This is a genomic window from Acidobacteriota bacterium (assembly GCA_016195325.1).
GTDB lineage: Bacteria > Acidobacteriota > Polarisedimenticolia > JACPZX01 > JACPZX01 > JACPZX01.
Window position 1 is genome coordinate 1 of sequence record JACPZX010000076.1, and the last position, 57,245, is coordinate 57,245.

The window sequence follows — 57,245 nt, forward strand, 5'->3', positions numbered from 1 at the left end:
ACGCCATGCCGGTGCGCCTTGTCGAGCGCGTCGGCGATCTGGATCGCGACGCGCAGGAGCTCCTCGGTGGGGAGCGGGCCGCGCTCGAGCCGCGCGGCGAGCGTCTCCCCCTCGAGGCATTCCATGACGATGTAGTCCACGCCCTCCTGGCGGCCGACGTCGTGGAGCGTGCATATGTGCGGATGGTTGAGGCTCGAGACCGCCTTCGCCTCGCGCTCGAAGCGCGCGCGGATCTCGGGGTGCGCCGAGAGGTGCGCGGGGAGAACTTTCACCGCGACGTCGCGATCGAGCCGCGTGTCGCGCGCGCGGTAGACCTCGCCCATGCCGCCCGCGCCGAGCGGGGCGAGGATCTCGTACGGACCGAGGCGCTGTCCGGGGGTGAGGGGCATGGCGGACGAAACGTACATCAAAAGGTGCGGCAGATCAGCAGTGCCTCAGCGTCTCCAGGAACTCTTCGACCGACACGTCGAGAATCTTGCAAATGCTTCGGATGACTCCCGCGGTGATTTCGCGATGACGCGGAAGCACGATCGGTTCGGGAATTCCCGCGTTGACGTAAATACTGTGGCGACCGCCTTCTCTCGCCAGCCTGCAACCGTAGGCTCGCGTGAGCGCGCGCACGACCTTGTCGCGCGATTGCGGCGCTACATTCGGCATTCGTCAAGGTGTCGCTTGACGATCAGCGGGAGCGGAACTGGAAACGCAAACTCGCCACGGGGGACCTCGCGGGGAGGGTTCAACCTGGGCTTCCAGTGGTATTTCAGGAGCACGCGCTCGAGCGTACCGCGGGCAAGACAATCCTCGACGAAGAGCTGGGCGGCTTCCAGCAGGTTCGCCATCGCTTCGCCGTCCGTCTTGCCCTGTGTCACGACAGGAAGACCGATGCACTCGGCGACGTACCAGTTCCCCTCCGGTCGGATCGTGCCCTTCAGATAGAAGGTCACTTTGCGGACCATCGGTCGCCTCCGTTCTCTTGGTTGATGCCCGGGAATATACCGCTTGGTCACAGAGGCGGCAATGAACGCGGGGCGCGGGTACTCCCCGAACCGTTGTCCGGGGGTGAGGGGCATGGCGGACGAAAAGCTACACCAAACGGGGATAGAATCCCGCGTTGTTCGGCCCGCGCCGTGGGCGGTTAGCTCAGCGGGAGAGCATCTGCCTTACACGCAGAGGGTCGCTGGTTCAAATCCAGCACCGCCCACCAAGGCGCCGCCGGGTCACTCCGCCGTGAAGATCAGGAAGTACTGGTACGGCAGGAAGTCCGGCTGCTTCGCGAGGCGCCACCCGATCTTCGTCAGCTCCGCGATCACGAACTCCGGCGCGAGCTTGTGCTCGGCCGGCGGGCCGACGGGGAGATCGCCGGGCTTGAAGTCGACGATAGCGAGGCGGCCGCCCGGGCGCACCGACTTCTTCAGGCGCTGGAAATAGTCGAGCCGGTTGTCGATGTGGTGGTACGTGTCGCAGACGAGAATGGCGTCGACGCCGCCGGCCGAGATCTCCGGATTCGATGGCTCCGCGAGAATCGCGACGACGTTCGGCGTCTTTTCCGTCACGGCGCGCTCCTTCATGTGCGAGACCATCGAAGGCTCGACGTCGATCGCGTAAACGCGACCCGAGGCGCCGACAGCCGCGGAAAGAAACCGATTGAAGTACCCGGTCCCCGCCCCGATGTCCGCGACGGCGCCGCCGGATGCGAGGCCCAGCGCCCTCACGACGTCGTCGGGCTTCTGCCACGCCGCTCGGGCCGGGTCATCGAAGCGCGCGACCCACTCCGCCGCGTTCTCGAAGCGGTGGTGCATCGTGGCGTCGTCGTTGTCGTCCGAGTGGTGGTTGGGATCGTGCGGAGCGCTCACGTCGGTCGTCTCCGGCAGGGCGAAGGCGGCCGCCCAGAGGAGGGCGGCGGCGCTGCATAGTAATAAGGTAGGGATCCGGCGCGTCACGGCAGAAGCGTCCTCGTCGGAAATTGGCACCCGAAAGGGGCTGTGCTAGGATACCGCCTTCCTTGGCACGTCTCGGGCGCGGGGTTGTAGTGAAGGGGTTATCACGCCGGCCTGTCAAGCCGGAGATCGCGGGTTCAAATCCCGTCGACCCCGCCACCTGAGAGCCTTCAAGCCTTCACCTCGGGAGCCGTCAACGGCTCGAGCGTCAGCCCTGACGCCGACTTCGCCCGGTCTCGCGCCTTCTGCGCCTCCCGGTAGATGTGGATCTGCGCCCTGAAGGGCTCGTCCCCCTTCCCGGCGCGGCGCCGCTTGTAGACGCCGTCGGCCTGGAGCCAGCGCGCCTTCACGTTGTCCTGGAACATCGCGTCGAGCGCCGCGAGGACCTTTTCCCGCCCTTCCGCCGAATCGACCGGGAAGAGCAGCTCGATGCGCCGGTCCATGTTCCGCGGCATCCAGTCGGCGCTCGAGAGGTAGATCTCCTCGTCGCCGCCGTTCCTGAAGTAGAAGACGCGCGCGTGCTCGAGGAAGCGATCGACGACCGACACGACGTCGATCAAGTCGCTCGTCCCCTTCATGCCGGGGCGGAGACAGCAGATCCCGCGCACGTTCAGCCGCACGCGCACGCCGGCCTTCGACGCGTCGTAGAGGGCGCGGATGATGTCCTCGTCCACGAGCGCGTTCATCTTCGCGCGGATCTCCGCCGCCTGCCCCGACTCGGCGCGCCGCTGCTCGCGGCGGATGAGATCGAGGAACCGATCGCGGAGGTTCGTCGGCGCCATCGCGAGCTTCTTCATGCGCGGCGGGTCGGAGTAGCCGGTGAGCGCGTTGAAGAAGGCCGAGGCGTCCTCGCCGATGTCGCGGTCGGCGGTCATGAGGCCGAAGTCGGTGTAGAGGCGCGCCGTCCGGTCGTTGTAGTTCCCGGTGCCGAGGTGGACGTAGCGCCGGATCCCCTGCCGGCCGCGCCGCACCACGAGGCAGATTTTGCTGTGCGTCTTGTAGCCGCGGATGCCGAAGATGACGTGCGCGCCCGCCTCCTCGAGGCTCCGCGCCCAGCGGATGTTCGACTGCTCGTCGAAGCGGGCCATCAGCTCGACCAGGACCGTCACCTGCTTCCCGCGCTCCGCCGCGCGCGCGAGCGCGCGCACGACCGGCGAGTCGCCGCTGGTGCGGTAGAGGGTCTGCTTGATCGCGAGGACGTCGGGGTCGTCGGCTGCGCGCGAGACGAAGGCGACGACCGGATCGAACGACTCGTACGGGTGGTGGAGGACGATGTCCCGCTCGTCGAGGACGGCGAAGAGGTCATCGCGGTCCTGGACCTCGGTGATGGGGAGGGGCTTGAGCGGCGCGTCGCGCAGATCCTCGAGGGCGGGCAGATCGACGAGGGGGAGGAGGCCTCTCACGTCGAGCGGGCCCGCCACGCGGTAGACGTCGGCGGGCTCGACGCCGAAGCTCGCCGAGAGCCTCGCCAGCAACACCTCGCCGGCCTTCGACTCGACCTCGAGGCGCACGACGCGGCTCTGCCGCCTCTTGCGGAGCTCCTCTTCGATCGCCTTCACGTAGTCGCGCCCGCCCTCGTCGTCGAGATCCAGCTCGGAGTCGCGCGCGACGCGGAAGGCGGTCCACTCGAGGATCGCCTGCCCGGGGAAGAGGCTCGGGAGCTCGGAGCAGATGATCTCCTCGATCCACGCGTACGAGTTCCCGTCACCGCCCGCGAGGCGGATCATCCTCGGGAGACGCGAGGGAACCTGAACCACGGCGAGCCTCGGGAGCTCCTCCCCCTCGGCCGGCGCGAGGAGCAGCGCGAGGTTCAGCGACAGGTTCGCGAGCATCGGGAAGGGGCGCGAGGCGTCGATGGCGAGGGGGGTGAGGACCGGCAGGACCTCGTCCCTGAACCAGCGCGACACGAATTCCTTCTGGGGCGGTTCGAGCTGCCCGAAGGCGAGGAGGCGGATCCCGCGCTGGGCGAGCGCCGGGAGGATCTCCTCCATCAGGTTCTTGTAGAGCGCGTCGACGATCGCGTGCGACTGCTCCGCGATCAGGAGGAGCTGCTGTCCCGGCGTGAGTCCCGCGACGTCGGGGCCGGTGTCTTCGTCGGCCACCGCCTGCTTCAGCCGGGCGACGCGCACCATGAAGAACTCGTCGAGATTGCTCGCGACGATCGCGGCGAACTTCAGGCGCTCGAGGAGGGGGGTCGCGGCGTCGCGCGCCTCGTCGAGGACGCGGGAGTTGAACTCGAGCCACGACAGCTCGCGGTTCAGGAAGAGCTCGGGGTGCCTCTTTCTCGATTTCGCCGTCGGCGTCATGCCTGCACCCACGCCTCCCGGAACGCGAGCTTCCGCCCGAACACCTCGACGAAGAGATCGGCGCGCGACTGGCACGCCAGTCGCTCCATCGTCAGGTCGCCCGCTCCTTCGACTTCGATGACACAGGAATCGTGCTCCATGATCGCACGGACGTCCCGGACTTTCTGCAGATGGTCGGCATCGAGGGCATTGGCGAGCCTCAGGATGGCGGCGAGCTTGTTCACGGTGACCCGGGTGCCGCGGTCGAGCGCCATGTAGGGGAGGTGGCTTCTTTGCGGCAGAGCTCTCCGGTGATATCGGGCGACGTTGCTGACCACCTCGAGGTCGTCGCGCGACAGGCCGAAGATCTCCGAGGCCATGAGGATGTACTGGCCGTGCTTGTGGTGGCCGCGGAGCCCGACGAAGATCCCGATGTCGTGGAGCAGCCCGGCGACCTCGATCAGGAGGCGGTCGCGCGAGGACAGGCCGTGCTCGCCGGCGAGATCGTCGAAGAGCCGCGTCGCCAGGTGCGCGACGTTGCGCGCGTGCGGCGCGTCGTAGTGGTACTTCTCGCCGAGCGCCGCCGCCGACGCCAGGACCTGCCGGCGAAGCTCCTCGAAGGCGTGCCCCTCCTCGGCGCGGACGACGTCGAGGAGAAGCCCGTACCGCAGCGACGCCTCGGGGACGGTCACGCTCTGCGCCGCCGTCTCGGCGAGGATCTCCCGGTAGGCCAGCAGGGCCGGCACGAACGTCTCCGCGTCGGCCAGGGAGAGGTGGTAGCTCTCGACGAGCTTCTCGACGTCCTCCTCGATGGCGCGGTCCGCGAAGGCGAGGAAGGCCTCGCGTCCCACGGATCGGATCTTGAGATCCGTGCCGGGGTCGTCGAGGATGCGCGCGGCCGCGAAGCGGACGTCGGAGCCGAGGGCGATGAAATGCGTCGCCTCGCCGAGCGGCATCTCCTGGCGGATGTCGTCGACGACGTTGTGGATGTGGCGGCGCAGCAGGCGCGTCCGCCGGTCGTGGCTTCCGTGCCACGCGGCGACGCTCTGGCGCATGCGGATCGATCCGAGCGCGTACGTTCCGGAGCGGATCGGCTCCCCCTTCCGGAGGAAGGAGATGTCGGCGCTTCCGCCGCCGACGGCGACGAGGAGCGCGTTCCCCGAGGTCAGCGACTCGTGCCCCTTGAGCCCCTCGCGCACTCCCATGTACGTGAGGCGGATCTCCTCCGACCCGTTGATCACCTCGACGTCGATCCCGGTGCGGAGCCGCACGCGATCGAGGAACGAGTCGCAGTTGCTCGCCTCGCGGACGGCGCTCGTGCCGACGGCGCGGCTCGACGTGACGCCGTAGCCGTCCATGATCCGCTTGAAGCCGTCGAGAGCCTTGAGCGTCGCCTCGATCGTGGCGGCGCCGATCCGTCCGTGGGTGAAGGTGTCCTTCCCGAGCAGGACGCCGCGCGAGGCGTCCTCGAGGATTCGAATCGCCCCGCCGGGGTCCAGCTCCGCGACGAGGAGGCGGATCGAGCTCGCCCCCATGTCGATCACCGCGACGACCCGGGGGGTCCCGTCACCCATGACGGGTCTCCCGGCGCGCGAACCGCCGGACGTTGCCCGCCTCGGCGGGGGCTCTCGCGTCCTCGAGCCTGACCGGGACGCCCAGCGTCTCGGCGATCAGATCGAGGCGCCGCCGCGCCCCCCACATCTCGAGCTCGACGTCCCCCGTGGCCAGGCAGACGACCAGGACCGCGCCCCTTCGCGGCTTCACGGTGACGGAGCGCACGGTCTGGCGGTGGCTCCGGTCGAGGGCGTCGGCGAGCTTCAGGAAGCCCGCGAGGATCCGGACGATGCGCCGCGACGGCGCGGGAAGCGATCCGAAGCCCACGTGCTTTCGCCGGGGGGTCCCGCGGCGGTGGTAGCGGGCGACGTTCGCGAGGATCTCGATCTCCTCGGGGGTGAAGCCGCGGAGATCGCCGTTCTTGATCAGGTAGTACGAGTGGCGGTGATGGCGGATGTGCGAGATGTGATGCCCGACGTCGTGCAGGAGCGCGGCGTACTCGAGGATCGACCGCTCGCGCTCGGCGAGGCGATGCCGCTTCTTCGTCCCGTCGAAGATCGAAAGGGCCAGCCCCGCGACGTGGCGCGAGTGGGCCTCGTCGTAGAGGCAGCGCTCCGCGAGCTCGACGACGCTGCGGCGGCGGACGTCCGGGTACTCTTCGGCGCGCGCGAGCGTCTTCGGATGCCGGGTCACGTAGTTGAGCACCACCCCCTCGCGAAGACCCCACTCGCAGAGCGTGATCTCGCGGGCGCCCACCGCCCTCAGGATGGTGTCGAGCAGGATGACGCCCGGCACGATGATGTCCGCCCTTTCGGGATCGAGGCCCCGGAGCCTGAGCCGCTCCTTGAGGCCGAGCGCGACGAGACGCCGCCGCACGGCGTGCACGCTGTCCGCCCTCACGCTCAGGTGGTGCAGCGTCTCGGTGCGCGCCCCTCCCTCGTGCTCGTGGGCGAGCTGTCCGAGGGAGAGGATGGTCCCCGAGGTGCCGACGACGCATTCGAAACCCGCCTGGCGGATCTTCGCGACGTGGGGTGCGATCGCGTCCTCGACGTGCTTCTCGATGCGCCGCTCGTCGCGGGGCGAGAGAGGATCGGTCGTGACGTACGTCTCGCCGAGGCGCAGCACGCCGAGCTTCTCCGAGAAGACCATGTCGGGGCGCGTCAGAGAGCCGAGCGCCAGCTCCACGCTGCCGCCGCCGATGTCGAGGAGGAGGGTCTTCTTCCCCTCGAGGTGGATGCTGTGGAGCGCGGAGAGGTAGATCAGCCGCGCCTCCTGCTCGCCGGAGATCGCGCGGGGCCAGAGTCCCGTCTCCCGGCCGATCCTGTCGAGGTAATCCTCGCCGTTTCCCGCCTCGCGGATCGCCGACGTCGCGACCGCGATCACCTTGTCGACCCCGTGCGTCACGGTGAGCCGCTTGTACGCGCGGAGGACGTCGAGCCCCCGCCGCATCGCCGCCGCGGGAAGCTGGCCGCGCGAGAGGGTGCGCGCGCCGAGCCGGACCATGTCTTTCTCGCCGGCGACGACGTGGAACGCACCGGTCGCCCGCGTCTCGGCGACGATGAGATGGAAGGAGTTGCTCCCGAGATCGATGGCGGCGATTTTCATTCCTGCGCGGCGCTCCGGGGCGGCCGTGCCCTCACGCGGACGGATCCCCATCGGGAGAGTACAGGCGGCCGCGGGGCGCGGCAAGCCGGGGCGCGCCTCCGGCTTGAGCCCCCCGCTCCGTTCGTGGTAGCGTTCCCGCAACTCGACCCTTCACATCGACGGAGTCCCCCGTGTCCCGACCCGCCATCCCCTTCGGCGACCGGATCAGGCCTCTCCTCGAGGCGCGCGTGCAGGTTCTCTACCGGAACCTCCCGCGGGCGCTCGCCGGGGACGAGGAGCCCATCCACGAGATCCGCGTCTCGGGACGCCGGCTGCGCGCGGCGCTGCCCTTGATGGCGCCGAAGCCTGAAGGGCGAAGAGTGCGGCGGGCCATCCGGACGCTGAAGGAGATCGTGCGCGCCGCCGGGCGCAGCCGCGACCTCGACGTCTCGGTGGCGCTCTTCGAGCGCCGGCTGTCGAAAGCTCCCCGCCGTCCCGACGAGGCGTTGCTGCTGAAGCGGCTGAAAGCCGCGCGGGCCCGAAGCCGGGTCCGGATCGGCGGGAGCCTCCTCGATCTCGACATCGCGGCGCTCCGCCGCGACCTGCGCGAGGTCCTCATTCGCGGGGGGGCGCCGCTCGTCGTCGTCCGCGAGCGCCTCGGGATCGATCGGGAGCGGGAGGGGCCGGAGGTCATTCAGGAGATTCAGTCCCTGGGCGCCCGGTTCGAGCCGGTCGATCTCCATCGGCTCCGTCGGCGGATCCGCCTCATGAGGTATCTCACGGAGGTCGGCGCGTCGATCGGCGATGATCCCGCCGAGTCGCCGAAGGAGCTCAAGGCCCTCCAGGATCAGCTCGGCCTCGTTCACGACGCGCACGTCCTGGGGGTCTGGCTCGAATCGCAGGAGGCGTCGGCGACGAAGGCCGGCCGCCCGCAGCTTGCCGCCGCCGCGGCGCGCGCCCGGCGCGCGTTCCTCCTGATGGCGCGGGCGCGTCACCGGGACTTCCTGAGCGCTGTGCCTGCCGACGTGATCAGGCGGGCTCTGCGTCTCGAGGAGGCCCGGGGTACCGCCGTTTCGTGACGACCTCGCCTGGAAGGGGCGACCCCGCGATCGCGGCGGGGTGAGGCGCACCGTGATCGCGGGTGGAGTCCGAGCTATCGGGTCTTTCCGGATCGCGTCAGTGCGTGATGCAGCAGCAGCACGACCCGCTGAACCTGCCGTGCGCGTCCTTGCACGCCTTGAGGACGCCCGGCGTCGGGTCGCAAGGGTTGTCCACGGCAGCGGCGGGTGTGACCATCGCGGCCATGGCGGCGATCGCGACGAAACCAGCCGCGACGAGAGCCAGAATCCAGGCGTTTCGCTTCTTCATGTGTCTCCCTCCAGAGGTTTCGCCCACGCCCTCCAGGCGTCGGGCGGTTGACAGTGTGGCGTAAGCCTACCGGGGTTGCGGCTCAAGTCAACGAAAATCGTCCATCGGCTCAAGTTCCCGCCTGAGGGATCCGATTCACCCGCTGAACGGCCACCGGGCTGCACGGCGGGGGTGGCGTGCGCCCCCGCGACGCGGTCCGCATGCATCGGCCCCTCGCCACCAGTGAGGTTCATGTCCAACGTAAGCCCGTCGTCCCCGGGAGGCGCCGAATCCCCCGACCGGTGTGCCGACTTCTACCGCACGCTCGTCGAGAGCGCGCCGGACATCATGTTCCGGGTCGACGGGCAGGGGGCCTGGACGTTTCTCAACCCCGCGTGGAAGGAGATGACGGGGTTCGAGATCGAGGAGAGCCTCGGACGGAATTTCCGCGAGTTCATCCACCCCGACGAGCGCGGCGCCCCCGGCCTCGGGCGCTCTCTCGCCGACTGGCAGGCCGCGGGGTGGCGGCGCGCGTATCGATTCTTCTCGGGCACCGGGGGATTCCGGTGGCTCGAGCTGGCCGCCCGTCCGATCCTCGACGACGCCGGCGCCGTCTGCGGCGCCTCAGGCACCCTCAAGGACGTGACGGAGGCGCGCGAGGCCGAGGACGCGCTGCGCCGGTACGTCGACGAGATCGCCGACCATCGTGACCGGTTCGAGGCGCAGGCGGCCCAGCTCACGCGCCAGGCGGCGGAGCTGGCCGAGGCGCGCGACGTCGCCCTGGAGGCGACGCGGGCCAAGAGCTCGTTTCTCGCGACGATGAGCCATGAGATCCGCACGCCGATGAACGGCGTCATCGGCATGACCGGGCTCCTCCTCGGCACCGAGCTGACCGGCGAGCAGCGCGAGTACGCCGAGGTGATCCGCCAGTCGGGGGACGCGCTCCTCACCCTCATCAACGACATCCTCGACTTCTCGAAGATCGAGGCGGGGCGCATGACGCTCGAGCGCATCGACGTGGACCTGCGCGAGGCGGTCGAGGAGGTGGCCGACCTCTTCGCCCAGGCGGCGGAGGCGAAGGGGCTCCACCTCGGATGCTTCGTCGATCCCATGATCCCCTCGACGGTGCTCGGCGATCCCGGCCGGCTGCGGCAGATCCTCAGGAACTACGTCGGCAACGCCGTGAAATTCACGCACTCGGGCGGCATCTCGATGAGGATGGTCCTCCAGTCGCGGACGGAACGGCACGTCGTCATCCGGTGCGAGGTCGAGGACACCGGCCTCGGGATCCCGCGCGAGCGGCTCCCGCTCCTCTTCCGATCGTTCACCCAGGTCGACGCGTCGACGACGCGGCGGTTCGGCGGGACCGGGCTCGGCCTCGCGATCGCGAAGCAGCTCACCGGCCTCATGAGCGGCGACGTCGGCGTCGAGAGCGAGGAGGGGGAGGGCTCCACCTTCTGGTTCACCGCGGGGCTCGACATCGCGGAGGGTGCGGCCGCCGGGCGGCCCGAGTCCCCGTCGCTCCAGGGGCGGAAGGTGCTCGTCGCCTGCGCCGCCGAGGGAGCGCGCGGGACGATCGTCGCCCAGCTCACGGCGTGGGGATGCGCGGCGGAGGGGGCCGGCGACGGCGCCTCGCTCGCCGCGGCCCTCACGGCCGCTCGCGCGTCGGGCGCTCCGTTCCAGGACGTTCTCGTCGAGGACGATCCCCCCGCGATGGACGCCTCCGCCATGATGGGGGCGCTTCGCTCCGATCCGGTTCACGCGACGGCGCGCGTCGTCGCGATATTCCCCTGGTCGCGCGCCGGGGCGGCCGACGCGCTCGTGAAGTCCGGTCTCGACGGCTGGATCACGCGCCCGGTGAAGCCGTCGCAACTCTGGAGGCAGCTCGTGAAAGATCGCAGCGTCGGGTCCTCGCAATCCCCTTCGGCCGCCCGCGTCACCCCGGCCATGGTCGCCGAGGGGCGCACCCGCGCGGCCGGCCGCCGCATCCTCCTCGCCGAGGACAACCTCGTGAACCAGAAGGTCATGGTCCGGCTGCTCGAGAAGGCGGGGTGTCTCTGCGACGTCGCCGCGAACGGCGCGCTGGCCGTCGAAGCGATTCAGAAGTCCACGTACGACGTCGTCCTCATGGACTGCCAGATGCCGCAGATGGACGGCTTCGAGGCGACCGGTGCGATCCGCGAGCGGGAGAGGCAGATCCTGCTGGGGGAGATCGAGCCTGCCGTGGAGACAGCGGAGGACGGAGTGCCGCGCGTGGAGCGGATCCCAATCATCGCGCTGACCGCCAACGCGCTTCCCGGGGACAGGGAGCGCTGCCTCGCAGCCGGGATGGACGACTACCTGACCAAGCCCGTGGTCCCCGACGATCTGTTCGCCTCGCTGAACCGATGGCTTCCGGAGCGCGAGGCCCCCGCGGCCGCACCGCTCGTGCCGGCCTTTTGCCCCGAGGACGCGCTCCGTCAGCTCGAAGGGGAACGGGATCTCCTCGTCGAGCTGATCGGCATCTTTCTCCAGGAGTGCCCCGCGCGGCTCGCCGAGATCCGCGAGTCGGCCACGTCGCTCGATCGCGACGGGCTCCGGAAGTCGGCGCACGGGCTCAAGGGATCCGCGAGCCAGATCGCCGCGCACGCCATCCGCCAGGCGGCGGCGGATCTCGAGCTGATCGCGCGCGAGGACCGGATGGCCGAGGCGTCGCGGGCTCTCGCCGCTCTCGAGGAAGCGGTCGCCCGGACGACGCCCGTCCTCGACGGGTGCCGCGAGAGCGTCCCGGCCCGCTGAAGCGCCACACCCGGCAGGCACGCTTCTTCCGCGCCTGCTAGGATCGGTCCCCATGAGAACTCACGCCTCCGCGCTCGTCCTCTCCCTCGTCCTCGCCTCCGGATCCGCCGTCGCCGACGTCGAGAACTACAGGATCGACCCCGGGCACTCGAGCGTCGGCTTCAAGGTCCAGCACATGCTCTCGAAGGTGCCGGGCCGCTTCATGAAGTACTCCGGGACGATCGCCGTCGATCCGAAGGATCTCGCCACCGCGAAGATCGCCGTGGAGATCGACCCGGCGTCGATCAACACCGACAACTCCGGCCGCGACGAGTCGGTCCGGTCCGCCGAGTTCTTCGACGTCGAGAAGTTTCCGAAGATGGCGTTCGAGAGCACCTCCGTCGTGCCGACCGGAGCGACGCACGCCGCCGTGAAGGGGAACCTCACGCTCCACGGCGTGACGAGGCCGGTCGAGCTCGACGTCGAGATCCTCGGCTTCGCCGCGGATCCCTGGGGGGGCTACCGGGCGGCCTTCGAGGCGAAGGGGGTCATCAACCGGAAGGACTTCGGGATGACGTGGAACAAGGTCCTCGACAGCGGCGGCCTCCTCGTCGGCGAGAGCGTCGAGATCGATCTGAACGTCGAGGCGGTGCGCCAGGGCGCCGCGGCTCCGGCGAAGGCCGGCGCGAAGTCGGGACGCTGATCGAAGGCAGCCAGGGCGCGCGGGCTTCGGATCTCCGATGCTGAGGGCGAGCGGCCTGACGAAGGCCTACGGCGCGTTCGACGTCTTCGAAGGCGTGGACCTGGGGCTCCCCCCGCGATCGCGATGGGGGCTGGTCGGCGCCAACGGAGCCGGCAAGACGACGCTCGTGCGCATCCTCGCGGGGCTCGAGGAGCCCGACGCGGGGCGCGTCGATCGCCCGGGCGGCTCCACCATCGCCTACCTCCCGCAGGAAGGGACGCGCGGCCTCGCCGCGCCACCGCGCGAGGAGGGGACGCTGCTCGAGGCCATCCTCTCCCCGTTCACCGAGATCGCGGCGATGGAGGCGGAGATGGTGCGCCTCCACGAGCGGATGGCGGAGGACGGGGGCGATCTCGACGCGCTCACCGCGCGGCTCGGCGACGTCCAGCATCGGTTCGAGGCCCTCGGCGGCTTCAACCTCGAGGCCGAGGCGAAGATCATCCTCACCGGCCTCGGCTTCGATCCGGCCGACGCCGCGCGCCCGCTCGCCGAGTTCTCGGGGGGGTACCGGATGCGAGCGCTCCTCGGCTCGCTCCTCCTGAGGCGCCCCGATTACCTCCTCCTCGACGAGCCGACGAACCACCTGGACCTCGACGGCGTCGCGTGGCTCGAGTCGTACCTCTCGCGTCTCACGTCGGCCGTGGTCGTCGTCTCGCACGACCGCCTCTTCCTCAACCGCGTCGTCGAGTCGATCGCCGAGCTGGAGCGCGGGAAGATCCGCACGTACCGCGGCGGGTACGACGCCTACCGCGCCGAGAAGGAGGCGCAGCGCGATCGCGCCGAGGCGGCGGCCGGGAGGGAGAAGAAGCGCGAGGCCGAGGTGCGGCGGTTCATCGATCGCTTCCGGTACAAGGCGACGAAGGCGCGCCAGGCCCAGTCGCGGATCAAGATGCTGGAGAAGGCCGAGCGCACGGAGGTCCCGGCCGACGAAATCACGTGGGGGTTCCGCTTCCCCCGTCTCACGCCGGCGCCGAGGTTCGTCCTCCGCGCCGAGAACGTCGTCAAGTCGTACGGGCCGCGCCGCGTTCTCGACGGCGTCGGCCTCGTGCTCGAGCGCGGGGATCGCGTCGCGGTCGTCGGGCCGAACGGATGCGGGAAGTCGACGCTCTTGAAGATCATCGCGGGGATGGGTCTGGCCGACGACGGCGAGATCCGCCTCGGCGACGGCGTCGTCACCCGGTTCTTCGCGCAGCACGTCGTCGAGACGCTGACCCCCGGCCGCACGGTGCTCGAGGAGCTCCAGGAGACGGCCCCCTCGCGCAAGACGGGGGATCTGCGCTCGCTCCTCGGCATCTTCCAGTTCTCGGGCGACGACGTCTTCAAGAAGGTGGAATCGCTGTCGGGGGGGGAGAAGAGCCGCCTCGCGCTCGCGCGCCTCACGCTCGACCCCGGCCATCTCCTGGTCCTCGACGAGCCGACGAACCACCTCGACTTCGCCTCCCGCGAGGCGCTCGAGGAGGCGATCAACGACTACGAGGGGACGGTTCTCTTCGTGTCGCACGATCGCTACTTCATCAACCGCGTGGCCAGCCGCGTGGCCGCCTTCGACGCCGGCAGGGTGTGGACCGTCGAAGGGGACTACGACGTCTACGCCGCCGAGGCGTCGGCGCGCGCGGATCGGGCCCGCGAGGCGTCGGGGGCGGGGGGCGCGGGCGCGGCGCCGGGCCGGCGCCGCGACGAGCGCCGCGTCACCGCCGAGTCGCGCAACGAGCGCAACCGTGCGCTCCGCACCCTCCGCCGGGACGTGGCGTCGATCGAGGAGTCGATCGCCTCGCACGAGAAGCGGCTGAAGGAGATCGCGTCGATTCTCTCGGACCCGGCGACCTATCGGAGCGAGGGGGTGGCCGAGGGGCTCGGGCGGGAGCAGAAGGCGCTCGAGGCGGCGCTCCCCGATCTCATGCGCCGCTGGGAGACGGCCTCCGCGGCGCTGCACGACGCGGAGATCTGAGCGCGCGCAGGCTCAGCCTTTCAGCCACCTGTCGAGCCAGCCGATCACCGTCTCGTGCCAGAGGATGCTGTTCTTCGCCTTCAGCACCCAGTGGTTCTCGTCGGGGAAGTAGAGGAACATCGAGGGGATCCCGCGCCGCTGCAGCGCGGTGAAGGCGGAGAAACCCTCGGTCTCGGGGAGCCTGTAGTCCTTCGCGCTGTGGACGACCAGCATCGGCGTCTTCCAGTTCGAGACGTACCGGTCCGGCGACCATTTCTCGTAGAGCTCCGGGTGCTCGTACGGCGTGCCCATGTACTCCCACTCGGGGAACCACAGCTCCTCGGTCGCATAGTACGAGGCGTACTCGTCCATCGCGCCGTCATGGCTCACGAGGCACTTGAACCTGTCCGTGTGGCCGGCGATCCAGTTGACCATGTAGCCGCCGTAGGAGGCCCCCGCCGCTCCCATGCGCGTCCCGTCCACCCACGCGTAGCTCGCCAGGACGTGGTCGAGCCCCTTCATCAGGTCGTCGTAGGGCTTGCCCCCCCAGTCGCCGTTGATCCCGTCGGTGAAGGCCTGGCCGTACCCCGTCGAGCCGCGCGGATCGATCGCCACGGTCGCGTAGCCGGCGCCCGCGTACGCCTCGGGGTTCCACCGGTAGTGAAAGTGGTCCTCCCACGATCCCTGCGGCCCGCCGTGAATGAGGAACGCGAGCGGGTACTTCGAGCCTTCCTTGAAGTCGACGGGCCGGAAGATCCAGCCGTGCACCTTCGTGCCGCCCGCTCCGGCGAACCAGAACTCCTCGCCGGCGGAGAGGCGGGCCGAAGCGAGCCGGTCGTCGTTGGCGTGCGTGAGACGCCTGAGATCCGTCCCGTCGAGCCGGGCGGTGAAGATCTCGGCCGGGGACGTCAGCGAATCCTGGGCGAAGACGATGCGGCCGGCGCCGGGCCCGCCCGAGGCCATCACCGGGGCGACCCCCGAGTTGTAGTGATCCGCCACGATCGTGGTGATCTTCGACGTGGCCGGGTCGATCGAGAAGACGCGCTGCCGCGCGGTGTCGGTGGCGGTGACGAGGAGAGCCTTCCCCCCCGGAGCCCAGGCGAGCGATCCCGCGGAGCGGTCCCACCCCTCGGTGAGCACGCGCCGCTTTCCGTCACGACGGTCGTAGAGGACGACGCGCTGGCGGTCGGCCTCGTAACCGGGGCGCTGCATGGCGAGGTACGCGATCGACGATCCGTCCGGGGCGTAGGCCGGGGCAGTGTCGGTGGCGGCGTTCTCCTTCGTCACGCACGTGAGGGGGCCGCCCGTCGCCGCCACGGTGTAGATGTTGGAGTCGGTGCTCCACCCCGGATTCGACGACATGTTCGAGGTGAACGCGATCTCCTTCCCGTCGGGGGACCACGCGAACTCCTCCGCTCCGCCGAACGGCTTCGTGGGTGCGTCGAAGTCGAGGCCCTGGAGGAGATCGACCGGCGCGCCGGCCGCCGCCGGAGGCATCAGGGGTCTCAGCGGCAGCGTGAAGATGTGCCCGCGCTTGCCGTCGAACCATGTGTCCCAGTGCCGGATCATCAAATGGGTGAAGGTCCGGGCCTTCACGGGGCTCGCCGCCTTCTCGTCGTCGCGCTTCGCGGTGCAGGCGAGATCGGGGCAGTCGGGGTAGACGTCGGCCGTGAAGGCGATGCGGCTCCCGTCGGGTGACCAGGCCAGATTGTCGACATCGACCGGCAGCGCCGCGATCGGCGTCGCCTCGCCGCCATCGATGGCGATCGACCAGATCTGCGAAGAGCCGCCGCGCGTCGAGGTGAAGGCGATGGAGCGCGAGTCCGGGGACCATGTCGGCGAGGAGTCCGTCACGTGCGGCGCGCTCGTCAGGTGCCGCACCGATGAGCCGTCGAGAGCGGCGAGCCACAAACTGGTCGAGTTCTTGTTGGCGGCCTCGTCCCAGACTCTCTTCGTGTAGACGGCCCACCTTCCGTCCGGCGAAGGCTTCGGGTCGCCCAGGCGCTCCATCGCCACCATGTCGCGCACGGAGAAGGGGTGGGTCTCGGCCGCTGCGGGGGGGGCGAGGGCGAGCGAAAGTGAAGCGGCCAGACCCGCGGCCGCTGCGCGAGTCGACAGGGACAGGACGGGGCGCGTCGGCATGGAATCCTCCGGATGGGCTGATGGCGGAGCGAGCGGGGCGAGTCTACCACCCCGCCCGTGGGGCTTCCCCGCCCCGGCGCGCACCGAACGCGACACATTCTTACCGCGGCCGGCTTGCGGCGGCGCCACGAAAGGCCGATATTTCAACCGGAATCTCGTGGCCCGCGAAGGGTTCCTGGGTGAACCGGAGCACGTCATGCAAGGAATCAGCGAACGCTCAACGGTTCGGACCGCCGCGTGGCTCGCCGCCCTCGGCGCCTCCTTGTTCGTCACGGTGACGACGTCGACGTGGGCCGGCTCCGGGAAATGCTCCGGCCGCGAGTCGGACCCCGACTGCGTCCTCTACCTCATCACCCGCAAGTGCCTCGACACGTCGGCCGCGGAGTACTGCGATGCCTGCCCCTACCCGCGCTCGGGGTACTGCCCGGCGACTTCGACCTGCGAGTCGACGACCGAGCTCTGGACCGGAACGGCGCACTACGTCGCGATCCGCGACAACACCGCGTGCGCCTGTCCCCAGGTGATCCACGGGCTCGTGATCCCCACGGGGGCGATCACGGGGGTCGAGGATCCCGACCGCCCGGCGTCGATCTGGAAGTTCGCGTGGGCCGTCGCGGAGGCGGCCGGCCTCGGGGATCAGGACGCGGTGTTGATCGTCAATCCCCCGGAGCACCGGACGCAGAACCAGCTCCACATCCACGTCCTCCCGCTCGACCTCTCGAAGCGGACGGCGCTCGAAGCGACGCCGAAGATCGACATCCCGGATCTGGCGGCCGTCTGGACGAAGGCCGACGGTCTCGCGGCTGAAAGCGGTCTCGCGTCGTACGGCATCGTGGTCCACAGGAGCGGTGCGGCGTGGCACCTGCACGTCGCCAACGCCGGGCTCACCGACGCGTACTCGCGCCTCCCCGAGTGCTCGCGGCCCGTCAGGAAGCGCTGATCGAGCCCGTTGACGCCAGCTCCGCGATCCACCGATCCCACGTCGAGACGACGCCCGGCAGATCGTGCGCGCGGATCCTCTCCCGCATGGGCGCGAGCCGCGTCTCCGCCTCCTCGCGCGGGCCGACGGCGATCGACAGGAGAGCCGCCGCCCGATCGGGGATCTCCGCCGGGTCGTCGTAGAGGACGCGGTCGTCTCCCCCCGCCAGCGCGGGGTAGGCGAGACGGCGCGGGAGGATCGGCAGGCATCCGAGGTGGATCGCCTCCATCACGCTCACGCCGAAGAACTCGTGCCGCGACGTCGAAACCACCACCGCGCAGCGCGAGACGAGCTCCAGGTACTCCCGCCGCGATTCGACGAACCCCCACCGCTCGATCCGCTGCGCCAGCCTCCCGCGCGCGGCGTCGAAGATCGCCGGCTTGGTCCGGTATGTCTGCCCGACGACCACCAGGCGGAAATCGGGGGCCTCGCCCCGGCGCGCGCGCGCGGCGAGCGTCTCCATCGCCGTGAAGAACTCTCCGGGCGCGCGGTCCTCCTCCCAGCGGTGGTTCCAGAGAATCCACGGCTGCCTCTCCGGCCGTCGCGCGGCGTCCATCGCGGCGAGATCGAGCGGCAGTCCGAGGACCGACGCGCGATCGAGAAGACGGGGAGCGATGCGCTCGGGACGGAAGTCGGGCATGAGGCGCACCAGCTCCTCGGCCCCGGCGACGAAGCTGTCGCGGTGGAACTCGCTGTTGAACACGACCCGGTCGGCGGCGAGCGCCGTGTAGAGGTTCGCGAGGCCGAAATGGATGTCGCGCAGGTCGGAGGAAGGCGTCGGGTACGTCAGCTGGTTCTCGTGGAAGAAGACGATGGCGCCGAGGGGACTCGGGAAATGATCGCGCGTGAGAGCCAGGAACTCGGGAAGGTTCAGGAAATCGGTCGTGACGAGCACGCCGGCCGGGGGGCCCGCGAGGGCGCGGACCTGGGGCTCGAAGGCGAGAGCGGCGCCGCGCATCCGCCATTTCCACTTGCGCGGCGGAAGGGACAGGAGCGTGACGTCGTGGCGCGACCGATCGCGCAGGGCCTCGGCGAGCGCCCGGTGGGAGGCGGTGTGGTAGGGATCGAGATAGAGGACGCGCGCCCGCTCGCTCACGCGACGAGAGTAGCGCGAAGGCCGGGTCGCCGCGCGGACCGGGACCGGACACGCCCTGCCCGGAATCGGACACCACAAATCGCCGTCCGGCGCGGGATCCCGCCTCGGGAGGCCTCGATCGCCGGGCACGTGCCTTGCTCCTCTCGACCGTCGACAACTGGGTCGATCCGGCATGACGGCATGGGGAATCGGCGCGATGGCGAACGTTGGGCGATTTCGGGGGTGGATGGCTCTGGCCCTCGCGACGGCGGCCGGGATGATCGCGTTCGCTCTTCCGGTGGGCGGCAGGGCCGGGCCCCCTTCCGCCGGCGCGACGTTCACCTCCGCGAACGCCCTCGTCTTCCCCGCGAACTACCGCGAGTGGATCTACCTCAGCTCGGGGCTCGGCATGACGTACCGGAAGCCGGGGGAGGCGCCGTCCCATGAGCCCTCGTTCGACAACGTCTTCGTGAACCCCGAGGCCTACCGAGAGTTCTCGAGATTGGGGCGCTGGCCCGACGGGACGATCTTCGCCCTGGAGGTCCGCGCCTCGCAGACGCACGGGTCGATCAACGAAGGGGGAAGATTTCAGCGGAAGCTGATGGACGTCGAAACCCACGTGAAGGACGCGCGCTTCCCGGGCGGGTGGGCCTTCTTCGCGTTCGAAGCCGCCGGGGGATCCCCTCCCCCCGCACCGGCGCTGCCACGCTCGGCGGCCTGCTACGGCTGCCACGGCGAGCACGGCGCGGTCGAGGAGACCTTCGTGCAGTTCTACCCGACTCTCCTTCCGATCGCGTCGGCGCGCCGCACGCTCAGACCGGGGTTCGATACCGTCACGTTCGATCAGGGAGCGCCGAATCCATGAGCACCGCCTCGCGTCCGGACCTGCTGCAGGGAACGCTCGATCTCCTCATCCTGCGGACGGTGGCCCTCCAGCCGATGCACGGCTGGGGGATCTCCCAGCGAATCCAGCAGGTCTCCCGGGACGTCCTCCGCGTGAACCAGGGCTCGCTCTACCCGGCGCTCCATCGTCTCGAGGGGGCCGGCTGGATCGACGCCGAGTGGGGGAGCACCGACGCCAACCGGCAGGCGAAGTTCTACAGGATCACAGCGTCCGGCCGGAGGCGCCTCGTCGAGGAGACGGAGAACTGGCGCCGGATGGCCGAGGCGATCGGGCGCGTCCTGAGCGTTGTGTAGGGGATTCGCCATGTGGAACCGGATTCTGGGAGCGCTTCGATCGATCGCGCATCGCCGTGAGCGCGAGGGGGAGTTGGATCGCGAGATCCGCTTCCACCTCGAGATGGAGATGAGCGAGAACGAGAAGAGAGGCATGGGGCCGAAGGAGGCCCGGGAGGCGGCGTTGAGGCGATTCGGCGGCGTGGATCAGGTGAAGGAGGAGGTCCGGGACTCCTGGGGCGTGCGCTTCCTCGACACGCTCTTCCAGGACGTCCGCTTCGCACTCCGCAACCTCCGCAAGACTCCGGGGTTCGCCGCCGTCGTGCTGCTCACGCTCGCCCTCGGCATCGGAGCGAACACGGCGATGTTCAGCGTCATCAACGGCGTCCTCCTCCGCTCGCTCCCCTACGCGAACGGAGATCACATCGTCGTGCTCAGCCAGCCGGCGAAGGGAATCCAGTCCGAGGACGTCGGCTTCTCCCCCAAGGAGATCGCCGATTACCGGGCGCAGAGCCGCACGCTCGATCAGGTCGTCGAGTACCACTCGATGAGCTTCAACCTGTTCGGACGCGGGGAGGCGCAGCGCGTGCAGACCGGCGTCGTCTCGGCCAACTTCTTCGAGGTGCTGGGGGTGCGCCCCCTTCACGGCCGCACCTTCATCGACTCGGACGACACGGCCGGCGCGGAGCCGGTGCTCGTGCTCAGCCACGAATACTTCCAGAAGGCGTTCGGCGGCGACCCGGCGATCGTCGGCCAGACCTTCGAAATGAACGACAGGCCCCACACGGTGATCGGCGTCCTCCCTGCATTTCCGCAGTATCCGAACGAGAACGATGTCTACATGCCCAGCTCCGCGTGCCCGTTCCGATCGAATCAACACACAATCGACAACCGCCAGGCCCGGATGCTGAATGTCTTCGGGCGCCTCAAGCCGGGAGCGACGGTCGAGGAGGCCCAATCCGATGTCTCGCTGATCGCCTCGCAGCTTGCGGCGGCCTACCCCAAGGATTATCCCGCGTCGGACGGCATGTCGGCGAAGGCAGGGAACCTGAAAGAGGAGCTGGTCGAGAGGGCCCGGCCCACGATCCTCATCCTCTTCGGGACGACCGCCTTCGTGCTCCTCCTGGTGTGCGCCAACGTGGCGAACCTCATGCTCGCCCGGGCGTCGGGGCGCGAGCGGGAGCTGTCGCTGCGGATGGCGCTCGGCGCCGGGCGCGCGCGCCTGATCCGCCAGCTCCTGACGGAGAGCGCCATCCTCGGTGACGGGCCTCCTCTTCGGGCTGGTCCCCGCGCTCGCGAGCCGTCCCGCGCTCGCGACGGCGATCAACAGCGGCGGTCGCGCCGGCGGCGGCGCGAGGCTTTCGTTCGGCACGCGCAACGCCCTCATCGTCTCGCAGGTCGCCATCTCGTTCATCCTCCTGACCGGCGCGGGCCTGATGGTCCGGAGCTTCATGCGCCTCGAGCGCGTCGATCCGGGCTTCGACCCCCGGAACGTGCTCGCCGTCAACGTCCCCCTCAACTGGAGCAAGTACAAGGACACGAAATCGCGGCTTGGTTTCTTCCGGCCGCTCGTCGAGGAGGTGGCCGCCCGGCCCGGCGTGATGTCGGTCGCGATCACGCAGTCGGTGCCGCTCGACGAGTCGCAGCCGTACAACGTGGCCCTCGTCGTCGAGGGTCAGGCCGTCGCTCCGGACGCGCCGAAGCCCCAGGTCGACTTCGAGGTCGTGAGCCGGGACTTCTTCAAGACCATCGGCACTCCGCTTCTCCGGGGCCGGACGTTCATCGACACGGACGATGAATCGGCCCCGAAAGTGGTCCTCGTCAACGACGTCATGGCGCGGCACCACATCCAGGGGGGGGAACCGATCGGCCGCCGGATCTCCCTGAACGGCGGCGACGACTGGCGGACCATCGTCGGCGTCGTCGGGAACGTGAAGCAGTTCACGCTCGACAAGGAGTCGACCGAGCAGGTCTACATCCCCTTCCTGCAGGCGGCGCGCGGGGGGACGCTCCTCGTGCGGACCGCCGGCGACCCCTGGGCTCTCGCGGGCCCGATCCGGGGGATGATCCACCGCCTCGACGAGAAGCAGCCGGTCGGCCGCGTCAGCACCCTCGAGCAGCTGAAGTCCGACACCCTCGCCTCGCCCCGCCTCACGGCGACGCTGATCGGCCTCTTCGCCCTCCTCGCCCTCGTCATCACCACCGCGGGCATCGTCGGCGTCGTCTCGTACTCCGTCAGCCAGCGCACCCAGGAGATCGGCGTCCGCATGGCCCTCGGCGCCGATCGCGCCACGGTGATCCGGATGGTCCTTCGCCAGGGGCTCATGCCCGTTCTCGTCGGTCTCGCCACGGGCGTCACGGGGGCGCTCGCGCTGACCAAGCTGATCGCGAGGTTCCTGTTCGACGTCGCCCCGACCGATCCGATCACGTTCGCGGGCGTCGTCCTCGCCCTCGTCGCCGCCGCAGCGCTCGCGTGCTGGCAGCCCGCGCGCCGCGCCGCCGGGATCGAGCCGATGCTGGCGCTCCGGAGCGACTGAGCGGCGCTTGAAACCGCGTCGCGGCCGGCGCGTAATGGGAGCGGCATGCGACGACTGATTCTCTCGCTCGCGCTGCTCGGCCTCTCGATCCCGTCCCACGCGGCCCCAGCCCCCGGCCGCCCGGCGCTCGTCGTCCTCATCGCCGTCGACGGGCTCGGCGCCGACGTCTTCGACCGGTATGCCCCCTTCTACACCGGCGGATTCCGCAGGCTGAAGTCACAGGGGATGAATTTCACGGACGCGATGGTGGACCACGCGGTCAGCGTCTCCCATCCCGGCCACGTGACGCTGGCGACGGGGATGAACCCGTCGCGTCACGGCATCGTGGACGCGGCTTTCTACGAGCGGGACGGCGCCGCGTGGCGGTTCACCGACGCCGTGCGGGATCCCGCCGAGAAGATCGTCGGCGATCCGAACGGCGACGGCGCCTCGCCCAGGAAGTTCCTCGCCACGACGCTGGCGGAGTGGGTGGCCGCCGACCCCGCTGCGCGCTTCGTCGCGGTCGGCACCGGACGCTTCTCGTCGCTGCTCCAGGCCGGCCGCCCGAAGGGGGACGTCTACTGGTACTCGCACGACACCGGCCGCTACGTGACGTCGACGTACTACCGGAGCGACCTCGCCGACTGGGTCGATCGCTTCAACTCGGACAGGCTCCCGAAGCTCATGGACGTCGCCGACACGTGGGAGAACACCGCCCCCGTCGCCGCGCGCGCCCTCGCCCGTCGCGACGACGCGCCGTACGAGAACGACGGCACCCACGTCGCCTTCCCGCACAATTTCAGACATCGCGATCCCAAGGATCCGCCGGCCGATCGCGCGGCGCTCGCCGGCTACTTCGGGGCGACTCCCGGCGTCGACGGAGCGACGCTGAAGCTCGCGGCCGAGGCCGTGGACGCGCGCCGGCTCGGACAGCGGGGCGCGACCGACTACCTCGGCATCGTCGTCTCGCAGGTGGACGACATCGGTCACTCGTTCGGGCCGGGGAGCCAGGAGCATCTCGACAATCTCCTGAGGCTCGACCGTGCGCTCGGAGAGCTCTTCGAGGCGCTCGACGCGAAGGTCGGCGTGGACCGCTGGGTCGTCGCCCTCTCCGCCGATCACGGGATGCTCGACATCCCGGAGTCGCTCGCCGAGACCGGGAAGCCCGGCCGCCGGCTGAGCGAAGCGGAGATCGGCGCCGCTCTCAAGGACGTGCGCGAGACGATCTCCGGATCGAAGGGGAGCCGGGAGGAGATCGCCGCCCGCGTCGTGGCGACGCTGAAGAAGCGCGACTTCGTCGCCGACGCCTACACGCCGGCGCAGTTGCTCGGATCGGGTCCCGCGGTCGACCCCTTCGTCGCACTCTGGCGGCACTCGTGCAGCGCGGACCGCGTCCCGCGCCTCCCGCTCTTCGATTTCTCGAGCGGGACGTCGCCGATCGGCGAGGCCGGCGTCGCTGTCCGCCTCACGGAGCGGACGATCATCGATCTCGATCGCGCGATTCACGGCTCGCCGTACGAGGTCGACCGCCACGTCCCCCTCGTTTTCATGGGCGCCGGCGTGGCGGCCGGATCGTCGGGCGCCGCCGCCCGCACGGTCGACGTCGCCCCGACTCTCGCGAAGCTCGCCGGCATCCAGGCGCCTGCGGATCTCGATGGCCATGCGCTGATCGAGCCGGCCGCGAAGCGGTGACGCACTGAGGGAGGCGGCAGTTCAACTTCTCTGCTCAGCACACTGGCCGGATCTGCAAGGATTCTTCAGCCCGCGCCGCCCCCGACGGAACGCCATGGCGATGAGGGCTTCCATTCCAATCACTTAGCCCCGTGCCCGTCGCTGGCATCCACCTCGCTTAGGGACAGTTCCACTCATCCTTTATTACTGTCCTGACCGGGGAGGTCGGCGCTTGGTCGCCCAGGCAAGAAGAGTGCGATGCCGTCGGATCTGCGTCGGCAGGTGGCTCCTCCCGATCTCCCTCGCCCTCATGTTCTCGACCCTGGAGCCGGCCTGGTGCGCCTCACTCCCCGAGGTCCACGCCGGAAGCGGCACCGAAGCTCCCGCCGCGACCACGCCCGGCGATCCGGCAGGCGGACGGGCTCCCGTCGCCGAACTGCTGAAGGATCCTGGCCGGCTCCTCACCTGGCTTCGCGACCACAGCCGCGACGTGGCCGCGGCGTCGTCGCGCGTCGACGAGGCGCGCGCGGGATACCGCGCGAGCCGCCTCTTCCCGAATCCGGTGCTCGGCTTCAACCTGAGCGACATCAACGCCGGAAAGAGCAACCCGCCCGGCCTCGGGTTCCACGACACGTCGATCACCTCGTACACGCTGAGCGAGACGGCCGAGATCGGAAAGCGCGGCCCGCGCATCGCCTCGGCGAACGACATGCTCGGGGCGACCGTCGAGACGTACCTCGACCTCCTCGGCCAGAAGGCCGCCGATGCGCGCCTGGCGCTCGGTCGGGCGCTCTATCTCCGCGAGCGCCAGACGACCCTCGAGGAGACGCTCGCCTCGGCGAGGCGCGTTCTCGATCTCGAGAAGGCGCGCCTCGATCACGGCGAGGTCAGCGGGAACGACTACGATCGCCTCCTTCTCGACACGACGACGCTCGAGTCGGATTTCGCGCGGAGCGCGGCGGAATACCGCGCCTCCCTGGACGCGTGCCGCGCGGTGCTCTTCGCCGAGTGCGCCGTGGACGACGCCGGCATGGAGATCGCGGAGCTCGGGAGCGCGGTCGCCCTTCCCGAGCCGCCGGTGGACGAGGAATCGGCGCTCGCGCAGCGCCCCGACGTGAAGTCGCTCGAGAGCGAGAGGGAGGCCGCGAGGATGGACCTCGTCCTCGCCCGGCGCCGGAGGATTCCCGATCCGGCCATCGGCATCGGCTACACGCACGACAACCTGACGATCTCGGGGGATCAGCCGAACACCTTCGCCGTCGGCGTGACGGTGGCGCTCCCGCTCTTCGATCGCGGGCAGCACGACGCCGCCCGCGCGGCGGCCCACGCCGCCGAGATCGAGGCGATCCGCGACACGACGCTCACCTCGGCGCGCGCGGATCTCTCCGGGCTCCTCCGCCGGAAGAGCTTTCTCGAGAGCACGGTGAGCACCCTCCAGACCGACGCCCTGCCGCGCTCGTCCGGAATTCTCGACACGACGCTGCAGGCGTTCGATCAGGGGGAGGTCGGCATGACCGATCTCCTCCTCGTGCGCCGCAACCACACCACCCTGATCTTGAACCTGATGGACCTCCGGTTCGAGTACTTCACCGTCCGCAACGAGCTGCGCCGCGTGCTCGGCCTCGACGCCGGGGTAGCCCGCAAATCCGACGTGGCCCGCTCGGCGGCAACGGACACCCGGGAAAACCAGCGAGGGGGATGACGAGATGCACACCATCGACGAACTCGACGCCCGGGCGACGACCGGCGGCCGGCGCTCCCGCTCGCGACGCGCCATGCACGTCGCGATCGCGGCCCTTGTCAGCGCCGTCTCCGTGTGGCTCGCGATGGCCTTCACGCGGGAGGCGCCGCCGCCACCGGCGGGGACCCCGGGGATGACGGTGACGGAGAGGGGTCTGGCCCTCTCACCCGATGCGCCGCAGTGGAAGAGCCTGAAGGTCGGGGCGGCCGTCGTCGCGATCTCGCACTGGGCCGATCGCGTTCCCGCGCGCGTGCAGATCGACCAGACGCGCGCCTCGCAGGTGGGATCGCCGCTGGCCGGGCGCGTGACGGCCGTGCACGTGGAGCTCGGCCAGGAGGTGAAATCGGGCGAGCCGCTCTTCACGGTGTCGAGCCCCGAGATCGCGTCCTTGAGGGCCGACCAGGAGAAGGCCTCGCTCGACCTGGCGACCGCCGACAAGAACCTCGAGCGCATCCGCGCGATGGTGGCCGCGAAGGCGCTCCCGGCCAAGGATGAGATCGCCGCGTCCGCGGTCTACCACGAGGCCGAGGTCGCGAACCGTCTCGCGGGGTCCAAGCTCGAGGCGCTGAAGGTCTCCTCCCGTGAGGCCAACGCCTTCACCGTGACCGCGCCGCGCGCGGGGGTCGTCGTGGAGAAGAACATCCTCCCCGCGCAGGAAGTGGGCGCGGAGGCGGGTGGATCGCTCATGGTGATCGCCGACCTGTCGAGGGTCTGGGTGGTGGCCGACATCTTCGAGGAGCATTCAGCCGAGATCTCCCCCGGAACTCCGGGGGCGGTGACCTTTCCGGCGCTCCCGGGGCTCGAGGTGAAGGACGCGGTGGAGATGGTCTCCTCGGTCGTCGATCCCGTGAAGCACTCGGTGCCGATCCGCCTCCTCCTCGACAACCCGAAGCGCCTCCTCAAGCCCAACATGTACGCCGAGGTGAATCTCTCGATCCGCCAGGCCGCCGGGGCCGTCGAGGTCCCGGCCTCGGCCCTCGTGTCGGACGGCGCGCACCAGTACGTGTACGTCCAGCTCGACGGAAAGGAGTTCGTCCGCCGCGAGGTCGTGGCCGGATCGTCCCATGACGGCACGGTTCCGATCTTCAAGGGGCTCGACCGCGGCGAGATGGTCGTCGAGGAGGGGGCCATCCTGCTCGACAACCAGATCGCGCTGGCCCACTGAAGCCACCGTCTACGGGGCGCACTCACCGACATGCTCGACGCGCTGCTCTCGCACTCGCTGAAGTACCCGCTCGGGGCCTTCGTCCTCGCGGCGACGCTTCTCGCCGGGGGGTACTACGCCTTCTCGAACCTCGCGGTCGAGGCGTTCCCGGATCCGACCGACACGCAGGTGCAGGTGATCACGATCTTCCCCGGCCAGCCGACCGAGGAGGTTGAGCGGCGCGTGTCGCTCCCGCTCGAGAGGGCGCTCAACGGGACGCCCGGGCTCTTCCGGCTGAGGAGCGTGTCGCTCTTCGGCCTCTCGTTCGTGACGGCGACCTTCGACGACGGCGTCGATCTCTACTTCGCCCGCCAGCAGGTGAAGGAACGCCTCGCCGACGCCGAGCTGCCGGAGGGGGTCGAGGCGTCGCTCGGGCCGGTGGCGACGCCGATCGGCGAGGTCTACCGCTACACGCTCGACGGCACGTCCTCCGATCCGATGGCGCTCCGGACCCTCCAGGACTGGGTGGTGAGGCCTCAACTTCTCAGAGTTTCAGGCGTCGCCGACGTCGTGAGCTACGGCGGGCTCGTCAAGGAGATCCACGTGCAGCCCGATCCGAAGCGCATGGCGGAGCTCGGCGTCGGGCTCTCGGACATCTCGGACGCGCTGAAGAAGGGGAGCGCGAACGCGACCGGAGGCTACGTCGAGCGCGGCTCGGAGATGTTCGTCATCCGATCGCTCGGCATCTTCAGGGACATCTCGGACATCGAGAGGGTCCGCGTCGCCTACCACAACGGAGTCCCGGTGAGAGTCCGCGACATCGCCATGGTGCGCGAGGGGTACGCGCCGCGCCAGGGGATCGTCACGCGCGACGCGAACGACGACGCCATCGAGGGGATCGTCCTGATGCGGCGCGGCCAGAACCCGTCGGTCGTCCTCGCCGCCCTCAGGCAGCGCGTCGAGGAGATCAACGGCCGCATCCTCCCGAAGGGCGTCGCGGTGCTGCCGTTCTACGACCGCACCGAGCTGGTGCAGACGACGCTCAGGACCGTCTTCCGCAACCTCGCCGAGGGAGCCACGCTCGTCACCCTCGTCCTCTTCGTCTTCCTGCTCTCGATCCGCGCCTCGCTCATCGTCGCCGCGGTGATTCCCCTCTCCCTCGCCGCCTCGTTCCTGTACCTCTACGCGCGGGGGATGTCGGCCAACCTGCTCTCGATGGGTGCGGTCGACTTCGGGATCATCGTGGACGGCGCCGTCATTCTCGTCGAGCACCTGTTCCACAGGTTCTCCGACGAGGCTCACAGCGGCCCCGGGACCCCTGCCGACCGGGTCCTCGGGGCCGCTCGTGAGGTCGCCCGGCCCACCCTCTTCTCGCTCCTGATCATCATCGCGGCGTACATCCCCATCTTCTCGCTCCAGCGGGTCGAGGGGAGGATCTTCGCGCCGATGGCGAACACGGTCGTCAGCGCGCTCGTCGGCGCGCTCCTCGTGAGCTTCACGCTCGTCCCCGTGCTCGCCCTCTTCGCGCTCCGGGGGAAAACGACGCACCGCGACTCGCCGGTGCTGAAGCTCGCGAGCCGGATCTACACGCCCGTGCTCGGCTACTCGATGAAGGAGCCGATCGTCGTCCTGGTCGTCGGCACCGGGCTCATGGCCGCGGCCGTGACGCTCCTGCCGAGGCTCGGGTCGGAGTTCCTCCCCGAGCTGAACGAGGGGGCGCTCTACGTCACCTTCACCCTCCCCGACAACATCTCGCTGACGGAGGGGAGGAAGCTGACGCCGCGGATCAAGGAGATCCTCGGCCGCACCCCCGAGGTCACGGGGATGATCTCCCAGCTCGGGCGTCCCGAGGACGGCACCGACCCGACGCTCCCGAACAACCTGGAGATCTTCCTCAAGCTCAAGCCGCTCGAGGAGTGGCGCCCGCAGGCGAAGACGCTGAACGCCCTCGTGACCGAGATGGACGCGAACCTCAAGGAGATCCCCGGCCTCGAGTACAACTTCTCGCAGCCGATCCGCGACAACGTCAACGAGAACATCTCCGGACAGTTCGGCCAGATCGCGGTGAAGATCTACGGGGAGCATCTCGCGACGCTCCAGCAGGCCGCCGAGAGCGCGAAGGCGGCGATCGCGACGGTGCCGGGGGCCGCGGACCTCGGCATCGTGAAGTCGGGGGAGATGCCGCTCGTGGGCGTGAAGCTCGATCGCGAGGCGCTCGCGCGCTACGACCTCGATCTCGCCGACGTGCAGGACTACGCGGAGACGGCGATGGGAGGCCACGTGGCCACCGAGCTCTGGGAGGGGGAGAAGAAGTTCGACGTGACGGTGAGGCTCCCGCGCGCGACCCGCGAGGACGTCGGGGAGATCCGGGGGATCATGCTGCCGCTCCGCAACGGCTCGATCATCCCGCTGTCGGCCGTGGCCGACGTGTCGATGGGAACCGGGCGCGCCGCGATCACGCGCGAGAACGGGCGGCGTTACGTCGGCATCCGGATGAACGTGCGCAACCGCGACATGGGGTCCTTCGTCGAGGAGGCGCGGCGGAAGGTCGAGTCGGCGGCGCCCCTCCCCGCCGGGTACGAGATCACCTGGGCGGGCGAGTTCGAGAACCAGCAGCGGGCGATGGCGCGGCTGGGGCTCGTGATCCCGCTCGCGCTGATCCTCACGTTCCTGCTCCTCTTCTCCGCGTTCGAGTCGGTCTGGGACGCGCTCATCATCCTGCTCAACGTTCCGTTCGCGCTGGTAGGCGGCGTCGTCGGCCTCGCGATCGCGCACCTCACGCTGTCGGTGTCCGCGGCCGTGGGCTTCATCGCCCTGCTCGGCCAGGCGGTCCTGAACGGCGTGCTGGTCGTCGCGGCGATCCGGAGCCGGCTCGAGAAGGGCGAGGCCTTCCTGGACGCCGTCGTCCTCGGGGCGCGCGAGCGCCTGCGCGCCGTCCTCATGACCGCGCTCCTCGCGTGCCTCGGGCTCGTTCCGGCGGCGCTCTCCCACGCGATCGGCAGCGAGACCCAGAGACCGATCGCCGTGGTGGTGGTGGGCGGGACGATCTCGGCGGCGGCGCTCACGCTGATCGTCCTGCCCGTCACCTACTTCTGGGCCCACCGCCTTCGCGAGGCGGTCTCGGCCCGGCTGCGCCGCCTCGTCCCGCAGGGCGCTTGAGCCGGCGGCCGCGTGCGGTCGAGGCCCGGATTCCGGGCGTCTATAATCGGCGGCAGCGATGAAGAATCCGCTGGTCCGCGCCCCGTCGCACCGCTCCGGCGACAGCCTCACGCAGGCCCACGCGCGCTTCGCCCGGGCGGCGCTCGCGATCTACGCCGCGGCGGCCGCAGTGGCCGTCACCATGCTCCTCGCGTCCATCTCGCAGGATCGGATCCACCAGGAGCAGGAGATCAAGTCGAGTTTGCTGCTCCAAACCCAGGCGCAGGCCTTCTACCTCGGCAAGCAGCTCGAGCACCTCGGCGGCGAGGTGATGCGCCTGGGGCTCCGCAGCGAGGTGGACCTGCTCGATCAGAATCTCGGGCCGGAGCAGAGCCTGCTGAGCCTGACGCACGCGCGCAGCGCCTTCTTCAACATGGGGATCGCGATTCTCAGCGTCGACGGCTCCGTGCTCTGGTCCGAGCCGCAGACCTTCCTCACCGCCGGCACCTCGTTCGCGCGCCAGCCGTGGTTCGATCTGATGAGGAGCGGCTCGCGGGTCAGCATCGTCCCGGTCGATCCCGATCGCGCGGAGGAGGCGTCGCTGTACGTCGTCGCGCCCATCCTTCGCGGCGGGAAGTTCACCGGCGCGCTCGTGGGGGGGATCGATCTCGCCCGGACGAGCGACATGAGCGCCGTGGCGGGGCGCAAGGACGGGGTGCTGACGATTCTCGCGACGCGGCAGGGGGCGGTCGTCTACCCTCCCACCCCGCCGCCGTTCGCGACCGATGGCGCCTGGCTGCGCGTCTTCGGCCGGAGCTCGTGGGAGCCCGACCTCGGGGAGCTCGAGCTCCAGGGGGTGGCCACGCTCGTCGCCGCCACCGAGGTGCCGGACACGGATCTGATCCTGATCGCGCTCGCCCCGAAGGCGGAGTTCCTGAGGGACGCGACCACGCGCATGACCGGGCGCGCGGCGCTGACGCTGTCCGTCATTCTCGTCCCGCTGGTCCTCCTCGTCTTTCTCTTCAGGCGATCCCTGAGGTTCCTGCGCGAGGCCGAGGAACGGGCGATGCGCGAGGAGAGGCTCCGCCTCCTCGGAGAGGCCGCGAACCTCATCGCGCACGAGGTGAAGAACTCGCTCAACGGGCTCCGGATCGGCCTCGACCTGCTGCTGCGCGGCGCGCGCGCGGCCCGGGACCCGTCGGAGGAGAAGATCGTCGCGGGGATGCGAACGCAGATCGAGACGATGTCGAACTTCACGAGCGAGCTCCTCGTCTTCTCGAAGGGCGTGACGCCGCGGCCCGTGGAGATCGAGCTGCGCGAGTTCGCCCGAAAGATCGCCGAGCTGCAGAGGGACGCGGCGGCGGAGGCCGGCGTGATCCTCGGGGTCGAGTCGAAGGTGGACGAGGTGAGGGTGAACGCGGATCCGTCGCTGACGCACGTGGTCCTCACGAACCTCGTGGGCAACGCGCTCGATGCCCTCTCGGCCAACGGCTCCGGGACGGCCCCGCGGGTGAGCGTCGAGGTCGGATCGACGGGGGAGTTCGGCTGGGTGAGGGTGTCGGACAACGGGCCGGGGGTGGCGCCGGCGATCCGCCCGTCGCTCTTCGAGCCGTTCGTGAGCGGCAAGCCGAGCGGCGTGGGGATCGGCCTGGCGCTCTCGAGGAAGATCGCGCGGGCTCATGGCGGAGATCTGGTGCTGGAGGCGTCGGGCGGGGGCGCCAGCTTCCTTCTCACCTTGCCGAGGGAGGCGAAATGAACGCGAGGGTTCTCGTCGTCGATGACGAACAGGTCTTCCGCATGCTCGCGGAGGAAGCGCTTTCCTCGGAGGGGTTCGAGGTCAAGACCGCGGGGACGCTGGCCCGCGCGCGGGCGGAGATGGAGAAGGCGGCTCCCGACGTCGTGATTCTCGACCGGCGCCTCCCGGACGGCGACGGGATCGATTTCATGAAGGCGCTGCGGGCCGAAGGCCCGTCCGCCCCCCTGGTCATCGTCGTCACCGCGTACGGCGACGTCGAGAACGCGGTCAATGCCCTGCGCGCGGGCGCATGGGACTACCTCGCGAAGCCCGTGCAGCTCACCGACCTCGTCGTGAAGCTGCGCAAGGTGCTGGAGGCCCGCGGCCTCAGGGATCGCCTCGAGATCGCGCGGAAGAGCGGCGGAGGGCCGCCTCTCGTCGGCCCGAAGAGCCCGGGGATGCGCGCGGCGATCGACAAGCTCAAGAGCCTCACGCAGAGCCCGCACACGCCGGCTTTCATCATCGGCCCGTCCGGCGTGGGCAAGCAGTGCGCCGCCGAGATGCTCCACTCGATGTCGTACCGCGAGTCGGACGAGAACGCGCCCTTCGTCGAGGTGAACTGCGCCGCGCTCCCCGAGCATCTCGTCGAGAGCGAGCTCTTCGGCCACGAGCGCGGCGCGTTCACCGACGCGCGGACCACCCGCCGCGGCCTGATCGAGATCGCCGACGGCGGCACCCTGTTCCTCGACGAGGTGACGGAGCTGCCCCAGCCGGCGCAGGCGAAGATCCTGAAATTCCTGGACACGATGCGTTTCCGCCGGGTCGGCGGCGAGCGCGAGATCTCGGTCGGCCTCCGCGTGATCGCGGCCACCAACCAGGAGGTGAGCGGCCTCCTGCGCGCGGGCCGATTCCGCGAGGACCTCTACCACCGGCTCGCCGTCTTCCTCGTCCACCTGCCCGCGCTCTCGACGCGGCGCGAGGACATTCCCGATCTCGCGGAGACGTTCGCGCGGCACTTCGCCTCCCGGATCAAGAAGCGCGTCTCGGGGCTCACCGACGGGGCGAAGCGGCTCCTCGCGTCGTACAACTACCCGGGAAACGTGAGAGAGCTTCGCAACATCATCGAGCGGGCCGTGATCCTCGCGCAGGGGACGGAGGTGTCGGAGCGGGAGATCGTCCTGCCCGACGACGCGAACCGTGAGCCCCGCGCCGCCGGGTTCTTCACGGTGCCGATGCCCGCCGAGGGGCCTCCGCCGACGCTCGAGGTCGTCGAAAGGCACTACGTCAGCCGGGTGCTCGATCACCTCGAGGGGCGGAGGATGGCGGCGGCGCAGGTCCTCGGGATCTCCTACCCGACGTTTCTGAAGAGGCTGCGGGAGCTCGGGCTGGACTGAGGTGATCCGGGGCGTGGCTCTCAGCCCGTGGTGATCGGGGGGCGCGCCTCGGCGAGGCTCGGCCGCTGCCCCGCGCCCGCGCGACGCTGCTTCCGGCGCTCGTCGTACCACGTGCCCACGGCGATGGCCACGAGCATGAGCGAGAAGCAGAAGAAGAACCCGGTCGTGAATCCCCGGCTGTAGAAGCGCCCGATCTGCAGGTAGTGATCGCGGAGGCCGACCGGATCGCCGTCGGTCAGGGCATTGGTCTGGATGAGGCCGATGGACTCGAGGAAGTTCACGGCGCTCAGTCCGGCTCCGGCGACGCCGGCGACGATCATCGCGAGTCGATACGAGCGGTTCAAGGGTTCCCCTCCACTCCGCGGGTGGCGTGCGGCCGGCTGGGACGCGCGGCGACGGTGTGAATATAGACGGGGTTGTCGGCCCCCGCATCCCCGACAGCGCCGACGTCCGGATTCTCTGGATGATTTCCCTGGCGATTCCTTGACTCGGCGCGGAGCTCTCGCAGAGTGGGGAGTGTCATGGTCCTCTTCGTGTACCTCGCGATCGCCGCGCTGGCCGTCGCCGGGCTCGCGGCCCTCGGGCGCAAGCCGCCGATGACCCGGGAGGAGTACGACGATCGCCTCGGCCGCGGAGCCGGGCCCGGGAACGCGATCAGCCGGGGGATGGGGGAGGGGCTCCTCGAGCTTCAGGGAATCCTCGAGCCGGGGCGCGAGCAGGTCCGAAAGGTGAGAGAGGAGAAGGAGGACGCCCGCGACGCGAGCGGCGACCCTCCCGAGCCCGGCGCGATACTCGAATGACCGCGCAACCCTCTCGCGTGTCCATCGTAGACATCCACTGCCGGAGCGCTGGCCCGACTCTTGCCATGACAGCATAAAAGTCGAGCCGGCCCGGTGGCTCGCCGGGCATCCCGCCCGGAGGAGTCCGGCTGAGGGACGAACAGTGTTCGGTATCGAACGTCTTCGCGCGCTCTCCCGCGCCCTGCTCCCGGCGTCTCTGGCCGCTCTCCTGGCGGTGACGGCCGGGTGCGCCGGGCGCGAGACGACACGGGCCCGCCCGTTCAAGAACATGGACACGTCGGTGGCCTACGTCGGCTCGGAGTCGTGCCGCCCCTGCCACGCCCAGATCGGCGAGTCGTTCGCCACGACCGGAATGGGGCGCTCCCTCTACCCGCTGACCCCCGATCGCGTGGTGGAGGACTTCACGCGGAAGAACCGGTTCGACGTGGTCGCCGACCGGATCAGCTACGAGATGGTCGCCGGGGGAGACGATCACTTCATGCGGATGGACGTCCACGACGCGGACGGCAGCGTCCTCACCTCGGCGACACGAAAGATCCGATACGTGATCGGCTCGGGGAACCACAGCCGCTCGTATGTCTCGGAGGACGGGGGTGGTCTCTACCAGATGCCGATCTGCTGGTATCCGGACAAGCCGGGATGGGATCTCTGCCCCGGCTACGAGCTCAACGGAGAGCATTTCGGCCGGAAGATCGAGGCCTCGTGCCTCTTCTGCCACGACGCGCGCGTCTCGCTCGCGGCCGGGACCGAGAACCATTTCGCGGAGCCGCTCCCCCACGGCATCGACTGCGAGCGGTGCCATGGTCCCGGAGACCTGCACGTGGCGCGCTGGAAGACGCTGTCGGACCACCCTCCGGAGTCGGACGACACGATCGTGAACCCGCGGAAGCTGGGTCGGGTCACCCGCATCCAGGTCTGCCTTCAATGCCACCTTGGGGACTCGGACGCCGGCGCGAGGGTGACGCGCCCCGACCACGACCTGCGCGACTTCCGCCCGGGGGGCCACATCGGCGAGTACCTCGACGTCCTCTCCTTCGACCCTCCGATGGCGAACCGGTTCGGCCTCGGGAGCCAGGGAGATCGGCTGATGCTGAGCCGCTGCTACAAGGAGAGCGGCGGCGGGGTCGACTGCCTCACGTGCCACGATCCCCACGTCTCCGTCTTCTCGAAGAGCCGCCCTGCGGATCAGTTCCGCAGGGCCTGCCTCACGTGCCATACGACGGCCTCGTGCGCCGTGTCGGAGCCCGAGCGACGGCGGCAGAGCGCGTTGGACGACTGCGTCGCGTGCCACATGCGCCGATCAGAGCCCGCCGACCAGCGCTACACGGCTTTCACCGACCACTGGATTCGCCGTCGCATCGATCCCCCGGCCCCCCCGGCGGCGGAGCGCCCGGGCGCGACCCTGAGCGTGCTGCGGGTCGGCGGCGAGCCCGAAGGAGGCGAGGGGCCGACCGCTTTCAGCATGGGCGTCGCCTATTTCGCGAAGAAGATGGAGGGGACCTACTCGAGCCTCATTCCGTGGTCGAAGCCCGAGGGAGAGTTCCGGTCCGTCGTGGAGCGCGAGCCGACGCTCGCCGAGGGATGGCACATGCTCGGGACGGTGGCGCTTCGACAGGGGCACATCACCGAGGCGATCGGCGACTTCCGTGAGGCGCTGAAGCTGAAGCCCGATCACGCCCGGGCCCGCCGCCAGCTCGCGGCGGCCCTCCTCCTCCAGGGGCGCGCGGGCGAGGCGGAGCCGCTGCTCCGCAGAGCGGTCGCCGAGAACCCCTCCGACATCGCCGCGATGTCCGATCTCGCGCGCGCCCTCGTCGTCCTCGGCAGCGAGGGGGAGGCGGGGGAAATCCTCGCGCGCGCCCTCGGGTTGGACCCGGGCGAGCCGACGCTGCGCGCGAACCAGGGGATGCTGGAGGCGCGGCTGGGGCGCCACACCGACGCGGTTCCAGACCTGCGGGCCGCCGCGTCGCTCGCGCCCGGCGTGCCGGAGATCTGGGACGCGCTCGCGTCCTCGCTCATCGCGTCACACCAGGTGCGCGCGGCTCTCGGTCCCGCGCGGCGAGCTGTGACGCTGAGGCCGACGCTGAGCGCCGCGCAGTACCATTTCGGGGTCGCGCTCGCGGCGGCGGGGGAGCTTCGCGAGGCGCGGGCGGCGTTCCAGATGGCCGTGACGCTGAACCCGGCCAGCTCGGAGGCGCTCGCGGCCCTCAGCGGGCTTCCGGAGCCGGGAGCGCTCGCGCAAAGCGGGACACTTCCTCCGCCACGCGCTCCAGGTGCTCGACCAGCAGGTGGGACCCCCCCTCCACGAGGGCCAGCGTCTTCGGCCCCGGGATCCTCGAATAGATTGACTCGAATTCCTTGAGCGGCGCCAGCGTGTCGGCGGTGCCGTGGATGAAGAGGACGGGCTTCCGGCACGCCTCGAGGAATGAGAAGTCCGCCAGATTGGCCGGCGGCGCGATGCCGATGAGAGCGTCCACTCTCGGATCCTGAACCCCCACCCGGAGTCCCACCCAGGACCCGAACGAAAAGCCTCCCATCGTGACGGGAAGACCCGAGGAGGCTCCGTCGAGCCAGTCGAGAGCGGCGAGGGCGTCGTCGCGCTCGCCAATCCCTCGATCGTGAGATCCTTCGCTCCCCCCTGCGCCGCGGAAGTTGAACCTCAGCACGAGGTGCGAGGACTCCTCGAGCGCCCTCGCGGCCCGGTGCACGACCTTCGTGTGCATCGTTCCGCCCCCGAGGGGATGGGGGTGGCAGAAGACCGCTGCCCGCCGCGGGCGATCCGCCATGCGTCCCTGGAGAATCCCCTCGATACGTCCTGCCGGGCCGGTGAACTCGACGGCGCGCGTGTGTCCCATGGCGTGGCGCTGGATTCAGTCGTGCTTGACCGAGAGATCGCCCATCGACGCGTGCGTCTGGAGCTCGAGCACCGGAGCCGTATCGTCCTGCGGCTGCGCCTCGTCGTGCGGCACATCCGAGTCGCCGAAGGAGACGGTCGACCGGGACTTGAGCCGGACGTTGTGCGGGACGACGATCCGGAAATCGCCCATCGACATGCGGGCCACCGCGGAGATCCTGCTCGACGGCGGCCACGCGCCGTCGAAGCTCACGCGCACATCCCCCATCGATCCGTGGAGCTCGAGGTTCGCCGGGAGCGCGTTTCCGAGGCCGCGCACCTTGGTGTCGCCCATCGAGAAACGGAAGGAGGCTCGGGCGAGCTTCCCGACCAGGGGCTTCGAGAAGTTCAGATCCTGATCCCCCATGCTCATGTGCGCTTCGAGGTCGGTGAGGGTGAGCCCGCCGAGGTCGACGTGCGACTCGCACCTGGAGAGCAGGAGGTCGAGCGAGGTCGGCACTCCTTCGGGGAGGGTGATGGCGACCTTGTTCTGGTTCTTGTGATTGCCGAACATGATGAAGAAGAAGGGGACGCGGCGCCGGAACTCGACCGAGAGCTGGCGCCGACCCTCGGAGTCGCGAGATTCCTCCTGCGTCAGCGCGTACGTGCCGGGGTCGAAGTTCCCGTCGACCTTGACCCCGCTCCCCGGGGCGCCGGGCTGGACGGTGAAGTCACCCTCGGAGAGCTTCAGGATGACGCGCACGGGCTCCACGCCGGCGCGCGCCTGCCGGTTGGCGTCGAGCGCCGGAAGGTCCACGCCGGGAGTCTGGGGCCCGGCGGGGGAGGGTGCCGGCGGGGGGGCCGGGGCCGGCACCGGAATGGTGAACGAGGTCGGGACGGGGTGCTGCTCGCCGTCGTTCCCCGCGCGGCGCGCCATGAAAATCATCCCCGAGACCCCGATCGCGACCAGGATCACGAGACCGAGGCACCCGACGCCGGCGTAGAACGCGACCTTCCTGCAGCCCCCTGATGCCATCGACTTGCCCCCTCGGGAACCTGTCGCGCGCGGTCGATGTAACATGACGCGGCATGCTGGATCGGATTCAGCGACACCTCGGCGCGCTGATCGGAGACCGGTCGCCCCTCGGGGGCCCCGATCGCCTTCGCGAGGCCGAGTCGTACGCCGAGAGAATACTCCAGGCGGCGGGTCTCCGCGTAACCCGCGAGCCCATCGCGGTCGCTGGCGGGGCATGGTGCAATGTGTTCGGGGATCTCGGCCCCGAAGGCGGCGCGCCGCTCTTCGTCGTCGGCGCTCACCTCGACACGGTGAGGGGAACGCCCGGGGCCGACGACAACGCGAGCGGGGCCGCGGCCCTCCTCGCTCTCGCCGAGTGGGCCGGATCGCGTCCGTCCCCCCGCTCACACACCCTGAGGTTCGCGGCCTTCAACCTCGAGGAGTGGGGGATGGCAGGGAGCCTGGAGCACGCCGAGGCGTTGCGCCGCGCGGGCCGACCCGTCGAGGGGATGATCTCGCTCGAGATGATCGGCTACGTCGATTCCGCCCCCGGCGCCCAGAGGTTTCCTCCGGGGATGGGATTCGGCCGCCGCCGCACGGGAGACTTCATCTCCGTCGTCGGAAATGGCGCCTCGCGGGCGCTGACGGCAGGGCTCGCCCGATCGCTCGGAGCGGCCGGTCTTCCCGTCGAGGCCGCCAGTCTTCCCGCCAGCCTCGCGATGCTGGTCGGCGCGTCGCTCTCGGACCACTCGTCGTTCTGGCGGCAGGGCTACCGCGCCGCGATGGTCGGCGACACCACCTTTTACCGGAACCCCCACTACCACCTGCCGACGGACACTCTCGAGACGCTCTCACTCCCGTTCATCGAGAGCGTCACGCAGGGGGTCGCCGGGTTTCTCGAGCTGCTCGAGGGGGCGGACCGCTAGGACGAAGAGATGCGTGACGCCCTCCGTGGCCGCGAATCCGGCCACGGACGGACATTCGACGGCGCGCCGGACCGGACCGCGGCGAGATCGTCCACGAACCGTCTTCCCCAGTCGCTCGACTTGGACATCAGCACCCGCGCGAGGAGCGCGGCATGCCGCCTCCGCCGCTCGGAGACCGTCATCGAGAGGGCCGTCCGGATCCCGTCGGCGACGTCCGAGAGCACGATCGGATTGACGATGATCGCCTCGAGGAGATCCTCCGCGGCGCCGGTGAAGCGGCTCAGGACGAGCACGCCGGGGGATTCGCGATCCTGGGAGGCGACGAACTCCTTCGCCACCAGGTTCATTCCGTCACGGAGCGGGGTCACGAGCATGACGTCGGCGTCCCTGTACAGCTCGGCCAGGAACTCCCGCGGGTAGGAGCGATAGAGGTAACGGATGGGGGTCCAGTCGTGCTCGCCCATCTCGCCGTTCACGCGTCCGATGATCGCGTCGAGGCGCCTCTTCTGTCTTCCGTACTCGGGGACGGTGGCACGGCTCGGCGAGGCGATCTGCACGTAGACGACCTTCTTCCTCCACTCGGGGTACGTCGTCAGGAATTGCTCGAAGGCGAGGATCCGCTCGGGAATCCCCTTGGTGTAGTCGAGGCGGTCGACGCCGAGGATCAGCCGGCGATCGCGCAGGGTCGGGATCAGATCGCGCGCCCGCTCCGTGGCCGCGGAGGTCTCCCTCCCGGGGAGGAACTCCGCCGGCTCGATGCCCACGGGGTAGACGCCGACGCGCTGGACGTGACCCCCCGCGATGAGGACGTTCCCCTCCCCCCGGGCGTTGAGCTCCTTGCGGCAGGCGTAGATGTAGTTGTCGAGGTAGCGCTGGAGCTGGAAGCCGACCACGTCGTAGGCGAGACACGCGTCGAGATAATCGCGGGGATCCGGCAGGAGCTGCCAGTGCTCGTGCGGCGGGAACGGCGTGTGGAGGAAGAATCCGATCGGCCCGTGCCAGCCGAGCCGCCGCAGCTCCCTCCCGAGCGGAAAGAGGTGGTAGTCGTGAATCCAGACGATGTCGCCGTCGCGGAGGTGCGGCTTCAGGACCGAGGCGAAACGCGCCTGAACCTCGCGGTAGCTCCGCTCCTGATCGAGATCGATCCGGACGCGTCCCTGAAAGCAGTGAAGGAGCGGCCAGAGCGTCTCGTTGCAGAATCCGAGGTAGAAGCGATCGAACTCCTGGCGGGAGAGAGGGCATCCGAGCAACTCGACGCCGTCGAGGAACTGCCGGGTGATCGAGGCGGGGCGGGCGGGGTCGGCGATGCGGCCGCTCCAGCCGAACCAGAGGCTGCCGGGAGATCGCGAGAGGACGCCGAGGAGCGCGGTCACGAGCCCCCCCGCGAGCGGCTCGGACTTCCCCGTGCCGGCCGCCGACTCGACGCACGGCAGCCGGTTCGAGACGACGACGAGCCGCCGATCGCCGCTCATGAGGCGGCGTCCCGCTCGACGACGTCGAGCCATCGGCGGAGGAAGAGGGGGAGGTCGATCCACGACGCCAGGCGCCCGTGCGCGCGCGTCGGCGTGTCGGAGCCCGCGATGCGCACGCCGAGCCCCGTCCCCTCGAGTGCGGAGAACGCCTCCTCGTCGGCGACGTCGTCTCCGACGTGCACCGGGAAGGTACCCGCCGGCGATCGACGCAGGATCTCCTGCACGGTGGTCCCCTTGTCGCGCCCCGGGACGCGGAGCTCGAGGCCGCCGTCGACGCGCGTGAGCCTCAGCCCCGACTCCGCGGCGATCGCGAGCCAGCGGCTCTCGCACTCCCTCAGAATCTCCTCGGCCTCCGACGCCCCGAGTCCGCGCGTGTGAAGCATCACGGACGCCCGTTTGCGCTCGAGCCGCCGGCTCCAGAGCCGGAAGGCGACGGCGCCGGTGGCGCGGTCGAGCGCGTCCCCGTCCCGGCGGTCGACGTGGTGCGCGACCATCACTCCGGGCGAGAGCATCTCCTCCCACCCGCACTCGCCCACGAGCATCACGCCGAGCCCGCCGATGAACGCGTCGAGCTCCTCGACCGGACGACCCGACACGACGGCCACGGTCGTGGCGCCCGATCGGACGATCTTCGACAGGGCGCTCATCGAGTGGGGAAACGGGACCGCTTCGTGCCGATCGGTCCGAAACGGGGCGAGCGTGCCGTCGTAGTCGAGGCTCAGGAGGCGGTGCTCCGCCGCGCGGGCCGCGGCCCAGAACGATGCCGGGATGCCGCCGAGCGCTCCGCGGCTCTCTTCGAGCTCCATCATCGGATCTCCACGCTTTCGCTCGCGCCGTAGTGCAGGCCGAGGATGAGGGTGAGGTATTCGCGGAGGTGGCGGGTCAGGAGGAAATTCTCGCGGACGAACCGGCGCCCCTTCCTCCCCATCGTGGCCATCAGCTCCGGGCGGCTGAGCAGGTAGCGCATCCTCAGGGCCGCTCCCTCGGGGCTGCTCACGAGGAACCCCGTGTGGTAGTTCACGACCTGGAGGGGGATGCCCCCCGTCTCCCCGCCGATCACCGCCTTCTCCTTCCACATGGCCTCGGTGACGGTCAGCCCGAACCCCTCGCGCGTCGACTTCTGGAGGACGAGCGTGGCGTGCCGCTGGAGGGCGTTGATCGCCCGGTGGGAATCGGGGGGGAGCTCGAGAACGTGGATGTCCGGGTCGTCCCCCGCCTCGGCGCGGACCTCCGAGAGAACCTCCGCTCCCTCGGGGTCGTCGTCGGCGGTTCCCCCCGCCAGCACGAGCTGGATCGGGATGTGCGGTTTCACGAGCCGGTAGGCGCGGATCACGCCGACGGGGTCCTTGAACCGATCGAACCGCGAGACCTGGAGGATCACCGGGCGCGAGGGTTCCAGATCGAAGCCGAGGGCGATCTCCTCGACGTCGCCCGCGTCGAGAGGGATGTTCTTCTCGCTCAGCGGATCGATGCTCGGCGCGATGAGGTACTGCGGGTGGGAGAGGGGCTGCGCGAACGCCGCGAGCGAGAAGACGCTGGCGTCGTAGGGACGGATGAAGCCGCGAAGGATTTTCCAGACCTGCCGGAACGGCCGGCTCACGTCGATGTGGCACCGCCAGACCCACTTGCCGCGCCGATCCGCAAAGTGCTGCAGAAGCGCGGCGGGCTGCGGGTCGTGGATGAACACGTAGTCCGCGTCCTTCAGCCGGTCCCGCAGCGATTCGGCGTTGCGCCGGCTCACCTCCTGGTAGACGTCGAGCTGGCGCGTCGAGATCGTCACGCTGTCCCCCTGCAGGGCGTTGTGGAGGCTCTTGGTCACCGAGAAGAACTCCGGCGTCCCGTCGATCACCTCCCATCGGGCGTCGAGTCCGAGATCGGCCATCAGCGGCACCAGCCGCGCGAGGATCTCCGCGACCCCGCCGCCGATCCGGGTGGAGTTCACGTGCACGACGGACTTGCCCCTGAGAGGCCTCGCGAGCTCACGGATCTGCTGGACGGCCTCGGGGCCGGCCGCCTCGGCGTAGTCGTCCAGGGCGACCCTCATGGCACTCTCGCCCCCGCCCTGGCGCCCGCGAGCGCCGCGGCGATGCGATCGCGCAGCTCGCCGAGCGACCAGAGCTCGTAGTCGACCGCCGCGAGGCGCTCGCGCTCGTGGGCGCACTCATCCCCCCAGCCGGCCAGCCATGCGGAAAAATCGTCCACCCGCCCCGGCTGGCGCCGGCGCGCCTCGATGAAGTGATGGAAGATGCTCCCGGTGGAGAGCCTCGGGATCATGGCGGTGAGCTCGGACGGAGTGGTGGCGCGCGCCCGCGTGTCGAGGATCACGAACTGGGATTTGAGGAAGTAGAACTCGTGGCCGCGGGCCGCCTGGGGAACTTCGCCCGCCTCCGCCAGTCGGTCCTCCACGACGTCGATGGTTTGGTGCCGGAGCTGCTCGAGGTCCGGGTAGTCCATCGGGTCGATCACTCCCAGTCGCTCGGCCAGAGCGGCGTCGTGGAGCTGTCGACGCGCCCAGACGGCGAAGTCGTTCCGGTACTCCGGGTCGTCGAACGCCGGCCTCAGGAGCGCGTCGTGGAAGTGGTGGGAGATGCTCTGCGCGGGAACGCTCGCGAGATGATCGCGAAGCTCGCGCAGGTTCTGCGCGCTCCGGCCGAGCGAGAGGATCGTCAGCGCACAGTCCATGACCTGAAGGGGCGCGGGGACGGTGAGCCGGCGGGCTGTTGCATCCATACCTCGTCCCTCCGCGTGCGCAGATGGGAGCCCGCCGCACCGGAAGCGTCCCACGCGGGCCCGCAGTGGCTGAGGCGATCTGAACCCCGGAAAACGTTCTGGTTTCTCCCAAGCAACAGCCGTTCCACGACGAGCCAGTCGGCAAGAAGTTCGTTCGAGTCAGCGATCTATGCCGGAATTCGCGAGGTCGCGGCTCTCCGGATCGTCGGACCGGATTCCTGAAAGCCCGGACATTGTGACGCAGAAACCAGACGCAGCCGTTCGGGACTTCACGCTAGAATGGCCGAGCCCGCGTTCCCGAGAAGCCGGAGGTTTCGATGAGCCCGATCGACCGCTACCGCCGCGCGGCGAACTACCTCGCCGCGGCGCAGATCTATCTCCAGGCCAATCCGCTTCTCGAGGAGCCGCTGCGCCCCGAGCACATCAAGCCGCGCCTTCTCGGGCACTGGGGGACGAGCCCGGGGATCAACTTCGTCTACGCGCACCTGAACCGCCTCATCCTCGAGACGGACGCGAGCGTCCTCCTGGTGACCGGACCCGGGCACGGGGCGGCGGCCAACCTCGCGAACATGTACCTCGAGGGGACCCTGGCCGAGTACTTCCCCGAGCTGACGCACGGTCGCGAGGGGCTCGCCCGCTTCCTGTCGTGGTTCTCGTGGCCCGATCGCTTCGCGAGCCATCTCAATCCCGGGCTCCCGGGGGTCATCCACGAGGGAGGCGAGCTGGGCTACGCCCTCGCCACCGCCTTCGGCGCGGCCCTCGACAACCCCGACCTCCTCGTCGCCTGCATCGTGGGCGACGGTGAGGCGGAGACGGGGCCGACCGCGACGGCCTGGCACGCCGCGAAGTTCGTGAACGCCGCGACGGACGGCGCGGTCCTCCCCATCCTCCACGTGAACGGGTTCAAGATCTCGTCGCCGACGATCTTCGGCACGATGGACGACGGGGAGCTGACCGCGCTTTTCACCGGCTACGGCTACTCGGTCCACATCGTCGACCTCGCGAAGGAGGGGGAGGCGATCGACGCGGCGATGGCGGCGGCGGTCGCCACCGCGCACGGCGAGATCCGCTCCCTCCAGAAGTCGGCGCGCGCCGGGCGCCCCGCCGATCGGCCGCGCTGGCCGATGATCGTCCTCCGGACGCCGAAGGGATGGACGGGGCCGAAGGAGATCGAAGGCAAGGTGGTCGAAGGGTGCTTCCGCGCCCACCAGGTTCCCGGGATCGAGCTCAAGACCAAGCCGGCGCAGCTCGCCGCGGTGGAGAAGTGGCTCCGTTCCTACAAGCCCGCCGAGCTCTTCGACGCCGCCGGGCGGCCGGCGGCCGACATCCTGGCCCTCTGCCCGCGGGGCGACCGACGCATCGCGCAGAACCCGCACGCGTTCGGCGGGAAGATCCGAAAGCCGTTGCACCTTCCCGCGCTCGAACAGCGCGCCCTGCGCCTCGAGAGTCGCGGCGCGGCGCGCGCCGGATCGATGGGCGAGCTGGGGAAGTACCTCAAGGAGGTCGTCACCCTCAACGCCGCCGAGCGCAACTTCCGCATCGTCTGCCCCGACGAGCTCGAGTCGAACCGCCTCGGCGCCGTCCTCGACGTCACGGAGCGCCAGTACGCGTGGCCGGTGCCGTCGTCGGCCGAGCACGTCGCGAGGGACGGCCGCGTCCTCGAGATCCTCAGCGAGCACACCTGCCAGGGGTGGCTCCAGGGGTACCTCCTCACGGGGCGGCACGGCGTCTTCCCCTGTTACGAGGCCTTCCTGCCGATCGTGGACGGGATGATGAACCAGTACGCGAAGTTCCTGAAGACTTCTCTCGAAGCCCCGTGGCGCCTCCCGGTCTCCTCTCTCAACTACCTCCTCACCTCCGAGAGCTGGCGGCAGGATCACAACGGCTACTCGCACCAGGGGCCGGGGTTCATCAACAACCTGATGACCAAGAAGGGGCACACGTACCGCATCTACCTCCCCCCCGACGCGAACTGCCTCCTGTCCACGGCCGATCACTGTCTCCGGAGCACGAACTACATCAATTTGATCATCGCCGGGAAGCAGCCGATGCCGCAGTGGCTGTCGATGGACGAGGCGATCGAGCACTGCCGCGTCGGCGCGTCGGTCTGGCGCTGGGCCGGCACGCACGACGGCGAGGATCCGCAGATCGTCCTCGCGGGGTGCGGCGACAACCTCACTCTCGAGGTGATGGCGGCGGCGCAGATGCTCCGTGAGTCCGTCCCGGAGTGGCGCGTCCGCGTCGTCAACGTCACGGATCTCATGACGCTCGGCATCCCGCAGAAGTACCCGCACGGCCTCGACGAGGGGCGGTTCGAGCGCCTCTTCCCGCCGGCCGTCCCCGTCGTCTTCAACTTCCACGGCTACACCGCCGCGATCAAGCAGCTTCTCTTCGAGCGCCCGGGAAACGAACGGTTCGACATCAACGGCTACCGCGAGGAGGGGACGACGACCACCCCCTTCGACATGCAGGTGCGGAACCGCACGAGCCGGTTCCACCTCGTCACCCAGGCGGCGCAGACGATGGCGGCGCGCCACCCCGGCGTCGGGGCGCGCGCCGAGGAGCTGGTCCGCGCGTGCGAGAAGTCGCTGGCGGATCACCGCGCCTACATCTGCGAGCGCGGCGAGGACCCGGCGGAGATCACGAAGTGGGAGTGGAGCGGGAGGTGACGGCCTACTTCGCGCGAAGGCTGGCGAAAGGAGCTGTTGAATGGAAGCGCCCCTGACCGTCGAGTACGACAAGGTCGGTGACATCCTTTACATTAACAAGTGTTCCCCCTACGCCGAGCAGGAGTCGGACGAGCTCGAGTACGGCGTCGTCGCGCGCCTGAACCCGACGTCGAGGGACGTCGAAAACCTCGAGATACTCTTCTTCTCCCGCAGAATCGCGAATGGGGAGACGCTTCGTCTCCCCGTGCTCGCTGATTTCCATCTCCCGCACACTGCCTGAGGGGACGTCATGGAGCTTTCCAGTGAGCAGTACCAGGCGTGGATGGAACAGAGGCGACGACGCAGCGCGTGAGAGGCTGCGCCGCGTGTTCGAGCGGGCAAGGAGAAGATCCATGGGTCGCGCCGAAGAGAATCCAAGGTGATAGAGAGTTACGTCGTCTGCGTGAGCAACGCGGGATTCAAGACCGCGCTTGTGGTCCGAAAGGTGTACCGCGCTCTCAGCGACGCCGAGGCGGGGAAGCGCGGTCTCATCCGGGTCGTCGACGAGTCGGGGGAGGACTACTTGTTTCCCGCGACCCTGTTCGTGCCCATCGATCTACCGAAAGAAGCTGCGAGGGCCTTCTCGGCGGCGTCATAGGCGCTTCCCGCACGGATGCGGAATTGCAACGCTCGTCTGTCAACGTGTCGGTAAGATAGACTCCCGCGCATGCTGAGCTGCCCCGCGTGCGGCCTCGCCGACAGAGCCGAGGCGGGTCCGTGCCCCCGCTGCGGCGCGCCGCCGCGCCGGCCCGCCGAGGATCGAACGACGGTCCCGTTGGTTCTCCCGCCCGAGATCGGTCCCGGCTACCTGCTCCACGGCAACTACCGCATCGTGAAGGAGCTGGGGAAAGGGGGCTTCGGGCGCGTCTTCCTGGCGCGCGACCAGGGGCTCGAGCGCGACGTCGCCGTCAAGTTCCTCACGCTGGAAAGAGTCGCTCCCACGGAAATCCCCGCCATCAAGGAGCGCTTCCGCCGCGAGGCGCAGGCCCTCGCCCGCTACAGCGCGAGGACTCGCCACGTCGTGAGCGTGGCGCTCGTGGGAGACGTCGCGGGCCTCCCCTTCTTCGTGATGGAGTGCCTGTCCGAGGGGACGCTCCACGATCGGATCAACCAGCGCGGGCTGCTCCCGCCCCTCGAAGCGGCGTCGCTCGTGGCGGACGTCGCGGCGGCGCTCGGGTTCGTCCACGCGGACGGATCGATTCACCGCGACATCAAGCCGGCGAACATCTTCGTGCGCGCGGGGCAGGCGGTCCTGGGCGATTTCGGCATCGCCAAGATCGCCGACATGCCCGCGCTGACGACGAGCAACCCGCCGCTGACGCCGCAGTACGCGGCCCCCGAGGTCATCAAGTTCGAGGCGAGCGATCATCGCGCCGATCTCTTCTCCCTGGGCTGCGTCCTCCACGAGTGCCTGACGGGAAGCCTCCTCTTCGACGGCGACAGCTACAGGGAGGTGGCGGGGAAGATCGGCGAGGCGCGCGAGGTCGATCTCTCGCCTCTTCAGTACACCGTCCCCCTGCCTCTCATCGACGTGCTCCGACGGTCGCTGGCCAAGAAGGCGGCCGAGCGCTACCCCACGGCCGCCGCGATGGAGAAGGATCTCCGCGAGATCGTGCAGCGCCGGTCCGGGTCGGACGTGAAGCCCGCAAAGCCCATTGGGGCGACCGTTCCCATCGCCACGGCGCCGCCGGTCCCGGAGAAGCTCTCGGGCGACAGAACGCTCGTGGATCCTCGGTTGAAGATGCCTGGCGGGACCAGGGTGGAAGCCGGTCCGACTCGACGTGTGTGGGATCCGATCGTCGAGCCGCCCCCTTCCCGCAAGGGTCGGTGGATCGCGGGCGCCCTGATCGCGGCGATTGGCGCCGGCGTTCTCCTCTGGTTGGCGTTGCGCCCGGAGACACATCCATCGGCTCTCACGGGAACAGACAAGGTCGCGGGCACGGTCACCGCTCCGTCGTCGGGCAGGGCTGAGCCGGCGAAGGTCGAGGAGCCTCCGCCTCCGAAGACCGAACCCGCGCCGAGTTCGCATCAAGGGCAAGCCGCCGCGCCGGCTCCGGCGAAGCCGGCCGTCGAGACCACGGGGTCGCTTGCGATCGAAAGCGTTCCGCCCGGGGCCGCAATCGACGTGGACAGGGAGTGGCGGGGTTCGGCGCCCAAGACGATCCCGGATCTCAGCGTCGGCTCCCACGTCGTCAAGGGTGAGCTGCGGCATTACCAGACGGCGGAGCAGAGCGCACGGATCGATGCGGGGAAGACGACGCGCGTCACCCTGACGCTCGTGCCGTCGCCGGGTCGTCTGTCGGTGACGTCGAACCCTTCAGGTGCGGCGGTCAGCATCGACGGGAATCCCGTGCCCGGGGGAACGACTCCGTGGACGGGTTCGGTCGCGCCGGGCGTCAACCATGACGTCGTCATCAGCAAGAAGGGGTTCGTGCCGGAGAAGCGCTCGGCGCGCGTGGAATCCGACGGGGAGCAGCCCGTGAGCGCTGAGCTTCGCAGTGAAGTCGTTGAGCCTGCTTTGCGCATCACCGGCGCCGACGGGGCGGCGATGGTCCTCGTGCCTGCGGGGGAGTTCCTGATGGGGAGCGGCTCGTCGGACGGTCAGGCCGAAGCCGATGAGCGGCCGCAGCATCGCGTCACGTTGAACGCCTTCTACATCGACAGGTACGAGGTCACGAACGGGCAGTACGCGACCTTCTTGAAGTCGGCGCGCAGCCACACCGCGTGCGATCCGAACGAAACTCGCGGCAAGGACCACACGCCCGACGCAGCGACATGGAACAACGCGGAATGGAACGGAACTCGACAGCCCGTTGTCAACGTCGACTGGTACGACGCGGCGGCGTACTGCGGTTCGGTCGGCAAGCGACTGCCCACGGAGGCAGAGTGGGAGAAGGCGGCGAGGGGGACGGATGGGAGGATCTATCCGTGGGGGAACGACGCGCCGGGGGCGTTCCCGCAGGGAAACTTCGCCGACGAGTCTGCGAAGAGGAAGCACTCCGATTGGACGATCGTGAGCGGCTACGATGACGGATTCGCGGAGACCGCCCCCGTGGGGTCGTTCCCGCGAGGTGCGAGTCCCTACGGCGCCGAGGACATGGCGGGTAACGTCTGGGAGTGGGTGAGAGACTGGTATGATGCGGGGTACTACGCCAAGAGTCCGAGTCCGATGGGGCCTTCGGGCGGTACATCTCGCGTCCTTCGGGGCGGCTCCTGGAGCAACGTTCCGAGGTACCTCCGGTCGGCGTACCGCAACTCCATCGACCCGGCGTACCGCTACTTCTACATCGGGTTCCGTTGCGCCCAGGACCAGAAATAGCCCTTGATCCTTGACTCTTGATCCCTTGATCTGAGCAGGTCAGGTGAATGCAGGGATGGACGAGAAGCCGAGCCTGAATCCGAGTCCCTCCGGCCCCGCGCCAGCGGGGCCGCCGCGCGCTTCGGCAAGCGCAATCAACCATCCCGAAGCCGCACCCGTCGTCGGCAAGGCTTACGACCTCGTGCTCTGGCTCGTCCCGGTCATCGACCGCCTCCCTCGCGCGCGCCGATTCACCCTCGGTGAGCGTCTCGAGTCCTCGGCCCTCGAGCTCCTCGAATCCCTCACCGAAGCGGCCTATCGGAAGGACAAGCTCGACGCCCTCGCGCGCGCCAGCCGTTCTCTGCAGCGCTTGCGCCTTCTCGTCAGGCTCTCCAAGGATCTGGAAGCACTCGATCTGCGACGCTACGCCCACGCCTCGGAGCGCATCGACGAGGTGGGACGGATGATCGGAGGATGGTCGAAGTCGCGAAAGGGTCCGGCATGAAACGGGCGGGCGGTCTTTTCGATCGGATCTGCTCGTTCGAGAACCTCCTCCTTGCCGCGAAGAAGGCGAGGAGGGGGAAGCGAGATCGCCTGAACGTCGCGAGCTTCGAGCTCGATCTCGAGAGCCGCCTCCTTGGCCTCCGGCGCGAACTACTGGATGGCAGCTATCAGCCCGGCCCGTACAGAGCCTTCTGGGTCAGTGAGCCGGTCGTGCGCCAGATCAGCGCCGCGCCGTACCGCGACCGCGTCGTCCACCACGCCCTGATGAACCTCGTGGAGCCGGTCTTCGAGCGCGGGTTCATCCCCGACTCGTACGCGTGCCGGAAAGAGAAGGGAACGCATCGGGCGCTCGCGCGTTGCCGGGAGTTCACCCGCCGATACGCCTGGGTCCTTCGCGCCGACATCAAGAAGTACTTCCCGTCGATCGACCACGAGATTCTCCTGGGCCTCGTGGAGCGCAAGGTGAAGGACCGCCGCGTCCTCGCCCTGCTTAGGACGATCGTCGAGTCGAGCAACCCCCAAGTTGAAGTCAACCACTACTTCGCCGGCGACGATCTCTTCACCCCCTTCGAGCGCCGCCGCGGGATCCCGATCGGAAACCTGACGAGCCAGGTCTTCGCCAACCTCTATCTCGATCCGCTCGATCACTTCGTGAAGGAACGGCTTCGCTGCCGCGCCTACCTCAGGTACTGCGACGACTTCTGCCTCTTCGACGACGACCCGCATCGGCTCATCGAGGCGCGGGAAAGGATCGCCGAGTTTCTGATCGGCCTCCGTCTGAGACTCCATTCGGGGAAGACCGCCGTGCACCAGGTGAGCCGGGGAGTCGCCTTCGTCGGATTCCGGGTCTACCCCGAGAAGGTGCTCCTCAAGCGCGACGCCGTGCGGCGCGTCCGCCGCCGGCTTCGGGTCTACCGGCGCGCGTACGAGCGCGGCGAGCTGTCGCCCGCGGATGTTCGACAGCGGCTGATGGGCTGGCTCGGTCACGCGGGCCACGCGGACACGTGGCGCCTGAGATCGAAACTTCTCTGGAAATTCCGCCTCGTGCGGAGATGGGAAAGCGGGGGACAAGCGTCCTTCGGGGCGGCTCCTGGAACAACAATCCGAGGAACCTCCGATCGGCGAACCGCAACACCAACGACCCGGCGAACCGCAACAACAACATCGGGTTCCGTTGCGCCCAGCACCCTCCTCGGGGTCCGACGACCCTTCGCCTGAGTCCGGCGGCTCACGGGCCGCCGGAGCGCGTCGTGGATGGTCCCGTCCCCCGCTCCCGGACCGCGACGAAGTTCGCGGTCGATTCGAGGCGGGGCCCCGCGCCGGCTGGTAGCTCCGCCCACCGGGGCGCATCACACCCGTCGGGAAGGGCGAACGCCGGCGCGGGGCCATGTCTCATCGCGCTCGAGCGCACTGCTTGACTCGGTGTACAAATGTGCATATGCTTCGGTGGTGCAGTTCGAGTGGGACGAGCAGAAGGCGCTGACGGTTTCAGTTCTCGAGGATCTACGCGCCGTCACGATGACGGGCAGTCGCTTCAACGAAGCTCGGTTCGTCACGATCGGCAAGGACGGACTGGGCCAGGTCCTGGTGGTTGTCCACACTTGGCGCTCCGGGGGCGTCCGGATCATCTCCGCCAGGCGCGCGAGTCGTCGAGAGCGAAGGAAGTACGAGGCTGAGCGATGAAAAAAGAATACGACTTCAGCCGCGGCGTGCGCGGCCCCGTGATCCCGTTGCCTCCGGGCAAGACACGCATCACGATTCGCCTCGACGCCGAGATTCTCGAGTGGTTTTTCGCCCAGGTCGACGCGGCCGGCGGCGGCAACTATCAGACGCTGATCAACGATGCGCTGCAAGAGCACATCGCGAGGCGTAGAGAGCCGCTCGAGGACACCCTTCGCCGCGTGCTCCGGGAGGAACGAGCGAGATACGGCGCATCATCGCAGCCCGAACACGCGCACGCGGGAAAGCGTCGCCGGAAACCGTCGAAGCGTTGAGGTCCGGTGGTGAGATCGAACGGACGAGGGTTGGACCTTGAAGAAAGAATACGACTTCAGCCGGGGCAAGCGTGGCGCCGTGATCCCCTTGCCCCCGGGCAAGACGCGGATCACGATTCGGCTCGATACGGAGATTCTCGACTGGTTCCGGGCCAAGGTCCACGCGGCGGGAGGCGGCAGCTACCAGACGTTGATCAACGATGCGCTGCAGGAGCACATCGCGGGTCGGAGAGAGCCGCTCGTTGACACGCTTCGTCAGGTTCTTCGGGAGGAGCGAGCGGAGTACGGCGCATCACTGCGGCAGAAGCCCGGTCGCCAGGGAGCCCATCGTCGCAAGCCCGCGAAGCGGTGAACCTGACTCGCGGTATCAGTAGTGGTACCTCGCCTGAAGGAAGTCGATTCGGTCGCTGCTGACGGCGTACACGATCCGATGCTCTTCGGTGAGGCGCCGGGACCAGGCGCGCGCGACGGCGAACTTCAGGGGCTCGGGCTTCCCGATTCCTGTGAAGGGATCCCGGAGGACCGCCTCGATGACGTCGAACGCGCGGAGCGCGACCTTGCGGTTCGTGTCCACCCAGTAGCGCAGGTCTTCCCGGAACTCGGGGTGGAATACGGCGTCGCGCGCGCGTGGGTGACGCGGTGGATGTTCGGGGCTTCTCGTCAAGACCCATCTCGCGTCTCAGGGAGGCGACGCTCTTCGGCCTGACGCGTCGACCTTGAGCGCGGGCCAGCGCCTTGAGCAGCCGCTCCGCATTCTTCGGCGATCGGAGCAGATGGGCCGTCTCGACGAGACTGTCGAGCTCATCGGCCGCGATCAACGCCACCGGGCTTCGCCCGCGCCGTGTGATGACAACCGCCTCCCGCGACTCCGCGACCGCGTCGCAGAGCGAGGCCAGATTCGCGCGCGCGCTGGTGTAGGTCGTCTCCTTCGCCATGGCGTCCTCCGTCGGGGCATGTACAGACTTAATGTACATGTTCGGCCGCGCCCTGTCCACTCAGCCTAGGCGCAGGCCCACTCGAGGCGGTACACTGGTCATGCCTTCTTCCCTCGGGACCTCAAGGACCTCACATGAAAGACGAATCCGATTCGGACGACGGCGTGGATGTCACCCTCATCCACTGGATGCTGGCGATGACCCCCGCCGAGCGCCTGAAGACGGTTCAGGACGCGGTCAATTCGCTCGAGGAGCTGCGCGCCGGAATGCCGCGTGACTGACTTCGCCGCCATCCTCAAGGTGCTCATCGCGCGCGACGTGGAGTTCATCGTCGTCGACGGTGTCTCCGCTGCGCTGCAGGGCGTCCCGGTCGTGAGCTTCAACCTCGAAGTCGTTCACGCGAAGGATCAGGCCATGCTTCCGGTTCTCCGGCGGACGCTCGCCGAGCAGCGTCGATTCCGACAGGAGAAGTGACCGATTCCGGTTCACCCGCCCCCACCTTTACGCTATCCTGCGTGTCCGAGTCGATTGAAGTCCGATCGGCCGACGACAACCCCGCGCTTCGGATCCCCATCCGAAGCTGCCGCTCCGCCCCGCCCGGAGGCTGTAGCCACGATGGCTCAAGACCGAAATCTCGCGAAGAAGCCCGCCGGCGACCCGCACCTCCTGATCGAGTTGTACCGACGCATGCTGCGGCTCTACTACCTCGAGGAGACGGTCCGCCGCTTCGTCCGCCAGAACAAGTGCTCGTTCCACGCGTCGTCGCGCGGGCACGAGAAGCTCCAGATCGCGTGCGCGCTCGCGCTGAAATCGGGGAAGGACTGGTTCTTCCCGTACTACCGCGAGAAGGCGCTGATGGTCGGCCTCGGGATGCCGCTCAAGGACATCTTCCTGCACATGCTCTCGAAGAACGGCGACCCCTCGGGCGAAGGGCGGAACATGTCGGAGCACTTCTCGAGCCGCGCGCTGCGCGTGGTCTCGCCGACGGCGTGCACCGGCACGCAGTTCCTCGCGGCGGTCGGCATGGCCAAGGCGATCAAGTACGACGGCCGCGACGAGATCGTGTACGTCTCCTCCGGCGAGGGGGCGACCTCGGAAGGGGAGTTCTTCGAGGCGCTCAACCAGGCGCAGCGCGAGACGCTCCCCGTGATGTTCGTCATCCAGAACAACGGATACGCCATCAGCGTGCCGCAGTCGCAGCAGACGTCGTCCGAGATCCACCTGATCGCGCGGGGCTTCGGCATGGATGCCTTCCGGGTGGACGGGACCCGCTTCACCGAGATGTACCGCACCCTCGAGCCGAAGATCGCCGAGATGCGGAAGGGGAAGGGCCCCGTCCTCGTCGAGGGGATGGTCGTGCGGCTCGAGTCGCACTCGTCGTCCGACGATCAGTCGAAGTACCGGACCGAGGAGCAGATGGAGGAGGTGCGGCGGCACGACCCGCTGCTGCACACGGAGCTGCGCCTGAGGCAGATGGAGATGCTCACCGACGACGAGGTGAAGGCGATGCGGGCGGAGGCCGAGAGGGAAGTGAAAGAGGCCGCCGACGCCGCCGACGCGATGCCCGCCCCCGACGCCGAGCGCATCATGGTCCAGATCTACAGCCCCGTCGGCCCCGCGATCCCCGAGAGGGAGCCGCGCCCGATGGGCGAGCAGCCGATCACCCTGGTGGACGCGATCAACCACGGCCTGCGCGAGGAGATGGAGCGCAACGAGAAGATCGTCGTCTGGGGGGAGGACGTCCAGGACCCGAAGGGCGGGGTCTTCGGCGTGACGCGCGGCCTCACCGAGAGGTTCGGCGGGAGCCGCGTCTTCAACTCGCCCCTCGCCGAGGCCAGCATCATCGGCGTCGCGCAGGGGATGTCGATCGGCGGCTACAAGCCCGTGGTCGAGATCCAGTTCGGCGACTACTCCTGGCCCGCCTTCATGCAGATGCGCAACGAGGTCTCGACCCTCAGGTGGCGCAGCGCGGGGGTCTGGTCGTGCCCGATGGTGGTGCGTGTGGCCGTGGGGGGTTACATCCACGGGGGGCCCTTCCACTCGCAGTGCATCGAGGCGATCTACGCGAAGACGCCGGGGTGGCTGATCGCTTTCCCGTCGAACGCGTCGGACTCCAAGGGGCTCATCAAGACCGCCTGCCGCCTCGACGATCCGGTCCTCTTCCTCGAGCACAAGGGGCTCTACCGCCAGGTCTTCACGAAGGGGATGGAGCCCGACCCGGATTTCCTGATCCCCTTCGGAAGGGCGAGGCTCGTCCGGGAAGGGACCGACATGACCGTCGTCGCCTGGGGGCGCACCGTCCACATGGTGAGCCAGGCCCTCTCGAAGATGCGCGAGGGGGCGCCGTCGGTGGATCTGGTCGATCTCCGGACCATCGTCCCGCTCGACGAGGAGACGATCGTCGAGTCGATCCGGAAGACCGGGAAGCTCCTCGTCGTGCACGAGGACTCGGTCTTCATGGGGTTCGGCGCCGAAATCGCGGCCCGCGTCGCCGACAGCGCCTTCGAGTACCTCGACGCGCCCGTGAGGCGCGTGGGGGCCCTCGACTCGTTCGTCCCCTTCGCGGCGAACCTCGAGGCGGCGGTGCTCCCGTCGGTGGAGGGGATCGAGGCGGCGATCCGGGACCTCGCGGCCTACTGAAGGAACGCCTTCGTCCCGTGTCCGGGAGGGTGAATCACCGAGCGGAATCTGTCATAATCCGGAACCGAATCACACGTCCTTCACGACACCCCCTTGCGCCTCCCGGCTTGCGGTGTGTCCCGATGCGAGCGACCTGAGAGGATCCTGATGGCGACGGAGACGTTAGAGACCGCGACACCCCGGAAGGTCCAGTCGATCGACCGCGTGGTCGTGCGGATGGCGGGCGACTCGGGGGACGGCATCCAGCTCACGGGCAACCAGTTCACCTCGACGGCCGCGGTTCTGGGCAACGACCTGGCGACGCTCCCCGACTTCCCGGCCGAAATCCGGGCGCCCGCAGGGACGCTGCCCGGGGTGAGCGGCTTCCAGATGTCGTTCTCGTCCTTCGACATTCACACCGCCGGCGACGCCGCGGACGTCCTCGTCGCCTTCAATCCGGCGGGGCTCAAGACCAACCTGGCCGACCTCCGGAAGGGCGGCATCCTCATCTGCAACCTCGACGCCTTCAACAGCAAGAACTTCGAGAAGGCGGGGTACAAGACGAACCCGCTCGAGGACGGCTCGCTCGAGGGTTACCGCACCTTCGCGATCCCGGTCACCGAGCTCACGCGCAAGGCGCTCCGGCATCTGAAGCTCGGCACGCGCGACATGGATCGGTGCAAGAACTTCTTCGTCCTCGGGCTCCTCTACCACCTGTACCAGAGATCGGACGACATCACGCTCCGGTGGATCGAGCGCAACCTCAAGAAGCAGGAGCTGGCGGAGGCGAACCGGACCGCCCTCAAGGCGGGGCGCGCGTACGGCGAGGCGACCGAGGCGTTCCAGATCGTCTACAGGGTCGAGGCCGCGCCGTTCCCCGCCGGCATCTACCGCAACGTCATGGGCAACTCGGCGCTGGCCCTCGGGCTCGTCGCCGCGTCGCTCCGGTCGGGGCGCCCGCTCTTCTTCGGCGGCTACCCGATCACCCCCGCGAGCACGATCCTCCACGAGCTGGCGCGCTACAAAGAGTACGGCATCGTCACCTTCCAGGCCGAGGACGAGATCGCGGCGATCACGTCGTGCCTCGGCGCCGCCTTCGGCGGGGCGCTCGCCGTGACCTCGACCGCCGGCCCCGGCGTCTCGCTCAAGGGAGAGGCGCTCGGCCTCGGCGTGATGACCGAGCTGCCGATGATCCTCGTCAACGTCCAGCGCGCCGGCCCGAGCACCGGGATGCCCACGAAGGTGGAGCAGGCCGATCTGATGCAGGCGATGTTCGGGCGCCACGGCGAGGCGCCGATGCCGATCGTGGCCTCCTCCACGCCGGGGGATTGCTTCGACACGGCCGTCGAGGCGGCCCGCATCGCCCTCAAGTACATGGTGCCGGTCATGCTGCTGTCGGACGGCTACCTCGCCAACGCGAGCGAGCCGTGGAAGCTTCCCGACGAGAAGGACATCCCGAGGATCGGCACGCGCCTCGTCGACAAGCCGGTCGCCGGCAAGTTCCACCCTTACGAGCGCGATCCGATCACGCTCGCGCGGCCGTGGGCCGTTCCCGGCGTCCCCGGCCTCGAGCACCGCATCGGCGGCCTCGAGAAGGAGGACGTCACCGGCGACATCTGCTACGACCCGGACAACCACCAGAAGATGACTGACCTCCGGGCCGAAAAGATCCGGCGCATCGCGCACGACATCCCCCCCGTGGTCGTCGACGGCCCGCCGAGCGGGAGGCTCCTCGTCCTGGGCTGGGGGAGCACGCGGGGGCCGATCGCCGGCGCGGTGAGGCGCAAGCGCTCGGAGGGGAAGCAGGTCTCCTGGGTTCATCTCCGTCACCTCAATCCGTTCCCCGCGAATCTCGGTGAGGTCCTGCGCAAGTTCGAGAGGATCCTCATCCCCGAGATGAACATGGGCCAGCTCGAGAAGCTCATCCGGATGGAGTTCCTCATCGAGCCTACGGGGTTCCACAAGGTGGAAGGGAAGTCGTTCAAGAACGCCGAGATCGCCGACAAAATCGATCAGCTCCTGGAGGTATGACCGTGCCGACCGCCGTCACCGAGCCCGGGGCGCCCGCCCCGCTGAAAGCCGACGATTTCCGCTCCGATCAAGAGGTCCGCTGGTGTCCGGGGTGCGGCGACTACGCCATCCTGAACGCCGTCGCAGCGGTCTTCCCGAAGCTCGGCCTCAAGAAGGAGGACTTCGTCGTGGTGAGCGGCATCGGCTGCTCGAGCCGCTTCCCGTACTACATGGACACCTTCGGGTTCCACGGGATCCACGGCCGCGCGCCCGCGATCGCGACGGGGCTCAAGGCCTCGCGCCCCGATCTTCACGTGTGGGTCGTGACGGGGGACGGCGACGGCCTGTCGATCGGCGGCAACCACCTCATCCACGCGATGCGCCGCAACACGGATCTCAAGATCCTTCTCTTCAACAACCGGATCTACGGCCTCACGAAGGGGCAGGCCTCCCCGACGTCGGAGATCGGGAAGAAGACGGCCAGCTCGCCGCTCGGGACGGTCGAGCGTCCCTTCAACCCCATCGCCCTGGCGCTCGCCTCCGAGGCGACCTTCGTCGCG

49 protein-coding genes, 2 tRNA genes and 2 pseudogenes (1 of these 53 running past the window's edge) are annotated in these 57,245 nt (G+C 69.2%); 33 read left to right on the plus strand and 20 right to left on the minus strand.

Translation table 11 applies throughout. From position 1 onward, the window contains the following. From HY049_14040 to HY049_14050, 3 genes are all read right to left on the minus strand, one after another. Positions 1–389 (minus strand): serine/threonine protein kinase (locus HY049_14040; protein ID MBI3450022.1); only part of this gene is annotated, 389 nt, incomplete at its 3' end. 34 nt (positions 390–423) lie between these two features. Beyond that, positions 424–657, minus strand: a complete 234-nt coding sequence (locus HY049_14045) for a type II toxin-antitoxin system HicA family toxin (protein ID MBI3450023.1) — start codon at positions 655–657, stop codon at positions 424–426. Then, positions 645–956 carry a type II toxin-antitoxin system HicB family antitoxin gene (locus HY049_14050; protein MBI3450024.1) on the minus strand — a complete coding sequence of 104 codons (312 nt, stop codon included), beginning with the start codon at positions 954–956 and terminating at the stop codon, positions 645–647. Before HY049_14050 ends, HY049_14045 begins: the two co-directional genes overlap by 13 nt. 173 nt (positions 957–1,129) lie before the next feature. Between HY049_14050 and HY049_14055 the strand changes: the two genes are divergently transcribed. After that, a tRNA-Val gene (locus tag HY049_14055) sits at positions 1,130–1,204 on the plus strand. A 13-nt stretch (positions 1,205–1,217) separates the two neighbouring features. Here HY049_14055 and HY049_14060 read toward each other — a convergent pair. Next, positions 1,218–1,940 (minus strand): class I SAM-dependent methyltransferase, encoded by a 723-nt coding sequence (locus tag HY049_14060; GenBank protein ID MBI3450025.1) that lies wholly within the window; start codon positions 1,938–1,940, stop codon positions 1,218–1,220. An 80-nt stretch (positions 1,941–2,020) separates the two neighbouring features. On the opposite strand from HY049_14060, the gene HY049_14065 reads away from it, so the two are divergent. Then, positions 2,021–2,096 (plus strand) — tRNA-Asp (locus tag HY049_14065). Positions 2,097–2,107: 11 nt separating this feature from the next. On the opposite strand, the gene ppk1 is transcribed toward HY049_14065, so the two are convergent. The 3 genes from ppk1 to HY049_14080 are packed head-to-tail and all read right to left on the minus strand — an operon-like array spanning position 2,108 to position 7,381. Beyond that, entirely contained in the window at positions 2,108–4,243 is a 2,136-nt protein-coding gene (gene ppk1 / locus HY049_14070) for a polyphosphate kinase 1 (GenBank protein ID MBI3450026.1), read from the minus strand. Continuing rightward, positions 4,240–5,796, minus strand: coding sequence for an HD domain-containing protein (locus HY049_14075; protein ID MBI3450027.1), 1,557 nt, complete (start codon positions 5,794–5,796; stop codon positions 4,240–4,242). Before HY049_14075 ends, ppk1 begins: the two co-directional genes overlap by 4 nt. Then, a complete protein-coding gene (locus tag HY049_14080) occupies positions 5,789–7,381 on the minus strand; it encodes a Ppx/GppA family phosphatase (GenBank protein ID MBI3450028.1) in 1,593 nt (530 codons plus the stop codon). The genes HY049_14075 and HY049_14080 overlap by 8 nt, the downstream gene beginning before the upstream one ends. A 170-nt stretch (positions 7,382–7,551) precedes the next feature. Here HY049_14080 and HY049_14085 point away from each other — a divergent pair, with 170 nt between their 5' ends. Continuing rightward, the gene (locus HY049_14085) at positions 7,552–8,439 is read left to right on the plus strand and encodes a CHAD domain-containing protein (protein MBI3450029.1); all 888 of its coding nucleotides are present in this window, start codon (positions 7,552–7,554) and stop codon (positions 8,437–8,439) included. A 97-nt stretch (positions 8,440–8,536) separates the two neighbouring features. On the opposite strand, the gene HY049_14090 is transcribed toward HY049_14085, so the two are convergent. After that, positions 8,537–8,728, minus strand: coding sequence for a hypothetical protein (locus tag HY049_14090; protein MBI3450030.1), 192 nt, complete (start codon positions 8,726–8,728; stop codon positions 8,537–8,539). 231 nt (positions 8,729–8,959) lie between these two features. On the opposite strand from HY049_14090, the gene HY049_14095 reads away from it, so the two are divergent. The 3 genes from HY049_14095 to HY049_14105 are packed head-to-tail and all read left to right on the plus strand — an operon-like array spanning position 8,960 to position 14,154. Further along, a complete protein-coding gene (locus tag HY049_14095; GenBank protein ID MBI3450031.1) occupies positions 8,960–11,485 on the plus strand; it encodes a response regulator in 2,526 nt (841 codons plus the stop codon). A gap of 52 nt (positions 11,486–11,537) precedes the next feature. Further along, a complete protein-coding gene (locus tag HY049_14100; GenBank protein MBI3450032.1) occupies positions 11,538–12,167 on the plus strand; it encodes a polyisoprenoid-binding protein in 630 nt (209 codons plus the stop codon). Positions 12,168–12,204: 37 nt separating this feature from the next. Then, a complete protein-coding gene (locus tag HY049_14105; protein MBI3450033.1) occupies positions 12,205–14,154 on the plus strand; it encodes an ABC-F family ATP-binding cassette domain-containing protein in 1,950 nt (649 codons plus the stop codon). Between the two features lie 12 nt (positions 14,155–14,166). Here the strand turns inward: HY049_14105 and HY049_14110 are convergent, their stop codons facing one another. After that, the gene (locus HY049_14110; GenBank protein MBI3450034.1) at positions 14,167–16,275 is read right to left on the minus strand and encodes a S9 family peptidase; all 2,109 of its coding nucleotides are present in this window, start codon (positions 16,273–16,275) and stop codon (positions 14,167–14,169) included. Positions 16,276–16,471: 196 nt separating this feature from the next. On the opposite strand from HY049_14110, the gene HY049_14115 reads away from it, so the two are divergent. Next, positions 16,472–17,215: a CDP-diacylglycerol diphosphatase gene (locus tag HY049_14115; protein MBI3450035.1), complete on the plus strand. Its 744-nt coding sequence runs from the start codon at positions 16,472–16,474 to the stop codon at positions 17,213–17,215. Here HY049_14115 and HY049_14120 read toward each other — a convergent pair. Beyond that, on the minus strand, positions 17,202–18,350 hold the full coding sequence (locus HY049_14120) for a DUF3524 domain-containing protein (GenBank protein ID MBI3450036.1): 1,149 nt from the start codon (positions 18,348–18,350) through the stop codon (positions 17,202–17,204). The two genes, HY049_14115 and HY049_14120, sit on opposite strands and share 14 nt — an antisense overlap. A gap of 256 nt (positions 18,351–18,606) precedes the next feature. Between HY049_14120 and HY049_14125 the strand changes: the two genes are divergently transcribed. Then, positions 18,607–19,194 (plus strand): cytochrome P460 family protein, encoded by a 588-nt coding sequence (locus tag HY049_14125; GenBank protein ID MBI3450037.1) that lies wholly within the window; start codon positions 18,607–18,609, stop codon positions 19,192–19,194. Then, positions 19,191–19,526, plus strand: a complete 336-nt coding sequence (locus HY049_14130) for a PadR family transcriptional regulator (GenBank protein ID MBI3450038.1) — start codon at positions 19,191–19,193, stop codon at positions 19,524–19,526. The genes HY049_14125 and HY049_14130 overlap by 4 nt, the downstream gene beginning before the upstream one ends. Before the next feature lie 621 nt (positions 19,527–20,147). On the opposite strand, the gene HY049_14135 is transcribed toward HY049_14130, so the two are convergent. Next, positions 20,148–20,291 carry a hypothetical protein gene (locus HY049_14135; GenBank protein ID MBI3450039.1) on the minus strand — a complete coding sequence of 48 codons (144 nt, stop codon included), beginning with the start codon at positions 20,289–20,291 and terminating at the stop codon, positions 20,148–20,150. Positions 20,292–20,513: 222 nt separating this feature from the next. Then, positions 20,514–20,759, minus strand: a complete 246-nt coding sequence (locus tag HY049_14140; protein ID MBI3450040.1) for a hypothetical protein — start codon at positions 20,757–20,759, stop codon at positions 20,514–20,516. Between the two features lie 401 nt (positions 20,760–21,160). Between HY049_14140 and HY049_14145 the strand changes: the two genes are divergently transcribed. The 7 genes from HY049_14145 to HY049_14175 all read left to right on the plus strand — a co-directional run bounded on the left by HY049_14145 (position 21,161) and on the right by HY049_14175 (position 32,844). Continuing rightward, on the plus strand, positions 21,161–22,042 hold the full coding sequence (locus HY049_14145; GenBank protein ID MBI3450041.1) for an FtsX-like permease family protein: 882 nt from the start codon (positions 21,161–21,163) through the stop codon (positions 22,040–22,042). A gap of 45 nt (positions 22,043–22,087) precedes the next feature. Next, positions 22,088–23,713 carry an alkaline phosphatase family protein gene (locus HY049_14150; GenBank protein ID MBI3450042.1) on the plus strand — a complete coding sequence of 542 codons (1,626 nt, stop codon included), beginning with the start codon at positions 22,088–22,090 and terminating at the stop codon, positions 23,711–23,713. Positions 23,714–23,945: 232 nt separating this feature from the next. Continuing rightward, the gene (locus tag HY049_14155) at positions 23,946–25,394 is read left to right on the plus strand and encodes a TolC family protein (protein MBI3450043.1); all 1,449 of its coding nucleotides are present in this window, start codon (positions 23,946–23,948) and stop codon (positions 25,392–25,394) included. Between the two features lie 4 nt (positions 25,395–25,398). Further along, positions 25,399–26,598, plus strand: coding sequence for an efflux RND transporter periplasmic adaptor subunit (locus HY049_14160; GenBank protein MBI3450044.1), 1,200 nt, complete (start codon positions 25,399–25,401; stop codon positions 26,596–26,598). A 30-nt stretch (positions 26,599–26,628) separates the two neighbouring features. Next, the gene (locus HY049_14165) at positions 26,629–29,736 is read left to right on the plus strand and encodes an efflux RND transporter permease subunit (protein MBI3450045.1); all 3,108 of its coding nucleotides are present in this window, start codon (positions 26,629–26,631) and stop codon (positions 29,734–29,736) included. Positions 29,737–29,794: 58 nt separating this feature from the next. Next, positions 29,795–31,471: a sensor histidine kinase gene (locus tag HY049_14170; protein MBI3450046.1), complete on the plus strand. Its 1,677-nt coding sequence runs from the start codon at positions 29,795–29,797 to the stop codon at positions 31,469–31,471. Further along, positions 31,468–32,844, plus strand: a complete 1,377-nt coding sequence (locus HY049_14175; GenBank protein ID MBI3450047.1) for a sigma-54-dependent Fis family transcriptional regulator — start codon at positions 31,468–31,470, stop codon at positions 32,842–32,844. Before HY049_14170 ends, HY049_14175 begins: the two co-directional genes overlap by 4 nt. Before the next feature lie 20 nt (positions 32,845–32,864). On the opposite strand, the gene HY049_14180 is transcribed toward HY049_14175, so the two are convergent. Beyond that, the gene (locus HY049_14180) at positions 32,865–33,188 is read right to left on the minus strand and encodes a hypothetical protein (GenBank protein MBI3450048.1); all 324 of its coding nucleotides are present in this window, start codon (positions 33,186–33,188) and stop codon (positions 32,865–32,867) included. A gap of 177 nt (positions 33,189–33,365) precedes the next feature. Here HY049_14180 and HY049_14185 point away from each other — a divergent pair, with 177 nt between their 5' ends. Together HY049_14185 and HY049_14190 are read left to right on the plus strand one after the other, a co-directional pair. Then, the gene (locus HY049_14185; protein ID MBI3450049.1) at positions 33,366–33,644 is read left to right on the plus strand and encodes a hypothetical protein; all 279 of its coding nucleotides are present in this window, start codon (positions 33,366–33,368) and stop codon (positions 33,642–33,644) included. Positions 33,645–33,786: 142 nt separating this feature from the next. Next, positions 33,787–36,003 carry a tetratricopeptide repeat protein gene (locus HY049_14190; GenBank protein ID MBI3450050.1) on the plus strand — a complete coding sequence of 739 codons (2,217 nt, stop codon included), beginning with the start codon at positions 33,787–33,789 and terminating at the stop codon, positions 36,001–36,003. Between the two features lie 508 nt (positions 36,004–36,511). Here the strand turns inward: HY049_14190 and HY049_14195 are convergent. Continuing rightward, complete coding sequence (locus HY049_14195) at positions 36,512–37,510, minus strand: hypothetical protein (protein ID MBI3450051.1); 999 nt, start codon at positions 37,508–37,510, stop codon at positions 36,512–36,514. 53 nt (positions 37,511–37,563) lie between these two features. Between HY049_14195 and HY049_14200 the strand changes: the two genes are divergently transcribed. Beyond that, entirely contained in the window at positions 37,564–38,415 is an 852-nt protein-coding gene (locus HY049_14200) for a M28 family peptidase (GenBank protein ID MBI3450052.1), read from the plus strand. Here HY049_14200 and HY049_14205 read toward each other — a convergent pair. Genes HY049_14205 through HY049_14220 form a run of 4 tightly spaced genes read right to left on the minus strand, consistent with a single transcriptional unit; the run spans position 38,412 to position 42,617 of the window. Further along, entirely contained in the window at positions 38,412–39,887 is a 1,476-nt protein-coding gene (locus HY049_14205; protein MBI3450053.1) for a trehalose-6-phosphate synthase, read from the minus strand. The two genes, HY049_14200 and HY049_14205, sit on opposite strands and share 4 nt — an antisense overlap. Continuing rightward, a complete protein-coding gene (gene otsB / locus HY049_14210; GenBank protein MBI3450054.1) occupies positions 39,884–40,696 on the minus strand; it encodes a trehalose-phosphatase in 813 nt (270 codons plus the stop codon). Before otsB ends, HY049_14205 begins: the two co-directional genes overlap by 4 nt. Continuing rightward, the gene (locus HY049_14215; GenBank protein ID MBI3450055.1) at positions 40,693–41,931 is read right to left on the minus strand and encodes a glycosyltransferase; all 1,239 of its coding nucleotides are present in this window, start codon (positions 41,929–41,931) and stop codon (positions 40,693–40,695) included. The genes otsB and HY049_14215 overlap by 4 nt, the downstream gene beginning before the upstream one ends. Continuing rightward, entirely contained in the window at positions 41,928–42,617 is a 690-nt protein-coding gene (locus tag HY049_14220) for a hypothetical protein (protein ID MBI3450056.1), read from the minus strand. Before HY049_14220 ends, HY049_14215 begins: the two co-directional genes overlap by 4 nt. A gap of 317 nt (positions 42,618–42,934) precedes the next feature. Here HY049_14220 and HY049_14225 point away from each other — a divergent pair, with 317 nt between their 5' ends. The 9 genes and pseudogenes from HY049_14225 to HY049_14265 all read left to right on the plus strand — a co-directional run bounded on the left by HY049_14225 (position 42,935) and on the right by HY049_14265 (position 51,473). After that, positions 42,935–45,286: a phosphoketolase family protein gene (locus HY049_14225; GenBank protein MBI3450057.1), complete on the plus strand. Its 2,352-nt coding sequence runs from the start codon at positions 42,935–42,937 to the stop codon at positions 45,284–45,286. 40 nt (positions 45,287–45,326) lie between these two features. Next, positions 45,327–45,566 carry a DUF2283 domain-containing protein gene (locus tag HY049_14230; protein ID MBI3450058.1) on the plus strand — a complete coding sequence of 80 codons (240 nt, stop codon included), beginning with the start codon at positions 45,327–45,329 and terminating at the stop codon, positions 45,564–45,566. A gap of 138 nt (positions 45,567–45,704) precedes the next feature. Further along, entirely contained in the window at positions 45,705–45,923 is a 219-nt protein-coding gene (locus tag HY049_14235) for a hypothetical protein (protein ID MBI3450059.1), read from the plus strand. 69 nt (positions 45,924–45,992) lie between these two features. Beyond that, entirely contained in the window at positions 45,993–48,644 is a 2,652-nt protein-coding gene (locus HY049_14240; GenBank protein MBI3450060.1) for an SUMF1/EgtB/PvdO family nonheme iron enzyme, read from the plus strand. Between the two features lie 55 nt (positions 48,645–48,699). Then, positions 48,700–49,128 carry a diversity-generating retroelement protein Avd gene (avd, locus tag HY049_14245; protein ID MBI3450061.1) on the plus strand — a complete coding sequence of 143 codons (429 nt, stop codon included), beginning with the start codon at positions 48,700–48,702 and terminating at the stop codon, positions 49,126–49,128. Next, a pseudogene (locus HY049_14250) lies at positions 49,125–50,153 on the plus strand (group II intron reverse transcriptase domain-containing protein). The gene avd and the pseudogene HY049_14250 overlap by 4 nt, the downstream one beginning before the upstream one ends. A 228-nt stretch (positions 50,154–50,381) precedes the next feature. Then, positions 50,382–50,810 carry a BrnT family toxin gene (locus HY049_14255; protein MBI3450062.1) on the plus strand — a complete coding sequence of 143 codons (429 nt, stop codon included), beginning with the start codon at positions 50,382–50,384 and terminating at the stop codon, positions 50,808–50,810. Further along, positions 50,807–51,121, plus strand: a complete 315-nt coding sequence (locus HY049_14260; GenBank protein MBI3450063.1) for a BrnA antitoxin family protein — start codon at positions 50,807–50,809, stop codon at positions 51,119–51,121. The genes HY049_14255 and HY049_14260 overlap by 4 nt, the downstream gene beginning before the upstream one ends. A gap of 37 nt (positions 51,122–51,158) precedes the next feature. Then, a complete protein-coding gene (locus HY049_14265) occupies positions 51,159–51,473 on the plus strand; it encodes a BrnA antitoxin family protein (protein MBI3450064.1) in 315 nt (104 codons plus the stop codon). A gap of 15 nt (positions 51,474–51,488) precedes the next feature. Here HY049_14265 and HY049_14270 read toward each other — a convergent pair whose 3' ends face one another. After that, a complete protein-coding gene (locus HY049_14270) occupies positions 51,489–51,785 on the minus strand; it encodes a Txe/YoeB family addiction module toxin (protein MBI3450065.1) in 297 nt (98 codons plus the stop codon). Then, positions 51,778–52,056 (minus strand): annotated as a pseudogene (locus tag HY049_14275) (type II toxin-antitoxin system prevent-host-death family antitoxin). The gene HY049_14270 and the pseudogene HY049_14275 overlap by 8 nt, the downstream one beginning before the upstream one ends. A 134-nt stretch (positions 52,057–52,190) precedes the next feature. Here HY049_14275 and HY049_14280 point away from each other — a divergent pair. From HY049_14280 to HY049_14300, 5 genes are all read left to right on the plus strand, one after another. Further along, a complete protein-coding gene (locus HY049_14280; protein ID MBI3450066.1) occupies positions 52,191–52,337 on the plus strand; it encodes a hypothetical protein in 147 nt (48 codons plus the stop codon). After that, complete coding sequence (locus HY049_14285; protein MBI3450067.1) at positions 52,330–52,530, plus strand: hypothetical protein; 201 nt, start codon at positions 52,330–52,332, stop codon at positions 52,528–52,530. Before HY049_14280 ends, HY049_14285 begins: the two co-directional genes overlap by 8 nt. Positions 52,531–52,671: 141 nt before the next feature. Then, positions 52,672–54,696 (plus strand): dehydrogenase E1 component subunit alpha/beta, encoded by a 2,025-nt coding sequence (locus HY049_14290; GenBank protein MBI3450068.1) that lies wholly within the window; start codon positions 52,672–52,674, stop codon positions 54,694–54,696. Positions 54,697–54,843: 147 nt separating this feature from the next. Beyond that, entirely contained in the window at positions 54,844–56,706 is a 1,863-nt protein-coding gene (locus HY049_14295) for a 2-oxoacid:acceptor oxidoreductase subunit alpha (GenBank protein ID MBI3450069.1), read from the plus strand. Further along, a protein-coding gene (locus HY049_14300; GenBank protein MBI3450070.1) for a 2-oxoacid:ferredoxin oxidoreductase subunit beta crosses the window boundary here: on the plus strand, positions 56,703–57,245 show its 5' portion. It continues 537 nt past the right edge of the window; the window shows 543 of its 1,080 coding nt (coding positions 1–543); it begins with the start codon at positions 56,703–56,705; its stop codon lies beyond the right edge, outside the window. The genes HY049_14295 and HY049_14300 overlap by 4 nt, the downstream gene beginning before the upstream one ends.

Bases quoted from the DNA above. Each gene is read 5' to 3' on its own strand.
- HY049_14045 (MBI3450023.1), bottom strand. From the start codon at position 657: ATGCCGAATGTAGCGCCGCAATCGCGCGACAAGGTCGTGCGCGCGCTC.
- HY049_14050 (MBI3450024.1), bottom strand. From the start codon at position 956: ATGGTCCGCAAAGTGACCTTCTATCTGAAGGGCACGATCCGACCGGAG.
- ppk1 (MBI3450026.1), bottom strand. From the start codon at position 4,243: ATGACGCCGACGGCGAAATCGAGAAAGAGGCACCCCGAGCTCTTCCTG.
- HY049_14075 (MBI3450027.1), bottom strand. From the start codon at position 5,796: ATGGGTGACGGGACCCCCCGGGTCGTCGCGGTGATCGACATGGGGGCG.
- HY049_14080 (MBI3450028.1), bottom strand. From the start codon at position 7,381: ATGAAAATCGCCGCCATCGATCTCGGGAGCAACTCCTTCCATCTCATC.
- HY049_14090 (MBI3450030.1), bottom strand. From the start codon at position 8,728: ATGAAGAAGCGAAACGCCTGGATTCTGGCTCTCGTCGCGGCTGGTTTC.
- HY049_14095 (MBI3450031.1), top strand. From the start codon at position 8,960: ATGTCCAACGTAAGCCCGTCGTCCCCGGGAGGCGCCGAATCCCCCGAC.
- HY049_14100 (MBI3450032.1), top strand. From the start codon at position 11,538: ATGAGAACTCACGCCTCCGCGCTCGTCCTCTCCCTCGTCCTCGCCTCC.
- HY049_14105 (MBI3450033.1), top strand. From the start codon at position 12,205: ATGCTGAGGGCGAGCGGCCTGACGAAGGCCTACGGCGCGTTCGACGTC.
- HY049_14110 (MBI3450034.1), bottom strand. From the start codon at position 16,275: ATGCCGACGCGCCCCGTCCTGTCCCTGTCGACTCGCGCAGCGGCCGCG.
- HY049_14115 (MBI3450035.1), top strand. From the start codon at position 16,472: ATGCAAGGAATCAGCGAACGCTCAACGGTTCGGACCGCCGCGTGGCTC.
- HY049_14125 (MBI3450037.1), top strand. From the start codon at position 18,607: ATGATCGCGTTCGCTCTTCCGGTGGGCGGCAGGGCCGGGCCCCCTTCC.
- HY049_14130 (MBI3450038.1), top strand. From the start codon at position 19,191: ATGAGCACCGCCTCGCGTCCGGACCTGCTGCAGGGAACGCTCGATCTC.
- HY049_14140 (MBI3450040.1), bottom strand. From the start codon at position 20,759: ATGGCGCTCTCCGTCAGGAGCTGGCGGATCAGGCGCGCGCGCCCGGCG.
- HY049_14150 (MBI3450042.1), top strand. From the start codon at position 22,088: ATGCGACGACTGATTCTCTCGCTCGCGCTGCTCGGCCTCTCGATCCCG.
- HY049_14160 (MBI3450044.1), top strand. From the start codon at position 25,399: ATGCACACCATCGACGAACTCGACGCCCGGGCGACGACCGGCGGCCGG.
- HY049_14165 (MBI3450045.1), top strand. From the start codon at position 26,629: ATGCTCGACGCGCTGCTCTCGCACTCGCTGAAGTACCCGCTCGGGGCC.
- HY049_14170 (MBI3450046.1), top strand. From the start codon at position 29,795: ATGAAGAATCCGCTGGTCCGCGCCCCGTCGCACCGCTCCGGCGACAGC.
- HY049_14175 (MBI3450047.1), top strand. From the start codon at position 31,468: ATGAACGCGAGGGTTCTCGTCGTCGATGACGAACAGGTCTTCCGCATG.
- HY049_14185 (MBI3450049.1), top strand. From the start codon at position 33,366: ATGGTCCTCTTCGTGTACCTCGCGATCGCCGCGCTGGCCGTCGCCGGG.
- HY049_14195 (MBI3450051.1), bottom strand. From the start codon at position 37,510: ATGGCATCAGGGGGCTGCAGGAAGGTCGCGTTCTACGCCGGCGTCGGG.
- HY049_14200 (MBI3450052.1), top strand. From the start codon at position 37,564: ATGCTGGATCGGATTCAGCGACACCTCGGCGCGCTGATCGGAGACCGG.
- HY049_14205 (MBI3450053.1), bottom strand. From the start codon at position 39,887: ATGAGCGGCGATCGGCGGCTCGTCGTCGTCTCGAACCGGCTGCCGTGC.
- otsB (MBI3450054.1), bottom strand. From the start codon at position 40,696: ATGATGGAGCTCGAAGAGAGCCGCGGAGCGCTCGGCGGCATCCCGGCA.
- HY049_14215 (MBI3450055.1), bottom strand. From the start codon at position 41,931: ATGAGGGTCGCCCTGGACGACTACGCCGAGGCGGCCGGCCCCGAGGCC.
- HY049_14220 (MBI3450056.1), bottom strand. From the start codon at position 42,617: ATGGATGCAACAGCCCGCCGGCTCACCGTCCCCGCGCCCCTTCAGGTC.
- HY049_14225 (MBI3450057.1), top strand. From the start codon at position 42,935: ATGAGCCCGATCGACCGCTACCGCCGCGCGGCGAACTACCTCGCCGCG.
- HY049_14230 (MBI3450058.1), top strand. From the start codon at position 45,327: ATGGAAGCGCCCCTGACCGTCGAGTACGACAAGGTCGGTGACATCCTT.
- HY049_14240 (MBI3450060.1), top strand. From the start codon at position 45,993: ATGCTGAGCTGCCCCGCGTGCGGCCTCGCCGACAGAGCCGAGGCGGGT.
- avd (MBI3450061.1), top strand. From the start codon at position 48,700: ATGGACGAGAAGCCGAGCCTGAATCCGAGTCCCTCCGGCCCCGCGCCA.
- HY049_14255 (MBI3450062.1), top strand. From the start codon at position 50,382: ATGGTCCCGTCCCCCGCTCCCGGACCGCGACGAAGTTCGCGGTCGATT.
- HY049_14260 (MBI3450063.1), top strand. From the start codon at position 50,807: ATGAAAAAAGAATACGACTTCAGCCGCGGCGTGCGCGGCCCCGTGATC.
- HY049_14280 (MBI3450066.1), top strand. From the start codon at position 52,191: ATGAAAGACGAATCCGATTCGGACGACGGCGTGGATGTCACCCTCATC.
- HY049_14290 (MBI3450068.1), top strand. From the start codon at position 52,672: ATGGCTCAAGACCGAAATCTCGCGAAGAAGCCCGCCGGCGACCCGCAC.
- HY049_14295 (MBI3450069.1), top strand. From the start codon at position 54,844: ATGGCGACGGAGACGTTAGAGACCGCGACACCCCGGAAGGTCCAGTCG.